This is a genomic window from Streptomyces sp. NPDC090798, from assembly GCF_044768965.1.
Classification (GTDB): domain Bacteria; phylum Actinomycetota; class Actinomycetes; order Streptomycetales; family Streptomycetaceae; genus Streptomyces.
In genome coordinates this window covers 458,462-499,184 of the sequence record NZ_JBIVXA010000005.1, presented here as the reverse complement: position 1 = coordinate 499,184, position 40,723 = coordinate 458,462, and the positions used below count along the sequence as shown (strand labels likewise).

The 40,723-nt window shown below is 69.8% G+C and carries 31 protein-coding genes and 4 pseudogenes (1 of these 35 only partly in view); 22 read left to right on the top strand and 13 right to left on the bottom strand.

The genetic code is table 11. From position 1 onward, the window contains the following. From ACIQTP_RS14680 to ACIQTP_RS14670, 3 genes and pseudogenes are all read left to right on the top strand, one after another. Positions 1-135, top strand: a pseudogene (locus tag ACIQTP_RS14680) (Hsp20/alpha crystallin family protein); the annotation flags it as partial. Positions 136-247: 112 nt separating this feature from the next. Further along, positions 248-637 (top strand): DUF2267 domain-containing protein, encoded by a 390-nt coding sequence (locus ACIQTP_RS14675; RefSeq protein ID WP_403399815.1) that lies wholly within the window; start codon positions 248-250, stop codon positions 635-637. Between the two features lie 169 nt (positions 638-806). After that, a pseudogene (locus ACIQTP_RS14670) lies at positions 807-1,186 on the top strand (DUF2267 domain-containing protein). A gap of 332 nt (positions 1,187-1,518) precedes the next feature. Here the strand turns inward: ACIQTP_RS14670 and ACIQTP_RS14665 are convergent. Continuing rightward, entirely contained in the window at positions 1,519-1,857 is a 339-nt protein-coding gene (locus ACIQTP_RS14665) for a MerR family transcriptional regulator (RefSeq protein ID WP_403399813.1), read from the bottom strand. Between the two features lie 1,007 nt (positions 1,858-2,864). Between ACIQTP_RS14665 and ACIQTP_RS14660 the strand changes: the two genes are divergently transcribed. Next, positions 2,865-3,605 (top strand): DUF6292 family protein, encoded by a 741-nt coding sequence (locus tag ACIQTP_RS14660; RefSeq protein WP_403399853.1) that lies wholly within the window; start codon positions 2,865-2,867, stop codon positions 3,603-3,605. Between the two features lie 969 nt (positions 3,606-4,574). Here the strand turns inward: ACIQTP_RS14660 and ACIQTP_RS14655 are convergent. Next, positions 4,575-4,811, bottom strand: a pseudogene (locus ACIQTP_RS14655) (cold-shock protein). On the opposite strand from ACIQTP_RS14655, the pseudogene ACIQTP_RS14650 reads away from it, so the two are divergent. After that, positions 4,773-4,991 (top strand): annotated as a pseudogene (locus tag ACIQTP_RS14650) (RNase J family beta-CASP ribonuclease); the annotation flags it as partial. The pseudogenes ACIQTP_RS14655 and ACIQTP_RS14650 sit on opposite strands and share 39 nt — an antisense overlap. A 473-nt stretch (positions 4,992-5,464) precedes the next feature. Here the strand turns inward: ACIQTP_RS14650 and ACIQTP_RS14645 are convergent. Continuing rightward, entirely contained in the window at positions 5,465-5,980 is a 516-nt protein-coding gene (locus tag ACIQTP_RS14645; protein ID WP_403399811.1) for a hypothetical protein, read from the bottom strand. Between the two features lie 951 nt (positions 5,981-6,931). Here ACIQTP_RS14645 and ACIQTP_RS14640 point away from each other — a divergent pair. From ACIQTP_RS14640 to ACIQTP_RS14625, 4 genes are all read left to right on the top strand, one after another. Continuing rightward, positions 6,932-7,789: a TIM barrel protein gene (locus ACIQTP_RS14640; protein WP_403399810.1), complete on the top strand. Its 858-nt coding sequence runs from the start codon at positions 6,932-6,934 to the stop codon at positions 7,787-7,789. Between the two features lie 44 nt (positions 7,790-7,833). Further along, positions 7,834-8,751: a 2-hydroxy-3-oxopropionate reductase gene (locus ACIQTP_RS14635; protein WP_403399808.1), complete on the top strand. Its 918-nt coding sequence runs from the start codon at positions 7,834-7,836 to the stop codon at positions 8,749-8,751. Between the two features lie 513 nt (positions 8,752-9,264). Beyond that, positions 9,265-10,722, top strand: coding sequence for a catalase (locus tag ACIQTP_RS14630; RefSeq protein ID WP_403399805.1), 1,458 nt, complete (start codon positions 9,265-9,267; stop codon positions 10,720-10,722). Between the two features lie 327 nt (positions 10,723-11,049). Then, on the top strand, positions 11,050-11,286 hold the full coding sequence (locus ACIQTP_RS14625) for a hypothetical protein (RefSeq protein WP_403399803.1): 237 nt from the start codon (positions 11,050-11,052) through the stop codon (positions 11,284-11,286). A gap of 417 nt (positions 11,287-11,703) precedes the next feature. Here the strand turns inward: ACIQTP_RS14625 and gcl are convergent, their stop codons facing one another. Then, positions 11,704-13,488 carry a glyoxylate carboligase gene (gene gcl, locus ACIQTP_RS14620; RefSeq protein WP_403399801.1) on the bottom strand — a complete coding sequence of 595 codons (1,785 nt, stop codon included), beginning with the start codon at positions 13,486-13,488 and terminating at the stop codon, positions 11,704-11,706. Between the two features lie 281 nt (positions 13,489-13,769). Here gcl and ACIQTP_RS14615 point away from each other — a divergent pair, with 281 nt between their 5' ends. Then, positions 13,770-14,657: a hypothetical protein gene (locus ACIQTP_RS14615; protein ID WP_403399851.1), complete on the top strand. Its 888-nt coding sequence runs from the start codon at positions 13,770-13,772 to the stop codon at positions 14,655-14,657. Between the two features lie 41 nt (positions 14,658-14,698). Here the strand turns inward: ACIQTP_RS14615 and ACIQTP_RS14610 are convergent, their stop codons facing one another. Then, positions 14,699-16,306, bottom strand: coding sequence for an AMP-binding protein (locus ACIQTP_RS14610; RefSeq protein WP_403399799.1), 1,608 nt, complete (start codon positions 16,304-16,306; stop codon positions 14,699-14,701). Next, a complete protein-coding gene (locus ACIQTP_RS14605) occupies positions 16,303-17,982 on the bottom strand; it encodes an AMP-binding protein (protein WP_403399796.1) in 1,680 nt (559 codons plus the stop codon). Before ACIQTP_RS14605 ends, ACIQTP_RS14610 begins: the two co-directional genes overlap by 4 nt. Before the next feature lie 101 nt (positions 17,983-18,083). Between ACIQTP_RS14605 and ACIQTP_RS14600 the strand changes: the two genes are divergently transcribed. The 3 genes from ACIQTP_RS14600 (at position 18,084) to ACIQTP_RS14590 (ending at position 23,078) form a co-directional block, all read left to right on the top strand. Beyond that, positions 18,084-18,923, top strand: coding sequence for a response regulator transcription factor (locus tag ACIQTP_RS14600; protein ID WP_403399794.1), 840 nt, complete (start codon positions 18,084-18,086; stop codon positions 18,921-18,923). 265 nt (positions 18,924-19,188) lie between these two features. Then, positions 19,189-22,011: an AAA family ATPase gene (locus ACIQTP_RS14595; protein WP_403399791.1), complete on the top strand. Its 2,823-nt coding sequence runs from the start codon at positions 19,189-19,191 to the stop codon at positions 22,009-22,011. Positions 22,012-22,286: 275 nt separating this feature from the next. After that, positions 22,287-23,078 carry a S1 family peptidase gene (locus tag ACIQTP_RS14590; protein ID WP_403399789.1) on the top strand — a complete coding sequence of 264 codons (792 nt, stop codon included), beginning with the start codon at positions 22,287-22,289 and terminating at the stop codon, positions 23,076-23,078. A 106-nt stretch (positions 23,079-23,184) separates the two neighbouring features. Here ACIQTP_RS14590 and dmpI read toward each other — a convergent pair whose 3' ends face one another. Together dmpI and ACIQTP_RS14580 are read right to left on the bottom strand one after the other, a co-directional pair. Beyond that, complete coding sequence (gene dmpI / locus ACIQTP_RS14585) at positions 23,185-23,367, bottom strand: 4-oxalocrotonate tautomerase DmpI (protein ID WP_402037933.1); 183 nt, start codon at positions 23,365-23,367, stop codon at positions 23,185-23,187. A gap of 104 nt (positions 23,368-23,471) precedes the next feature. After that, positions 23,472-24,338: a LysR substrate-binding domain-containing protein gene (locus ACIQTP_RS14580; RefSeq protein ID WP_403399787.1), complete on the bottom strand. Its 867-nt coding sequence runs from the start codon at positions 24,336-24,338 to the stop codon at positions 23,472-23,474. Positions 24,339-24,390: 52 nt separating this feature from the next. Here ACIQTP_RS14580 and ACIQTP_RS14575 point away from each other — a divergent pair, with 52 nt between their 5' ends. Continuing rightward, positions 24,391-25,038, top strand: coding sequence for a LysE family translocator (locus ACIQTP_RS14575; protein WP_403399785.1), 648 nt, complete (start codon positions 24,391-24,393; stop codon positions 25,036-25,038). Positions 25,039-25,169: 131 nt separating this feature from the next. Here the strand turns inward: ACIQTP_RS14575 and ACIQTP_RS14570 are convergent, their stop codons facing one another. Further along, positions 25,170-26,402, bottom strand: coding sequence for a winged helix DNA-binding domain-containing protein (locus tag ACIQTP_RS14570; RefSeq protein WP_403399782.1), 1,233 nt, complete (start codon positions 26,400-26,402; stop codon positions 25,170-25,172). Between the two features lie 167 nt (positions 26,403-26,569). Here ACIQTP_RS14570 and ACIQTP_RS14565 point away from each other — a divergent pair, with 167 nt between their 5' ends. Next, positions 26,570-27,730, top strand: coding sequence for a CorA family divalent cation transporter (locus tag ACIQTP_RS14565; protein ID WP_403399779.1), 1,161 nt, complete (start codon positions 26,570-26,572; stop codon positions 27,728-27,730). A 304-nt stretch (positions 27,731-28,034) separates the two neighbouring features. Here ACIQTP_RS14565 and ACIQTP_RS14560 read toward each other — a convergent pair whose 3' ends face one another. From ACIQTP_RS14560 to ACIQTP_RS14545, 4 genes are all read right to left on the bottom strand, one after another. After that, entirely contained in the window at positions 28,035-29,021 is a 987-nt protein-coding gene (locus ACIQTP_RS14560; RefSeq protein WP_403399777.1) for an aldo/keto reductase, read from the bottom strand. Then, a complete protein-coding gene (locus tag ACIQTP_RS14555) occupies positions 29,018-29,851 on the bottom strand; it encodes an amidohydrolase family protein (RefSeq protein ID WP_403399775.1) in 834 nt (277 codons plus the stop codon). Before ACIQTP_RS14555 ends, ACIQTP_RS14560 begins: the two co-directional genes overlap by 4 nt. Positions 29,852-29,992: 141 nt before the next feature. After that, on the bottom strand, positions 29,993-30,322 hold the full coding sequence (locus ACIQTP_RS14550) for an L-rhamnose mutarotase (RefSeq protein WP_403399772.1): 330 nt from the start codon (positions 30,320-30,322) through the stop codon (positions 29,993-29,995). Then, a complete protein-coding gene (locus ACIQTP_RS14545; RefSeq protein WP_403399770.1) occupies positions 30,322-31,062 on the bottom strand; it encodes an SDR family NAD(P)-dependent oxidoreductase in 741 nt (246 codons plus the stop codon). Before ACIQTP_RS14545 ends, ACIQTP_RS14550 begins: the two co-directional genes overlap by 1 nt. A 313-nt stretch (positions 31,063-31,375) precedes the next feature. On the opposite strand from ACIQTP_RS14545, the gene ACIQTP_RS14540 reads away from it, so the two are divergent. The 7 genes from ACIQTP_RS14540 to ACIQTP_RS14510 all read left to right on the top strand — a co-directional run. After that, entirely contained in the window at positions 31,376-32,215 is an 840-nt protein-coding gene (locus tag ACIQTP_RS14540; protein WP_403399768.1) for a FadR/GntR family transcriptional regulator, read from the top strand. A gap of 384 nt (positions 32,216-32,599) precedes the next feature. Then, positions 32,600-35,620, top strand: coding sequence for a discoidin domain-containing protein (locus tag ACIQTP_RS14535; protein WP_403399849.1), 3,021 nt, complete (start codon positions 32,600-32,602; stop codon positions 35,618-35,620). Between the two features lie 79 nt (positions 35,621-35,699). Beyond that, on the top strand, positions 35,700-36,797 hold the full coding sequence (locus ACIQTP_RS14530; protein WP_403399766.1) for an enolase C-terminal domain-like protein: 1,098 nt from the start codon (positions 35,700-35,702) through the stop codon (positions 36,795-36,797). A gap of 32 nt (positions 36,798-36,829) precedes the next feature. Next, positions 36,830-38,215 (top strand): ABC transporter substrate-binding protein, encoded by a 1,386-nt coding sequence (locus ACIQTP_RS14525; RefSeq protein ID WP_403399763.1) that lies wholly within the window; start codon positions 36,830-36,832, stop codon positions 38,213-38,215. Next, complete coding sequence (locus ACIQTP_RS14520) at positions 38,212-39,144, top strand: carbohydrate ABC transporter permease (RefSeq protein ID WP_403399761.1); 933 nt, start codon at positions 38,212-38,214, stop codon at positions 39,142-39,144. Before ACIQTP_RS14525 ends, ACIQTP_RS14520 begins: the two co-directional genes overlap by 4 nt. Next, positions 39,141-40,055, top strand: coding sequence for a carbohydrate ABC transporter permease (locus ACIQTP_RS14515; RefSeq protein WP_403399759.1), 915 nt, complete (start codon positions 39,141-39,143; stop codon positions 40,053-40,055). The genes ACIQTP_RS14520 and ACIQTP_RS14515 overlap by 4 nt, the downstream gene beginning before the upstream one ends. A gap of 38 nt (positions 40,056-40,093) precedes the next feature. After that, positions 40,094-40,723, top strand: the start of a protein-coding gene (locus ACIQTP_RS14510) for a class I mannose-6-phosphate isomerase (RefSeq protein ID WP_403399757.1). The gene runs 1,065 nt beyond the window's last position; only the first 630 of its 1,695 coding nucleotides appear in the window; the start codon lies at positions 40,094-40,096; its stop codon lies off the right edge, out of view.

The window sequence follows — 40,723 nt, the reverse complement described above, 5'->3', positions numbered from 1 at the left end:
ACCCTGGACACCGAGCGCATCACGGCCGACTACGAAGCGGGGGTGCTGACCCTGCGGATCCCCATCGCCGAGCGCGCCAAGCCCCGCAAGATCGCGATCGGCGGGGAGTCCGAGCACAAGCAGATCGGCGGCTGAGGAACCAGTTTCCCGACCGCTCCGACGGCGGAGGACGGCCACCGATCCCCCTCTGGTCCCGTCCTCCGCCCTACGTCCATCGCACAACGACGTGAAGGGGGTAGTGGTGGCCATGCGATGGGAATCATTCCTCGACCACGTGCAGGAACGCGGCGAGTACGCCACACCCCAGGAAGCCGAGCGGGCCGCCCGTACCGTTCTGGCGCTGCTGGGCGCGCACCTGGTGGGCGAGGTCCGGGCCGAGCTGGCCGCCCGGCTCCCGGAGACCTTCGCCCTGGTCCTGCTCAACCCGCTGCAATCCACCGAGCCGCTCCCACCGGAGCGGTTCCTGCGGGCCACCGCGGCGTGGATCGAGGGAGCCACCGAACAGACCGCGGCCTGGGACGTCAGTGCCGTACTGAGCGTGACCGCCGATGCGGCGGGCGAGGAACTCACCCGCCGCATCCTGCTCCAGCTCCCCCCGGGCTACGACCTCCTCTTCGGCCGTCCCGAGCACGCCTGAACCCAGGCACGCGTGACCCGCTCACCACATCAGCAGGGCCGGCCCTGCGCTCCCCCGTCGCCCTTCCCACCGGCAAAAGCGCCCTTGCACGACAAAGGCAATCACTGTCCAATGCTTCAGCTGCATGGACCGGCAGCTGCCGGGACCAGCATGACGTTTTTTTCACCAGATGCTGGAAAGGGTTCGATACCACGGCGCATATCCCACCTGGGAGCGCGCCGAGGACGTCACACGCGCCGTGCTGGGGCCCTCGGCCGCCAGCTCACCGGAGACGAACGCGTCGACCTCGCCGCCTGCCTCCCGACCGAGGCCGCCCTCGCCTTCACCAGCCAGATCCCCGACCCTCAACCGCTCACCGGCTGGGGCTTCGTCAAGGACCACGCCACCCGCACAGGTACCACTCCCGCTGTGGCCCGCTGGGACACCGGCGCCGTCCTCGCCGTCCTCTGCCACCTCGCCGGAACCGCCCTCCTGGACCGCATCCTCAACCAGCTCCCCTCCGGATACGCCCTGCTGTTCGGCCGCGCCGAACTCATCCAGGCCGCCTGACAGCTTCGGACAGGACCAGGCGCCGCGCCCACGGTCATCCCCGCGAACCATTCGCACAGGGGCATCTGTGATGACTGAGGGCGCGGCAGGAACGGGAAGAGGCTCCGCTGACGTCATCACCGGAACCCTGCCATCGGGCTGCTGTTGCCTGCCCGGCCCATGCCGTCATGCACTGACGGCCGTGTGAGCGCCGGGCATCCTGCCCCCTCACCTTCCCTCCCCCGATCACGCCAGCCAGCACAAGAGCGCAGCCGATCAAGGGTTGTAACGGCCTGCCGTCGAGGCCGAGCTGAGCACCAGACCGGAAGACGGAGTTGCTGGTCCAAAGCGCCTCAGGCGGCGGTTGTCGGGTTCGCTGATTCGGCGGCGCGGCGGTATTCGGCGTTGATGCGCTGTGCTTCTTCGAGCTGGTCTTCGAGGATGACGATGCGGCAGGCGGCCTCGATCGGAGTGCCCTGGTCGACGAGCTCCCGGGCGCGAGCGGCGATCCGCAGCTGGTAGCGCGAGTAACGGCGGTGTCCGCCCGCGGAACGCAGCGGGGTGATCAGGCGCGCTTCACCGATGGCACGGAGGAAGCCCTGGGTGGTGCCGAGCATCTCGGCGGCCCGGCCCATCGTGTAGGCGGGGTAATCGTCGTCATCGAGACGGCCGAACGAGTCGTCTGCTGTCATCTGACCTCTCCGTGGAACGCGTCGAGGGGCCCTGGTGCCGTACTGGCACCAGGGCCCCGAAGGAACTTCTACACCATCTGCCGACCCTGATACTGCGCCGGCTTTCTGTTTCCGCAGACCCGACCGAAATGCTGCCGGGGGTACGGGGATCGCGGTTGCTTGACCGGAGACCACCTCACTGTCGATGTCCTGCGGTACCCGGGCTCGACACTCACGCCCGGGCGATCCTGATGGCGCTCGGCCCCTCCGTTCTTTCCCTCTTGTCGTCACTTACTGATCGAGGACTGCGTACTGCTGGTGATGCGAACTGCTCAGTGGCCTGTGACAGCACCACTCTTCGGCAGCCAGCCCCGTCGCCCGTCCTGCGACTGCTCTGGCTTGGAACCCCACTGCCGAACTTCCCGGTGCGCGCGCCCGCAGCCGACGCCTTCACCGAGGTACCGCTCACTGACTCCACTGCTGGGTACTGCGTACCGCACTTGCCGATACCGCCACCGCATTACCTGCGGTCCTACTGATGGTGGCCCCTGATCACTGCGGGCCCCCCGGTCCGGTCGTCAGCCCCGTCGCCGTCCTGCAACAAACATGGCTTCGAAACTCCACCACCGCACCGTCCTACGCACTGCAACAACGTATTGCTACCTGGCAGTTCGTGTCTGCCGGGTCCTGCTGTCTTCCTGGCTACGAGAGAAATCGTAACTGGGCCACCGCCCAATGTCTACTCTGGCCAACATAGATTTCCGCATGGCCAGTGAGGAGGTAATCGAGCTCGAACGACACGGCCACTCCCCCGGCGCCGCCGAGGCGCAACACAGGGAGCGGTGCCAGCCACGCCGAGTTCAGGTCGGTACCATCACCAGCCGTCGTACCCCGCGGACGCGAGCCGGTACGGGTTGCCGCACGCGCTGCGACGGACGTCAATCCGGCCCGGCACGACCTACGGCGACGTCACCGTCCGATCCCGACAGCGGAGAGAGAGTTCCGTGGCCAGCGAACCGAGCCCCCAGATGTCAGCTGAGCTCGCGAGGCGGGCGGGTCACTATGCCGCTGCTGTCGCCGAGTGCCTCCTGGAAGCGGATCTGCCGGTGACCGGGATTCAGAGTTGCGGTCCCTGGCGCGACACGGACGGCGCGTACCTCGACGTCGAGGCCGGCATCTCGTTCACACAGGCATTCGCGGATCAGCATGGCGGGGGCGACTGCGGGCTCCACTGGGCGAGCACGTCCGGCTGGTGTCTCTACACCGCCGACAAGGAGGACCGGTACCTGTCCGGTGTCCGGTGGCCCGGGGCCGGCCTGCTTCCCGAACCCCGGCTCGTCACGGCCTTCGTCGAAGCTTTCCGTCTCGACCCGGCCGGGGCCGGCAGCAGGGAACAGCCGTCCTACCGACAGGAGGGCCAGGACATCCCCACGCTGCTGGACAGCCTGGCCCCCTACCTTCCCGCCCAGCCCTACCTGTTCGAGGAACCCCAGATCCGCTTCGCCGACCTGCACAGACGCGCCTACGAAAACCGCGTGCGGCGGGCACTGGTCTCCCACGCCTCCGCCCCCCTGACCCACCTGTACCTCCGTCAGGGCGAGCTCACAGCCCTGTTGCACATGCTCGAGTACGCCGAAAGCAGCAACCCCAGCGCCTTCAACAGGCTGCTGGCGGCCGACCTCGGCGCCCGCGCAGGCCGGCCCCCCGAAGCCGCGGAGACACACAAAGATGCCCTGCAGGAAGCGAACCACCGCCGGCAAGCGCCTTGAGAGGCGGAGCGCAGAGGCGGAACGTGCCGGTCGGCCGCCCGCTCGCTGCGCCGCCCCGGCAGCTTCCCGCTCCACGCAATCCCGCTCGGCGCGACAGCGCGGGTGGAGCGGGGTCAGGTGCCAGGTCCGCGGGGCCCCGCCCCGCGGGCGCTCGGGGAAACACGCCGGGGCGGGAGTTCATCCCAGTCCGCCCAACGACCAGACGGACCAACCGGTTTGCGGCCGGGCAGCCCAACGGTGTCGCACCTCGCTGAGGGAGGACGGTGGCCGAGGTCGTCGCAGCGGACCAGAAACGGTGTCCAAGAGGGCGGACGGATCGTTTTGACGAACGTGACGGATGATCATTGGATGACCTCCAGCCAGGGCACACCGGCAGGCAACGGCAAACGCAGAGCCGACGCCCGTCTCCCTGAACAAACGCGCCGAAGGTACCCCGCGCACGCCCGTGGCCAGACCCCAGCAGAAGCCCCGGACCAGGGCACACCCGTGTACACACAGCTCGCCGAGGCATGGGCCGCCCGCGGCGCCACCGTTCCCTGCCGCCCCGACCCGCTGTGGCAGCGTCTGGCTTCTCCCGAACACCTCAGGCAGGAGACAGAAAGCATCTTGCGCCAGCTACACCTGGAAGGGACCACCCACCCCGCTGACCGCACACCCCAACCAGCTCAACCGGAGGCAGCCCGCCGTGCGGGTCGATGAGCTCTGCCGGAACGTCCCATGCAGAAGTCCTCGCACGCGGCAACCGCTGTCGACGCGTGGCACGCTGCCCCGCGCCGGCCCCATCGGCGCGCGACGCCGGACTCGACACGGTTCAGGGCCGCGCAGCTGCTGCGCGGCCCTGAACCGTGCATCTCAGTTCCCGCCGACGCGCCGGACAAGCCCAGGCGCCCGTTGTCCGGGGCGGGCGGTACGGCTGCATGGGGCAGCCGTGCGCGCCGAGCGCGGTGCCCACGGGCGGGGTGGGCAAGGTCAGGCGGGGTTGATGTTCTCGGCCTGCGGGCCCTTCTGTCCCTGGGTGACGTCGAACGTCACGATCTGGCGCTCCTGCAGCTCACGGAAGCCCAAGGAGTTGATCGCGGACTAGTGCGCGAGGACATCCGAGCCGCCGGCGTCCTGGGCGATGAAACCGAAGCCCTTCTCCGCGTTGGACCACTTCACAGTTCCCGTGCCGAGACACCCGACTTCCTGGCCCGCGGGTTCGTCCACGACGACACCATCTTCGAACCGGTCATCCCCGTCATCGAGAAGACTCTGGCGACCGCAGCCCGGGAAGGGGTCGGCGACGCACACCAGCTGGAACAGCTCATCGCCCGTGCCGTGCCGAACTGGGCCTTCCGGACCCACCGCCGCAGGCCCCTCATCATCCCCGTCGTCATCGACGCCTGACCGGCGGCACCCTTCCCCACGCCTGCCCTATCGGCAGCAGGGACGGTTTCCCGCCGGCGTCCACACCTGCCCAGAGCGACGTTCCAGACACCGACTTCGGGCACCGACTGTGCGACAGAAAGGAAAACGGATAAGCCCACTCGGCCCGCACCCGCTCCTCGCGGCGTTCGTCGTGCCAGATCACGTCCACCAAGTGCGAGACGAGCTTGACCAGGTCGGCGGCCCTCGTACACTCGTGCCACCCGGTCAGATCCCGCGGCTCGCTGCGACACCGTTTCGCGGCGCGTGAGGCGAAGTCATAAAACCTCAGCTCGGACGCGTCCACGCCCACCTGGTGCTCCACCAGCCCACGGTCGTCCCCTAGATCTCCCGGCGCTCGGGCAAGGCCGGGGGGTCCGCATCATGGCGGGCCGTCGACCGGCGCGGAACGGGACCCTGCGGTGCTGAACGCGGAGTCGGCATGCCCGGAAGGTTCAGCAGGGGGTCGATCTCCCGCGCATATGCCCCGCGTCGGCCTTGAGGTCAGCCACCACCGGATGAAGGGACACCAGCCGCGTGGGGACTCGGACCGCCGGTGCACCCGTCTTCGGTCGCTGGCTCCGGGCATTGGGATGCGGGCCTTCCGCGAGGAAGAACTCCAGCCCGGGCCCGCCATACGGCACCTTCTCGATGCGTTTTCCCTCCGGCTCCATGCCATGGCGCTTCGCGTAGTTGACGACCCGCCGCCATTCCGCGATCTCCTTGTCATCGGCATGGGCGAACCGGACGTGTCCTTCGGCGAGGAGCCGTTCGACCAACTCGCGAGCCTTCTCTCTCCGCGCACGGGCAACGGGCCGCTCGCGGTACGGCGTCGGAGAGTCGGCGGGCGCCGACGGCTCACTGCGGTCGGCAGGCTCCGCATCGTCGGGATGGCCGCCGTGACGCAGGTAGAACCGTCCGGCCTCAGTGACCTCCGCACGGGCAGCACCGCCGCCCTTGTCCAACGTCAAAAGCCCACGGTCGCGCAGGGCATACGCCGAGCGCCACTCCCCCGGCGCCCAGGCGCCGGGTTCCTCCCCTGCCGCGATCCGCTCAAGAAGTGCGCGCTGCCGTTCGTTCGGAGCAGGCCGTCGTTCCACAGCCTCCAGCCCACACCGCACAGGCACGGCCTGTACAGACCCGAAAGAGCGGCTCCTTGCCGCCGTAGTCCCTATGGACTTGCGGCTGCATCACCGAGAGCGTCACCAGTTCGCGACGGGGCACCGATCCTGGCCAGCTTGAAGGTGTTTGAGCTGCCGAAAATCCGTCTGACATTCCATCAGAACGAGCGTCAAATGAGCGTCAAGATACCTCGGAGAGCGTCATTTCACCGTCGAGACATCGCCCGTAACGCATGGCGACACACTCCACATGATGCGTCATCGGAAAACAGGTGCACGGAGTCGAGCCTGACCACCCCAGTCCAGCATGCGCGAGGGGGGAACAGGACAGGATGACGCCAGAACGCGCCCGGAGCCATGCCGACATGCGGCGCGCCTCCCGGCCGCTGGCCCGTCAAACACTTGCGGCGCAGCAAGTGGCGGGCACCCCCGTCCTGCACAGGCGCCGCTTGCGCGGATCGAGCCGGGGACCACTGCGACCGCCTCCCACAGGGCACACGCAGGGCACACACGCCCGGAAAACACTGCGAAGCAACGCGAACGACCGAGGGGTGTTTCCGCAGGTCAGAACAGATGGGTGCACATTCACGCAGGTCAGTGCCACGCCGCAGCACTCCACTCTCGATCGCACGCGCTCAACCTACTGCGCGGTGTCGATTTTCCGGCAGCCCCCTCTTGACAAGCCTCGACACCCGACGGCAGTCTTCCATTAAGCAGAAATCAACTTCCGCAATACGGAATTCAATGACGTCTCGACTCTCGCCGCCGAACGTCTCGACACGGAAGGGAGCGCCGAGCCACATGCCGGGTTCCGAATGGGGCACAGCCACCGAGCAGCGCTTCAACGTCAACCTGTCGATCCTCTTCACGGAACTCCCGCTCCTGGAGCGCCCCGCGGCCGCCGCCGCGGCGGGCTTCACCGCGGTCGAGCTGTGGTGGCCCTGGGTCGACTCCCCCACCCCCGAGCGGTCCGAACTCGACGCCCTGAAGAAGGCGATCGAGGACGCGGGCGTCCAGCTCACGGGGCTGAACTTCTACGCCGGACAGCTGCCCGGTCCCGACCGGGGCGCACTGTCGATCCCCGGCGCGGAGTCGGAGAGGTTCCGCGCCAACATCGACGTGGCGGCCGACTTCGCACGGTCGCTGGGCTGCAAGGCCCTCAACGCGCTGTACGGCAACCGTGTCGAGGGCGTGGAGGCGGCCGAGCAGGACGCGCTCGCGCTGGAGAACCTGGCGCTCGCGGCACGGGCCGCCGACCGGATCGGCGCGATCCTTCTGATCGAGACCCTCAACCAGCCCGAGTCACCGCTCTATCCCCTGGTGAGCGCCCCGGCGGGAGTCGCCGTCGTCGACAGGGTCAACGAGGCGACCGGCCTCGGCAACGCCAGGTTCCTCATGGACCTGTACCACTTGTCCATGAACGGCGAGGACCTGCCGTCGGCGATCGAGCGGTACGCCGCGAAGACCGGCCACGTGCAGATCGCCGACAACCCCGGCCGCGGTGCCCCGGGCACCGGGACCCTGCCCCTGGAGGACCTGCTCGGCCGCCTGCGCAAGGCCGGTTACGAGGGCTGGGTCGGCCTGGAGTACAAGCCGGGCGACCGTCCGAGCGCGGCGGCCTTCGACTGGCTGCCGGCCGAGGCCCGAGCCGCCCGCTGAGCGGCAACTCATCGACGTATCACAGCAGTCAGAGAGGCACCCTGATGAGCAGCACCCTTGCAGATTCCTCCCACCCGACCCGCCCGTCGATCGCGTGGATCGGCCTCGGCATCATGGGCTCCCCCATGTCGGAGAACCTGGTCAAGGCCGGGTACGACGTCACCGGGTTCACGCTGGAGCAGGACAAGCTGGAGCGCCTCGCCGCCGCGGGCGGTACGGCCGCCGGTTCGATCGCCGAGGCCGTGCGGGACGCCGACGTGGTGATCACGATGGTGCCCGCCTCCCCGCACGTCGAGGCCATCGCGTACGGCCCCGAGGGCATCCTGGAGAACGTGAGGTCCGGCGCGCTGCTGATCGACATGTCGTCGATCACCCCGCAGACCTCCGTGGACCTCGCGAAGGCGGCCGCCGCGAAGGGGGTCCGGGTTCTGGACGCTCCCGTGTCCGGCGGTGAGGCCGGGGCGATCGAGGCCGTACTGTCGATCATGGTCGGCGGCGAGCAGGCCGACTTCGACGAGGCCGAGCCGATCTTCGAGGCGCTCGGCAAGACCATCGTGCTCTGCGGGCCGCACGGCTCCGGCCAGACCGTGAAGGCCGCGAACCAGCTGATCGTCGCCGTGAACATCCAGGCGTGCGCCGAGGCCGTGGTCTTCCTGGAGAAGTCCGGCGTGGACCTGAAGGCCGCGCTCGACGTCCTGGGCGGCGGTCTCGCCGGCTCCACCGTACTGGCGCGGAAGAAGGACAACTTCCTGAACCGCGACTTCAAGCCGGGCTTCCGCATCGACCTGCACCACAAGGACATGGGCATCGTCACGGACGCCGCCCGCACGGTCGGCGCCGCGCTGCCGGTGGGCTCCGTGGTCGCCCAGCTCGTCGCCTCCCTGCGCGCCCAGGGCGATGGCGGCCTCGACCACTCGGCCCTCCTGCGATCCGTGGAGCGCCTCTCGGGCGCCCAGCTCTGAGACGTCGACCGCGGCACCGGCAGCTCGGGCGCAGCCCGACACGCCGGACGCAGCCCCAATACGCCAGTCGCAGCCCTGGAGCCTCGGAGGCGGCCCGACACGACGGGCGCCGCTCCGGCACGCCGGCGCGGCCCTCACACCGAGCGCAGCCTGACGGCGTCAGGCACAGCCTCGACGCACCGGGCGCGGCCCTGGCACCGCGGACGGAGCCCGATACGTAGGACTCCTTCCCGATACACGAGGCGCGACCCTGGTACCTCGGGCGCGGCCTCGTACAGCGAGCGCGGCCTGCCGTGCCGTGCGCGGCCCCGATACGTCGGGCGCGGCCCCGGGAACTCCGGGGCGGTTTTGAGACTTCCGGGTGGTGTCGTCGCTGACACCTGTCCTGTCGCGCCCAAGCGGTGACGCCACCCGGAACCCACTTCAACAAACTGTTGACGTTCGGAACGCCCCAAACCTAGGCTCCACAAAGCGGAAGTCGCTTTCCGCTGCCCCTCGCATGGAAGGTCCACGATGTCGAAGCGCGTGCTTACGACCGAGTCCGGCGCTCCCGTCGCCGACAACCAGAACTCAGCCACCGCCGGCGCAGGCGGCCCTCTCCTCCTTCAGGACCAGCACCTCCTGGAGAAGCTCGCCCGGTTCAACCGCGAGCGCATCCCGGAGCGCGTCGTGCACGCCCGCGGCTCCGGCGCGTACGGCCACTTCGAGGTCACGGACGACGTCACCGGCTTCACCCACGCCGACTTCCTGAACACGGTCGGCAAGCGCACCGAGGTCTTCCTGCGCTTCTCCACCGTGGCCGACAACCTGGGCGGCGCGGACGCGGTCCGCGACCCGCGTGGCTTCGCGGTCAAGTTCTACACGGAGGAGGGGAATTACGACCTCGTCGGGAACAACACCCCGGTCTTCTTCATCAAGGACCCGCTCAAGTTCCCCGACTTCATCCACTCCCAGAAGCGCGACCCGTTCACGGGCAAGCAGGAGCCGGACAACGTCTGGGACTTCTGGGCGCACGCACCCGAGGCCACGCACCAGGTGACCTGGCTGATGGGCGACCGCGGCATCCCCGCCTCGTACCGGCACATGAACGGCTACGGCTCGCACACCTACCAGTGGACGAACGCCGAGGGCGAGGCCTTCTTCGTCAAGTACCACTTCAAGACGAACCAGGGCGTCCGCAGCCTCTCCACCGAGCAGGCGCAGGAGATCGCGGGCAGGGACCCCAACTCCCACCAGACGGACCTGCTCCAGGCGATCGAGCGGGGCGTGCGCCCCTCCTGGACCCTCTACGTCCAGATCATGCCCGCGGCCGAGGCGGCGGACTACCGCTTCAACCCCTTCGACCTCACCAAGGTGTGGCCGCACAAGGACTTCCCGCTCCAGCGCGTGGGCCGGCTGGTCCTGGACCGCAATCCCGACAACGTCTTCGCCGAGGTCGAGCAGGCCGCGTTCTCCCCGAACAACTTCGTTCCGGGCGTCGGCCCCTCCCCCGACAAGATGCTGCAGGGCCGGCTGTTCGCCTACGCGGACGCCCACCGCTACCGCCTCGGCGTCAACCACACCCAGCTCGCGGTGAACGCGCCGAAGGCCACGGCCGCGGACAACTACGGCCGCGACGGCTTCATGGCATCCAACGCGCAGGGCCGCACCGCCAAGAACTACGAGCCGAACTCCTACGGCGGCCCGGCCGAGACCGGCCGCCCGCTGTCGGCCCCGCTGGCCGTCGCCGGCTGGACCGGCGCCCACGAGGCTCCCCTCCACCCCAAGGACGACGACTTCTTCCAGGCGGGCGAGCTCTACCGCCTGATGTCGGCCGAGGAGCGGTCCCGGCTGATCGCGAACATCGCCGGCGGCCTCGCACAGGTCTCCCGCGACGACGTCGTCGAGAAGAACCTCGCCCACTTCCACGCCGCCGACCCGGAGTACGGCCGGCGCGTGGCGGAAGCGGTCCACGCCCTGCGCGAGGACTGACCCCCTGACCGCGTCACCGGGCCAGACGGGAGGTCGGCCCGGTGACGCGCGGCCCGCGAGGACCCGAGCGACCCGGATGAGGGGTGGTCGCCGGTGGCACGCGGGCACGACGAGGACCGCGGCGGATGCGAGCCAGTGCGGTGGTGAAGGTCCCGGGACCCCCTTCTCGACCTGAGGGAAGGCCGGTCCCGGTTCCGTCGCGGCCGCCGCGGTCCCCGTCACACACCGAGCGAGGCGCCGGGTACGGACTCCGTATCCGGCGTCTCCGCGTACTCCCGAGCGTGCTCCCGGGGTGCGGAGTCGGCCGGAGCACAGCAGCCTGAATGCATGGACTATCCCAGCATCGTCGTGCACGCCCCGGCACTGGACGGCTCGCGACGGGTCACCATGGGGGACGAGACGCTCGGTGTCGCCTATCACCTCGACGACGTCATCGAGATCCTGCGGCGGGCCGAGGTCGACCTGGACGAGATCGAGGTCGACAAGACCGACATCATCGACTGGCAGGGCGGCGGCCCCGACCACTGGCCGGGATTCGAGGAGCTCGAGCTCCCGGAGGACTGAGCACACGCCTCGAACACGTACTCCAGTGGACGTACGCCGGCTACGCAACCCTCAAATCAAGCTCTGAACACGGCCCCAGGGGCTTCAACTCACCCCGGTGATGGGCACATTCTCGGCACACGGGGCCCGCCGGCACGGGGGCGGCGGGCCTCGCGACGGGGGAACGGGGAAAACGGGGGTACGGGGGTACAGCACAGGGAGCAACACCAGGGGCGGGGGGGCCCATAGGGGTGGGCGGCCCGGGGCGGGGGGGGGCGGGGGGGGAGAGCAAGAGGGGGCGCTTGGTGTGGGGGGGGGGGGGCCCCCCGGCGGGGGCTCCGGTCTATCGGGGGTCGCGGGGCCAACCCCCCCGGCCCCACCCCGGGGGCCGCACCCCCCACCGGCCCCCCCGCCCCTGGTACGTGCGGGACGCGTACGTCAGACCTTCAGCGTCCTGATGGACGTGGGCGCGTGGCCCGGCTCGGTCGCGATCTCCTCGAACTCCACGACGTTTCCGATGTCGTTCGTCGTGGACATCGAGATGTTGGTGACGCGCTCCAGGATCGCCTCGACGACGACCGGCACCCGGTACTCGGCGGCGAGCTTCTTGGCCTGCTCGAAGGCGGCGCCCAGCTCAGCCGGGTCGGTGACGCGGATCGCCTTGCAGCCGAGTCCCTCGACGACCTTGACGTGGTCGACACCGTAGACGCCGAGCTCGGGCGAGTTGATGTTCTCGAACTCCAGCTTCACCTGGAAGTCGATGTCGAAGGCCCGCTGCGCCTGGCGGATCAGGCCCAGGTAGGAGTTGTTGACCAGGACATGGACGTACGGGATCCGGTGCTGGGCGCCGACGGCCAGTTCCTCGATCATGAACTGGAAGTCGTAGTCGCCGGAGAGGGCGACGACGGAGGCCTCCGGGTCGGCCTTGGCGACGCCCAGCGCGGCCGGGATCGTCCAGCCGAGCGGTCCCGCCTGGCCGCAGTTGATCCAGTGCCGGGGCCGGTAGACGTGCAGCATCTGGGCGCCGGCGATCTGCGAGAGGCCGATGGTGGAGACGTACCGGGTCTCCGGGCCGAAGGCCTTGTTCATCTCCTCGTAGACGCGCTGCGGCTTGATCGGGATGTCGTCGAAGTGCGTACGGCGCTGGAGGGTCGCCCTGCGCTCCTGGGCGGAGGCGGCCCACGCGGAGCGGTCCGGCAGCCGGCCCTCGGCCCTGAGTTCCTTCGCCACCTGGACGAACAGCGCGAGCGCGGCCTTCGCGTCGGAGGCGATGCCGTAGTCCGGGGCGAAGATCTTGCCGATCTGGGTGGGCTCGATGTCGACGTGCACGAAGGTGCGGCCCGCCGTGTAGACGTCCAGCTTGCCGGTGTGGCGGTTGGCCCAGCGGTTGCCGATACCGAGGACGAAGTCGGACTCCAGGAAGGTCGCGTTGCCGTAGCGGTGCGAGGTCTGCAGGCCCACCATGCCGGCGTTCAGCTCGTGGTCGTCGGGCAGGACGCCCCAGCCCATCAGGGTGGGGACGACCGGGACGCCCGTCAAATCGGCGAATTCCACGAGGAGTTCGCTGGCGTCGGCGTTGATGACACCGCCGCCGGCGACGATCAGCGGCCGCTCGGACTCGTTCAGCAGCCCGATCGCCTTCTCGATCTGGGCGCGGGTGGCGGCGGGCTTGTACGCCTGGAGCGGCTCGTACGTCTCCGGGTCGAACTCGATCTCGGTGAGCTGGACGTCGACGGGCAGGTCGATGAGGACCGGGCCCGGACGGCCGGAGCGCATGAGGTGGAAGGCCTGCTGGAAGACGCCGGGGACCTGGGCCGCCTCCAGCACGGTGACCGCCATCTTGGTCACCGGCTTCGCGATCGAGGCGATGTCGACGGCCTGGAAGTCCTCTTTGTGGAGCACGGCGGTCGGCGCCTGGCCCGTGATGCACAGGATCGGGATCGAGTCCCCGATGGCGGAGTAGAGGCCGGTGATCATGTCGGTGCCGGCGGGCCCCGACGTACCGATGCAGACACCGATGTTGCCCGGGTGGGTGCGGGTGTAGCCCTCCGCCATGTGCGAGGCGCCCTCGACATGGCGGGCGAGGGTGTGGCTGATCCCCCCGGAGGCCTTGAGGGCCGCGTAGAAGGGGTTGATCGCCGCGCCCGGGACCCCGAACGCGTCGCTGACGCCCTCGCGCTTGAGGATCTCTACTGCCGCGCGGGCAGCGGTCATACGAGCCATGGAGTACTCCTGCTTCGGCTGTCGGATTCGCGCTCCCGTCGCGCCCCGCGGAGAGCTGGTGATTCCTGGTGATTCCACAGTGCAGCAATTCCACATTGCGGAAGTTAACTTCTACTATCTGGAAGTAATGTAGGTGGCGTACCGAAGAGCGTCAAGGGCGCGCACCGGGCTGGATCCACCGGAGGGAAGGGGGCCGGGTTGTCGGAGCGTTTCGCTGCCGTGGACCCCTTGCCTGGAGGACGATGGACACGCTGTCCCGACGTGACGTCCTGGAGTGGGCCATGGCCGAGAGCGTGCCGGTGCGGTGTCCGGCCTGCCGTCGCGAGCATCTCTTTGCCGCGCCGTCGTACCCGTGCGTGTGCGGCGCCCCCGTCACGCCCCCGCTCGACCGCCTCGCCGATCCCGCGCCGGTCACCCACCGCACTTGGGACGAGGACTGGGTCACGGTCCCCTGCGACACCTGCGGGCGCGCGGACCAGTGGCCCCATCCGGAACTGGGCTGCCCCTGCGGAGCCATGCTGCGGATTCCGGTACGAGGGGTACGGCGCCCCCTGCGCGCGGAGGTCATGCCGGGCATCGGTGCCCCCGCGGACCTGGAGACGGAACCGGAACCGGAGGCGGCACCACACACCCCCGAGCCACCGCCGTCCAGTACCGCCGGGTCGCCACCCCTCACTACCGCCGGGTCGCCACCCCTCAGTACCGCAGGGTCGTCACCCTCCCCCGCCACGCCGGGAAGCCCCCTCATCCCCGACCACGTCCCGCTGCCCCGCACCACCCCGACACCGCGCCCGGTGTTCCAGCCGGTGACCATCCGCACCGCCCGGGACGCCGTGACGGCGGCCGCGTTGTATCTGCGGTGGCTCGGCTACCGAGACATCCGCAGGGCGGACCAGCGCCCGCCCTCGGGCATCGGACTCGCCGCCCGCGGCATCCTGGCGCAGGTGGACCCCACCGTCCGCCCGGCCACACTGCGCGACGTGGAGTGCCTGTGGCTGACGGCCATGTCGGAGTCCACGGGATCCGTCTACTTCTCCCTGGCCGGGTACGCGGACGACGCCCGCCGCCGCGCCGACACCCTCGGGATCCCCCTCTTCGTCCTCGACCTCACGGGCACCCCCCAGCCGGTGAACACCCACGCCGACGAACTCCTCGCCACCGGGGCCTGAATCCCGATAGGCGGGCCTGAACCCCGGCAGGGGGAAGCGTCCTACTCGGCGTACGTCTGCCGCAGTTCGATCTTGCGGACCTTCCCCGACACCGTCATCGGGAAGGACTCCAGGACCTGCAGGCGGCTGGGGATCTTGTAGTGGGCCAACCGGTCCTCGCAGAAGGCGCGCAGTTCCTCCAGCGTCAAGGGGTCGGCCGGGTCGAGCGGGATGACGCAGGCGAGCACCTCCTCGCCGTAGCGCTCGTGGGGCACTCCGACCACCTGGACATCGGCGATCTTCGGATGGGCGTAGAGGAACTCCTCGATCTCGCGCGGGTAGATGTTCTCGCCGCCGCGGATGATCATGTCCTTGATGCGGCCGACGATCTCGACGTACCCGTCCTCACGCATCACGGCGAGGTCGCCCGTGTGCATCCAGCGCCCCGCGTCGACGGCCTCGGCGGTCTTCTCGGGCTCGTTCCAGTAGCCGAGCATCACGCTGTAGCCGCGGGTGCACAGCTCTCCGGCGGTGCCGCGGGGCTGCGTCACCCCCTCCGCCGGGTCGACGACCTTCACCTCCAGGTGCGGGAGCACCCGGCCGACGGTGCCGGTGCGGTGCTCCAGGTCGTCGTCCCTGCGGGTCTGGAGGGACACGGGCGAGGTCTCGGTCATGCCGTAGCAGATGGAGACCTCCGCCATGTGCATCTCGGCGACCACCCGCTTCATCACCTCGACCGGGCAGGGCGAGCCCGCCATGATGCCGGTGCGCAGCGAGGACAGGTCGTAGGTCGCGAAGCCGGGGAGGTTCAACTCCGCGATGAACATGGTCGGTACGCCGTACAGCGACGTGCAGCGCTCGTCCTGGACCGCGCGGAGCGTCGCCGCCGGATCGAAGGAGGGCGCGGGGATGACCATGCAGGCGCCGTGCGAGGTCGCCGCGAGGTTGCCCATGACCATGCCGAAGCAGTGGTAGAAGGGGACGGGGATGCAGATCCGGTCCTGCTCGCTGTAGGCGATCGAATCGCCCACGAAATAGCCGTTGTTGAGGATGTTGTGGTGGGAGAGGGTCGCCCCCTTGGGGAAGCCCGTGGTGCCCGAGGTGTACTGGATGTTGATGGGGTCGTCGCAGGACAACTCGCTCTTGCGGATCCGGAACTCCTCGTGGAGATCGGGGGTCCCGCGTCCGATCAGGGCGTCCCAGCTCGGGTCGCCGATGTAGACGGCCTCCCGCAACTGCGGGCATCTGCCGCGCACTTGCTCGACCATCGCCCGGTAGTCGCTGGTCTTGTGGCTGAGGGAGGCGAAGAGCAGCGAGATGCCTGCCTGCCGGAGGACGTACTCGACCTCGTGGGTGCGGTAGGCCGGGTTGATGTTCACCATGACCGCGCCGACGCGGGCGGTGGCGTACTGGACGAGCACCCACTCCGGGCAGTTGACCGCCCAGATGCCCACCCGGTCGCCCTTGGCGACGCCGGTGGCCAGCAGCGCGTACGCCAACTCGTCGACGTCCGCGGAGAACTGGGCGTACGTCCAGCGCCGCCCGGACGGCACGTCGACGAGCGCCTCCCGGTCCGGCCAGGCCGCGACCGCCCGGTCCAGGTTGGCCCCGATGGTGTCGCCGAGCAGGGTCGTCGCGCTCGTCCCGTGCGCGTAGGAGAGTGCGTTCACCGGAAGTCCTCCTCGCGGTACTCGGCGTCCGAGCCCGCGGCCGTGGCCTCGCGCAGCTCGATCCGGCGGATCTTGCCGGAGATGGTCTTGGGGAGTGTGCCGAACTCCAGACGGCGGATGCGCTTGTACGGCGCGAGCACCGTCCGCGAGTGTTCGAAGAGCACCTTCGCCAGGTCGGGGCCGGGTTCGTGGCCCGCCGCGAGCACGACGTACGCCTTCGGGACGGCGAGCCGCAGCTCGTCGGGGGCCGGGACGACGGCCGCCTCCGCCACCGCCGCGTGCTCCAGCAGGGCGCTCTCCAGCTCGAAGGGCGAGATCTTGTAGTCGGAGGCCTTGAACACGTCGTCGGCGCGGCCGACGTAGGTGATGTATCCGTCCTCGTCCCGGGCGCCGATGTCACCGGTGCGGTAGTAGCCGCCCGCCATCGCCTCCGCCGTGCGGTCGGCGGCGCCGTGGTAGCCGGTCATCACGCCCACCGGCCGCGCCGACAGATCGAGCGCGATCTCCCCCTCCACCGCCCCGGGCGCACCCGAGACCGGGTCGAGGAGTTCGACGCGGAAGCCGGGACTTGGCCGTCCCATGGAGCCCGTCTTGAGCTGCTGTCCGGGGCTGTTGGAGACCTGGACGGCCGTCTCGGTCTGCCCGAAGCCGTCCCGGATGGTGACGCCCCAGGCGCGCCGTACCTGCTCGATGACCTCCGGGTTCAGCGGCTCGCCGGCGGCGACGGCCTCACGCGGCGGGGTGCGCAGCTGCGTCAGGTCGGCCTGGATGAGCATCCGCCACACCGTGGGCGGGGCGCAGAAGGTGGTGACGCCCGCCCGGTCCATCTCCGCCATCAGCCGGCCCGCGTCGAAGCGCGTGTAGTTGTGGATGAAGACGGTCGCCTCCGCGTTCCAGGGCGCGAACAGGTTGGACCAGGCGTGCTTGGCCCAGCCGGGCGAGGAGATGTTCAGATGCACGTCGCCGGGCTTGAGCCCGATCCAGTACATCGTCGCCAGATGACCGATCGGGTAGGAGGCGTGGGTGTGCTCGACGAGCTTGGGGTGGGCGGTGGTGCCGGAGGTGAAGTAGAGCATCAGGGGGTCGTCCGAGTGGGTGACCCCCTCGGGCTCGAAGCCCGGGTCGGCGGTGTACGCCTCCTCGTACGACTGCCAGCCGGGCCGTGCTCCACCGACCGTGATCCGGGTCTGGCGGCCGGGCACTTCGTCGAACTTCTCCGCCTCCTCGGCGCGCGCGATCACATGCCGGACGCGGCCGCGCTCGACCCGGTCGCGCAGGTCGGCGGGGCCCAGCAGGGTGGTCGCGGGGATGACGACGGCGCGCAGCTTCATCGCGGCGAGTGCCGTCTCCCACAGCTCGACCTGGTTGCCGAGCATGACCAGGACGCGGTCCTCGGCGCGTACACCCCGCGCGCGCAGCCAGTTGGCCACCCGGTTCGAACGCTCGGAGAGGGCGGCGAAGGAGAACTCGGCGCGCTCGCCGTCCTCCTCGACGATGTGCAGGGCGGTGCGGTCGTTGCCCCGTGCGATGACGTCGAACCAGTCGAGCGCCCAGTTGAAGGACTCCGGGCGGGGCCAGTCGAAGCCCTCGTACGCGGTGGCGTAGTCCGCACGGTGCTTCAGCAGGAAGTCCCGCGCGGCGCGGAACTCGTCCGTCGCACCGTTCGTCACCGTCATGTGTCCTCCTCGTTGCCGCACAGCCGCTTACCATCGTGTATTCCGTGATGGAGGTCTCACCACCCCCGAACGGGGGTACGCCGCGACGAAGGGGCGAACACGTGGCAGCAGACACGGCCGAGGCGGTGGAGATGCGTGGTGCGCTGGTACGACTGCGGCGCGCCACGGGACTGCCGGTCGCCTTCGGCGGCCTCGTCGAACCCGGTCGCGCCCAGGTACGTATCAGCGAACTCAGCGGTACGGCGACGCCCGCGCTCAGCGCCCTCGCCGTGTCCTCGGGCAACGGCCTGGGCGGCAAGGCGGTCGCGCTGGCCCGGCCCTGTGCGGTGACGGACTACTCCGCCTCCCGGCGGATCAGCCACGAGTACGACGTGGCGGTCGCCACGGAGGGCCTGTGTTCCGTGATCGCCGTACCCGTCGTCGTACGCCGCCGGGTGCGCGGGGTGTTGTACGGCGCCCTGCGCACGGCCCAGCCCCTGGGTGACCGCACGTTCGGCGCGGCGGTGGCGGCGGCCCGGGACGTGGAGCAGGCGCTGGTCGTACGGGACGAGGCGCAGGGGCTGCTGACCGTCGCCAGGGAGCCCGAACCGGCGGTCGGAAGCCCCTCGTGGGAAGAGGTCCGCGAGGCGCACGGGGCGCTGCGGGCACTGGCGCCGCGCATCGTCGACCCGGCGCTGCGGGCCGAACTGCTCGACGTGTGCGGGCGGCTGGCCGGTGCGGCGGCGTCCGACGCCCGGACGCCTCACACCGCCCTCGCTCCGCGCGAGGTGGACGTCCTCGCCTGCGTCGCGGCGGGAGCCACCAACGGGGGTGCCGCCGAGCGGTTGGGGCTGCGACCGGAGACGGTCAAGGGGTATCTGCGCTCGGCCATGCGCAAGCTTGGTGCGCACACTCGGCTGGAGGCGGTGGTCGCCGCGCGGCGAGCCGGATTTCTGCCCTAGCTCTCCGACCGCCTCGGCCTTGGCCGCTCCGCGGCCTTTGCTCCGTCGCTCCGCGAAGGTTTCCCACCCAACCACCCCTTATGCCCGCTCCGCGGCCCCCGTCACCAGCCGCTCCGCGGCGTCCTCCTGGCGTTCTTCATTCAGACGGCGGCGCTCTGAAATGCGTTATGCCAACACTCCTGTTATTTCCCTCACCACCCTGAGACTCCGAAATTCAAAGAGTCGTTGCCTAATATTGGCTCGGACACGACATGCGAGGGGAGCGGTGACCGTGCGAGGGGACTTCAAGGAGCCTGCGAGACCCCGCCCCGACCTGGTCATCGGCCGGGAGGAGCTCTTCGCGGGCGCGCGCGAGCAGCTCTCCGACGGAGGCAGCGTGCTGGTGCACGGCCCCGCGGGAATAGGAAAGTCCACCGTCCTGCGTGCGCTGGCCGCGGAATGCGCCGAATCGGCACACACCGTGTTGCGCTGCTCGGCGACCGAGTCCGAATCCCATCTGCCCTTCCTCGCCCTGGCCGACCTCCTCGGTCTGGTGGTGGACCAGGTCTCCGACCGGCTGCCCGCCCCGCAGCGCACCGCCCTCGAATCGGCCCTCACCGGCCGCGGAGAATCGACCCTGCAACGGGACGGCCTCGCCCTGCGCCTCGCGGTCCTCTCCGTGTTCCGCGCCCTGGCCGCCCAGGGCCCGGTCCTGATCGTCGCCGACGACCTCCAGTGGCTGGATCCGGCCAGCGCCGAACTGCTCGGCTTCGCCGCCCGCAGGCTCGGCGAGATGCCCGTACGGATGCTGTCCGCGGTGCGCACCGACACCGAGCCACGGGACCAACAGCACGACCGCCATCTACGCGCGTCCCCGCCGGACACCCTCGCCGTGCGGCTCAACCCGCTCTCCCGCGCGCAGGTCGCCGAACTCCTCGGCCACCGCGGCTACACCGGGCTGCCCCGCACGACCGTCCGCGACATCCACCGCACCAGCGGCGGCAACCCGCTCTTCGCGCTGGAACTCGGCCGCGCGCTCGCCGAGAATCCTGCCCGGCCGAGTCCCGGCGAACCGCTGCCCGTGCCGACCTCGTTGCGCGCGCTCGTCCTCAGCCGTCTGGAGATGCTCTCGGCCGAGGCCCGCCACACCCTGCTCGTCGCGAGTGCGGGCGCCCGCCCCACGCTGGCGCTGCTGCACGCCGCCGGGCGCCAGAACGCCGAGGCCGAGACCGCGCACGCCGCCTCGCTCGGGCTGCTGGCGACCGAGCGCGAGACACCGGCCATCCGGTTCGCGCATCCGATGATCTCGGCCGCCCTGTACGCGGAGGCGAGCGCCCAGGAACGCCGTGCCGCCCATGCCGCGCTCTCCACGGCCGCCTCCGACCCCATCGAACGGGCCCGGCACCTCGCCCTGGCCACCACCGGTACCGATCCGCAGGTCGCCGCCCGGCTCGGGGAGGCGGCGGCCGCGGCCAGGGACCGGGGCGCGCCCTCGGTCGCGGCCGGGCTCGGGCTGCTCGCGGCCCGGCACACTCCCCCGGAGACCGTTCCCGGCCCGGACGAGAGGCGGTTGCAGGCCGCCGAGGACGCGCTGACCGCCGGGGAGTCGGACCTCGCGCGGGACATCGCCCGCGACGCGCTCCGCCGGGTCACCGCGCCGGCGGAGCGCGTCCGCGCCTGGATGGTCGTCATCGACGCGGCGGGGCAGGCCATGGCCGAGGTCGACGCGGTCTTCCCGCAGGCCCTCGCCGATGCGGGCGATGACCCCCGGCTGCTCGCGCTCGTGCGCTACCAACTCGCCTGGCGGGCCCTGCTGGTGGAGGGCGAGATGGCCAAGGGCCGCGAGGAGGCCGCGATCGCCGCCCAGCTCGCCGCCCGCGCCGGGGACCGGCCCACCGAACTTCTCGCGCTCGGCTTCCAGGCCCAGATGGAGACCCTGATGGGCCATCCGGGCGCACCCGCCACCATCCAGCGGGCGATGCGCGAACCGCAGGACCCCCGGGTGGCGTGCGACCACAACGGCGCCGGCGCCGCCCGCTTCCGCTGGCTGATCATGGGCGACCAGCTCGCCGAGGCCCGTACCACGATCACCGCCCTGCTGCGCGAGGTGCGGCGGCGCGGGATGGTCGAGAGCGAGGTGCACTTCCTGCGCGGGCTCGCCGAGACCGAGCTGCGCTCCGGGCACTGCGGGCGGGCGCTCGACCTGGCCCGGGAGAGCCTGCGACTGGCCCGCGACACGGGGATCGGTGAGGCGGCCACCGCCATGTTCACCTCGCTCGCCGAGGCCGCGGGCGGCGACGTCGACCGGGCGCTGGCGCTGGCCCGGGAGGCCGTGGACCGCGCCGAGGAGGACGGCGACCTGGTCTACCTCTCGCGCGCCCTGGGAGCCCTCGGGCACGCCCAGCTGGTGGCCGGGGACTCACTCGCGGTGGTGCAGTCCCTGCGGCGGGTACGGGAGCTGGAGGAGCGGCTCGGGGTCACGGACCCGGCCCGGGGACGCTGGCACGGCGACCTCGCCGAGGCGCTGGTGCGGATCGGTGAGCCGGTCGAGGCGCAGGACGTCATCGACGCCACGCGGGCGCGGGCGCTGCGGCTCGGGCGGGAGAGCGTGCTCGCCGTGCTCGACCGGGCGGAGGCGCTGGTGCGGGCCGCGCGCGGTGAACAGGGGCCCGCGGTACGTCAGCTGACGGCCGCTCAGGACCGGCTGGGCAAACTGGGCTACGGCCTGGAGGAAGCCCGGGCGGCGTACGCCCTCGCCGGGCTGCGCACCCACCGGCCGGGGCCGACCTCGTACGACGAGGCGACGCGGCTGTTCCGCCGCTGCCGGGCGCTGCCGTGGCTGCGACAGGTGGAGTCCGCGACTGCGGCCGGTCCGGCGGCGGTCCCGGCCACGACGCCGCTCGCTCCCGCCGCGCTCGACAGCCTCGCCGCGACGGAGCGTCAGGTCGCGGCGCTGGTCATGGAGGGCGCCACCAACCGGGAGATAGCCGCGCGGCTGTTCATCAGCGTGAAGACCGTCGAGGCGACGCTGACGCGGGTGTACCGAAAGCTGGGGATCCGGTCGCGGGTGGACATCGTTCGGCTGGCTGCGGGGCGCCGGAGCGGGTGAATTCTCCTCGCCCCCGCCGCCCCCTGGCCGGTGGGGGTCGCGGGCAACCCCCACCGGCGCGCAGGCGAAGGTCCGGCGGCTAAACCCCGTCCCTCTCGAGCAAGGGTTTTCCCTCCCGCAACTCGCCTAGGGGGTTCCCCTCTTGGATGCGGAACGTTCCGCCTTCTAGCGTGAGCGTCGTGCCGCTCGCTCGGGCACACGGCGTCAGCCCACAGTCGCCGTGCGACACCCCCCACACCCGCGCGTCCCCCCACCGGCAACTTCTGAGGAGATCCATGTTCGGGCTCAACCGCGCCAAGAAGACCGCCGTCCTCTGTACGGCGACCGCTGCCGCCGCCGCGACCGCTCTCCTCGGCGCACCCGGCGCCGTCGCCGCCCCCCAGCCGATCGTCGGCGGCACGACGACGACCACCACCGCGTACCCGTTCATGATGCAGATCACGGACGCCTCGCAGAACCAGTTCTGCGGTGGCACCCTGGTCGCGGCCAACAAGGTCGTCACCGCCGCCCACTGCATGGTCGGCGAGACCACGAGCAGCGTCCGCGTCATCGGCGGCAGAACGTACCTCAACGGCACGAACGGCACCGTCAGCAAGGTCAGCAAGATCTGGATCAACCCCGACTACACCGACGCCACCAACGGCGACGACGTGGCCGTACTGACCCTGTCGACGTCGATGTCGTACACCACGGCGTCGTACGTGGCCTCCACGGACACCGGCGTCTACGCCACCGGCGCCACCGCCCGCATCATCGGCTGGGGCACCACCTCGGAGAGCGGCAGCTCCTCCAACCAGCTGCGCACCGCGACCGTCCCGATCGTGTCCAACTCCAGCTGCGCCGGCTCCTACGGCTCCGACTTCGTGGCCTCCGACATGGTCTGCGCCGGATACACCTCCGGCGGCGTCGACACCTGCCAGGGCGACAGCGGCGGCCCGCTGCTCATCGGCGGCGTCCTGGCCGGCATCACCTCCTGGGGCAACGGCTGCGCCGAGGCCGGCTACCCGGGCGTCTACACCCGCCTGACGACCTTCTCGAACCTGGTGAAGACGCAGATCAACTCGTAGTCACCCCCGAACTCCTGAGCACCCCTCAGGTGAAAGCCAGGGGGCGTTGCGAGCCTCCACGAGCGGCCCGCAACGCCCCCTATCCATTTCTCCCCCGTCTTTCCCCCTACTTGTCGGCGGTCAGCTTCCCCGCGGTACCCCAACTGTCCGCCGGCACCTCGTGGATCCAGACGTGCACGCTCTCGGCGGGGATCCTGTACGCGTCGACGAAGGCGTCGGTGACGCGCTTGACGAGGTCCCGCTTGAGCTCGACGTCGCGAGGACCCTGCTGGATGGTGACGATGGGCATGGCTGAACTCCCTCTCCTGGGGCGGCTCCGGCCGCCTTCCGGCTACGGGTTCAGTTCATCGCGCGGGCGCTCGTCGACCAAGAGGCGGACCGCGACCGCAGCGATCAGTTCTCGTGATCGCCGCAGGCCGCACGCAGGGCGCCCAGGTGGGGCGTCGGCGTCGCGCCCTGCACGGCGAGTCCCGTGGTGAGCGCGAGTCCTGGTGCCCGGAAGGGTACGAAGGCGACCCGGGGGCTGTGCAGGACGCGGGCGTGCGAGGCGTAGACGACCGTCCACAGCGGCCGGGTACCGATGCTGGCGAGGGTGTCCTGCAGGGAGCCGCTCACCGGTCCCGGCAGTGGTTCGAAGCCGGCGTCGTGACAGGCCCCGACGACCAGGTCGACCAGGGTGGGGTTGGTCCGGCGCGCGGTGATGCTCAACGGGAGTGCGGCCAGTTCGGCGAGGTCGATCTCGTCGCGGGCGGCCAAGGGGTGCCCGGCGGGCAGCGCGGCCACCAGCGGATCGGGCCACAGCGGCAACACGCGTACGCCCGGCAGGGGCTCCGCGCCCCGTACGAACGCGGCGTCGAGGCGACCGTCCACGACCCGCGCGAGCCGCTCCTGCGCGGGAAGCGAGACCAGCTCGACCTGGACCGCGGGCTGCCGCTCGGCGAAGCCCGCGAGCACCCGGTCCAGGTGAGCGCCGAGTCCGGTACTGGTGCCGAGGCGCAGCACCTCGGCCCCGGCGACCGCAGCGCGGGCGCGGTCCACGGCGGCGAGCACCGCCCGCGCCTCGGGCAGCAGCCGCTCCCCCGCCCCCGTCAGCCGTACGTGCCGGGGTGAACGGTCGAACAGCTCGGCGCCCAGTTCCCGTTCCAGCCGCCGTATCTGCTGGCTGACGGCCGACTGCACGATGTGCAGACGCTCCGCCGCCCGCCCGAAGTGCAGTTCCTCGGCGACCGTGACGAAGTAGGCGAGTTGCCGCAGTTCCATGTCCGGGACTGTAGGGCCCCTGTTTGAATGGCGGCCGTTGGGGGTGATGGACATGGTGTCCACGGACCGGTTCCTGGCCTTCTCGGCGATGTCGCTGCTGGTGATCGTGATTCCCGGGCCGAGTGTGCTGTTCGTGATCGGGCGGGCGCTCGCGCACGGCCGGCGCACGGCGGTGATGACGGCGCTGGGCAATGTCGTCGGCTCGTATCTGCTGGTGGCCGCGGTCGCCTTCGGGATCGGCTCACTGGTCGAGCGCTCGCTGACCGTCTTCCTGGTGGTGAAGCTGGCGGGTGCCGCGTATCTGGTTCTACTGGGGGTGCGGGCGTTCCGGCACCGCAAGGAGATGAAGGCCTCGGCGTTTCGGCAGGAGCCCGCGGCCGCGGCGCGCGGCGATCTGCGGACCGTCCTGGACGGCGCCCTCGTCGGCCTCACCAACCCCAAGGGGCTGGTCTTCTTCGCGGCCGTGCTGCCGCAGTTCGTGGACCACTCGGCGGGGCGGGTGCCCGGACAGATGCTGGTGCTCGGTCTTATCCCGATCTCCATCGGTCTGGTCACCGACACCCTGTGGGGGCTGACGGCGTCCGCGGCCCGCTCCTGGTTCGCCGGCTCGGACCGTCGGCTGTCGCTGATCGGGGGCGCCGGTGGCTGCACCCTGATCGGGCTCGGGGTGACGGTGGCGGTGACGGGTCGCGCGGACTGAGCACCCGTTCGGGCGTACGGACGTACGGGCGCTACGTGACTCCAGTGACGTGCGCGGCTCGGGTGACGTACATGACATCAAGTGATGTACGTGGCTCGGGTGATGTACGTGGCTCGGGTGATGTACGTGGCTTACGCGGCCACGGTCCCGAAGCGGATGTCGTACGACGCCGATGTGCCGGACAGCGTCCGGAGCAACCCCTCGGCCTCCGCCACCACCTCCTCCCGCTGGACCTTCGTGAGCCGGCCGAAGGGTTCGATGGTGAGCACGTCCCCCTCCTGTCGCCACAGGCCCCCCAGGAATCCGTCGACGAGCAGCGTGCGGTACGCCTGATTGGCCGCCCAGGTGCGCCCTTTGAGACGGGCGGGCACCACCCGGGAGCGGTCGGAGTGCGAGAGGAGCAGGTTGTCGAACTCGGGCAGGAAACGGGGCGGGGCCGGGGTGTCGGCGTCGGGGCGGGGCGCGTCGGGGAGGTCGAAGAGTTCGACGCCGTTCTCGTCACGGAAGGTCAGCAACCGCGGGCGGAGGCGTTCGAAGGCCTCGCGCAGCCGGGTCAGCCCCGCCCAGGTCTGCATGTCCTTGACGGAAGCGGGCCCGAACGCGGCGAGGTAGCGCAGGACGGCCGCGTCGGGGCCCGGGGACGGCTCGGCGGGACGGCCCAGCCAGTGTTCGGCGGTGGTCAGCGCGACCTGGCCGCTGCGGCCCCACAGACCGCGCGGGGTGATTTGGACGAGCGGCAGCCGGCAGCGGGCGGCGACCGAGAGCGCGAAGGGGTCGGCGTCCGGCCAGTGCACGAGCAGTTCCTCGCGCAACTGTTTCATCGTGCGCGGCTCGGCCTCCACCAGCTCCCGGGCGATCACGGAGAGCCGGTCCAGGTCGACACCCGTGAGCCCCTTGCGGAAGTTGTTCAGCTCCCGGTCGCGGGCCCCCTGCACGAGCGGTCGCAGGGTGAGGGCGTCGTCGGCGGTGTGGGTGTGGATGGTGGAGCGCAGGGTCACGATGCGGACGACGGCACGGCCTTCCATGGCCGTCGACAGCTCCTCGGGCCGGAACCCTTCCAGTCGGGCGGCGAGGGCGTAGTACGGCGGCTTCACGTTCTGCGCCTGAAGACCCACGAGGTGCCGGACGGCGTCCGTGGCACCACGACCGGCGGACCGGCGCAGGAGGAGCTGGCGGGCGAGGGTCGCGCGGTTGAGGGCGCGGGGGTCGAGCACGGGTGCGGGGTGGGCGCCGACGCCGCGCGCCCTGTTCCCGCCACCGGCCGACTTCCCGCTCCCGCTTCCGTCTTTCCCGTTCCCGTTCCCGTTCCCGTTCCCGTCTTTCCCGTTCCCGTTCCCGTCCACGCCGCTGGTCTTCGTCGTCATGCCGTGCACGCTAACGGGGCTTGCGGACACCTTCTGTCCGCAAGCCGTGGGGCTCTCCACGGGAACGTCCGCCCGGACAGTACGCCCCCTACCCGCCCGTGACATTTGACCCGTATATCCTTCTCCGTGATCACAGCGACGTACCTGCGACATGGGAGGCAGCCGCAATGTCCGAGCGACGCCCCCGTCCGACCGCCAAGAACGGCAAAAAGCCCGTCTGGCGACGCGCCCTGAACCCACCGGCCGCGACCGGCGCGACACCCCCCGCGCCGCGCGCCGACCCGCCGGAGCCGGAACCCGCCGCCGCCGACAGCGTCGTACAGGCGGCCCTGTACCGCGACGGCGTACGGGTCTCGACCCCCGCCTCCCTCGCCGACACCTTCCGAGAGCTGCGCGACCAGCCGTCCGGTATGGCGTGGATCGGCCTGGCCCGCCCCACGGAGGCCGAACTCCTCTCCCTGGCGGCCGAGTTCGACCTGCATCCGCTCGCCGTCGAGGACGCGATGGAGGCACACCAGCGTCCGAAACTCGAGCGCTACGGAGACACACTCTTCGTCGTCCTGAGCGCGGCCCGCTATCTGGACGCGGCCGAGGAGGTCTACTTCGGCGAGCTGCACGTCTTCGTGGGCCCCGACTTCGTGATCACCGTCCGGCACGGCGCGGCCCCGGACCTGTCCGCGGTGCGCCGCCGTATGGAGGACTCCCCGGAGTTGCTGAAACTCGGCCCCGAGGCCGTCCTCTACGCGATCCTCGACTCCGTGGTCGACGGCTACGTCCCCGTCGTCTCCGGCGTCCAGAACGACATCGACGAGATCGAGACCGAGGTCTTCCGCGGCGACCCCGAGGTGTCCCGCCGCATCTACGAACTCTCCCGCGAAATGGTCGAGTTCCAGCGTGCCACCCGCCCGCTGGTCGGCATGCTGCACGGCCTGATGGCGGGTTTCGCCAAGTACGGCACCGAAGAGGAACTCCAGCGCTACCTCCGCGACGTCGCCGACCACGTCACCCACACCAGCGAACGCGTCGACGGCTTCCGCCAGGCCCTCACCGACATCCTCACCGTCAACGCCACCCTCGTCACCCAGCAGCAGAACGCCGAGATGCGCGCGTTGGCGGAGGCGGGCTTCGAACAGAACGAGGAGATCAAGAAGATCTCGTCCTGGGCGGCCATCCTGTTCGCCCCGACCCTCGTCGGCACGATCTACGGCATGAACTTCGACCGCATGCCGGAGTTGCACTGGGTGCTCGGATACCCCTTCGCGATCATCCTGATGGCGGTTGTCTGCACCAGTTTGTACGTCATCTTCAAGCGGAAGGACTGGCTCTGAGTAGTCGGTGCGAGAGGCGCCGCCATGGCGACCGCGGCGGGTTGGCCGAGCAAGGCGTCGATGGCCCCGCGCTTCGCGGATGACCGAGGTGTACGTGGCGCCAAGCGCTTGTCGTCGATGGCGGTCTCGAAGATGTTGGAGGCGGACGCGTTCGCCATCGGTGCTGGCCTGGGCAGCCACTCCTTGGCGTCTTCGAGCGTGTCGAACGACTTGTCCCGGACCCCGGGGATACTGGCGTTCCAGTTCGCGTGGGAGCCAGCCTGTCTCGGCCCCGACGGAGAGAGGGGGTGTGCGTCAGCCGCTCTCACGAGGGCGGGTCTTCTGCCGCCCGTGTGGCTGCCGTGTCGAGGTCCAGCCATGCTTCCTCGGTCAGATCGGTGGCGGTCCAGCGGGCAGCGGACATGACCTCCTCAGGGGTACGGAAACCTGCGACCACGCAGGCCACGCAGGGGTCGCGCAGCGGAAACCGCAGGGCGGCGTGGGGAAGTGCGATGCCGTGTCGACCGGACACCCCGGCAAGGAGCCGAGCACGACGCAGTGCCGATTCCGAGGCGGGGCCGTAGTCGAAGGTGGCGTCACTCGCGGGGTGAGGACGGCTGAGCAGACCGGAGTTGAACGGGGCGGCGGCCACCACCGCGACCCCACGTTCGGCGCACGCGTCCAGCAAGGGGCGAGCGGTGCGGTCGAGAAGGGTCCACCGCCCGGCCACCATCACGGCGTCGACATCCGCCCCTGCGACGACGCGCAGCAGCGGGGCGACCGTGTTCATGCCGACACCGACGGCACCGATGACACCTTGGTCGCGCAGAGCCGTCAACGTGGGCAGGGCATGGTCGAGGGCGGCGTCCAGGTGATCGTCGGGATCATGGACGTAGACGATGTCCACATGGTCCAGTCGCAGGCGATTCAGGCTGCCTTCCAGACTTCGCAGTACGCCGTCCCGTGAGTAGTCGGGGCGGCGGACCAGCGTGTCGGGTACGGCGAAGCCGCCTGCCGTCAGGTCGGATCCGGTGGGTGCCGGATGGGGTTCCAGCAGTCTGCCGACCTTGGTGGAGATGGTGAACTCCGTCCGTGGACGGTGAGCGAGGGCATCGCCGAGCCGCCGTTCGGACAGTCCGAGGCCGTAGTGCGGGGCGGTGTCGTAGTAGCGCACCCCCATGTCCCAGGCGGCCTCGAGGGTGGCCTGTGCCTGGCGGTCGTCGATCGGGCTGTAGAGATTGCCGAGGGGGGCGGCACCGAATCCCAGCGTGCTGACACGGACGCTCGTACGACCGAGTGGGCGGCCCTTCACGAGGGGATTCCGTACCAGCGCGCGGCCGTTGTCCCGAAGACCGCTTCCCGTTCGTCGGCGCTGAGCTCCTCGGTGAGTGATTCCGCGACGGCCACGACCTCGTCGTACTCGGCGGCGAGCAGGCAGACCGGCCAGTCCGAACCGTACATGAGGCGGTCCGGTCCCATCGTCGCGAACAGTACGTCCGCGTAGGGGCGCAGAGCCGCAGCCGGGGCCCCGCCGGTCCGGGTGACCAGGCCGGACAGCTTCACCGTCACATTCGGGCACTCGGCCAGATCGGTCAGCAACGCGGTCCAGGAGACGAGGCCGTCCGGACTCACGACAGGATTGCCGGCGTGATCCAGCACGAACCGGACGTCGGGCAACTCGCGCACGGCCCGCACCGCTGAGGGCAGTTGGTCGGGGCGGACGAGAAGGTCGTAGACGAGGCCCGCTGCCGCGACCGAGGTGATGCCGCGGCGGACCTCGGGGCGCGCCGGCCACTGCGGGTCGGTCTCGTCCTGGATGCCGTGCCGGATACCGACGAGCGCGGATCCTCCGGGTTGCTCCCGCAGCTCCGCGAGGCGGTCGGCGATGCCGGGTTCGGTCAGGTCGGTCCAGCCCACGACCGCCCGCACCTGCGGGTCCGTACACGTCAGGGCCAGCAGTTCCGGTGTCTCCCCCGGCACGGCGAGGGTCTGTACGACGACGGTGGCGTCGATCGCGTTCCGCTCGAGCGCCGGCCTCAGTTCGGCGGCGGTGAAGGTCCGGCGCAGCGCGGGCACGTCGCTGGTCCACGGCTGATCGCGAACTGACAGATCCCACAGGTGGTGATGAGCATCGATACGCACGGTTCGGTCCTTGAGCGTCGAGAAGGACTGGCGAGGGAAAGGCGCACGCGCCCGCCGCGAGGAGCGCGGCGCGGGAGCGCCCTCCTCGCAGCGGCCGGCGCGCGAGGTGCGGCCCGCGGACGGCTCCGGCGTACGTGAGCTTCAGTCAAGGTGGAAGATCTCCTCCGCGGGGGCCCACCACTGTCCCTCGGCCGCGGTGTCCAGGGGCCGCTGGCACGGGTCCGTCAGCGCCCACCACTCGCGCGAGACCGGGTCGGCGGCGATCGCCGCGGTGTCAGCGGCGTAGTCGGTGCCCGTGTACTCGAGGTAGCTGAACAGCAGGCCGTCCCGCAGGAAAATGGAGTAGTTACCGATGTTGGCACGCTTGAGGGCTGCCAGGACCTCCGGCCAGACGGCGGAGTGGAGTGCGCGGTACTCCGCCTCCTTCTCCGGACGCAGCCGAATCACGGTGGCGAAGCGCTGTGCTTTCATCAGCCCTCCTTCCGCAGCCGCAGCCCGTCCATACCGCCGTCCACGGCCAGGGCGGTGCCCGTGGTGGACGCGGCTCCGGGCGAAGCCAGATAGGCGACCTCGTCGGCACTGACCAGACGGCCGTGCGGCTGCCGTGCGGCCAGCGCCGCGCGCTCCGCCGCCGGGTCGTCCGCCCGGTCGAGGAGCCGGTTGACCCACGGTGTGTCGGCGGTGCCGGGACTGACGGCGTTGACCCGGATTCTCTCGGGCAGCAGGTCGGCGGCCATCGCCCGGGTCAGGGAGAGCACCGCGCCCTTGCTCGCCGAGTACAGCGCCCGCTGCGGCAGGCCGGCTGCCGCAGCGATCGAGCTGATGTTGACGATCGCCGCGTGGGCCGATGCGCGCAGTGACGGCAGTGCGGCCCGGGTGACACGCACAAGCCCGAGGACGTTGATGTCCAGAACCCGGTACCACTCGTCGTCGGTGTTGTCCTCGATACCGCCCTGCGCACCGATCCCGGCACTGTTGACCAGGACGTCAAGACCGCCGAGGGCTGAGACGGCTCGCTCCACGGCTGTCACGACCGAGGGATCGTCGCCGATGTCGGCCCGGACGTGGACGGCGAAGCCCTCAGGCGCCGCTTCGGCCCGGTCGAGCACGGCGACGCGCGCTCCCTGCGCGGCGAGCAGCCGGGCGCTGGCCAGGCCGATGCCCGAGGCACCGCCGGTGACCAGGGCACTGAGTCCGTCGAACGTACCCATGTCAGGCCTGCCCGGATATCTGGCGCTGGAGGCCGCCGCCGATTCCCACTTCCACGATGTCTCCTTCGTACAGGTAGCGTTCATCGGTCAGCGCATGAGGAAGAGTCTGTTTCATCTGGCAGGCAGGACCCTAAGGATGGGATCCATTCTGCGCAACACCCCTACAGGCGTGCGTAGTTTCTTCCGCTTTGATGGGAGTTCCGCAGGACTTCCGCTTGAGGTCTGACTGATCTCTTCCCAACGCGCGGCCGCAGTGCCATATTGGCCACCATCAATGAATCAGATTAATCCGCAGCGTAAGAGGGGGTTCGCCTTGGGCGACTCAACACAGGTTCCTGGCAGCGCAGATGATGCGACGTCACGTCCCTACCGTCCGGGGTACGAACTGGTCGCGGAAGAACTGCTGAACTACATCGCCCAGGAGAACCTGCGGCCCGGCGACCGCCTCCCCACCGAACAGGGGCTGGCCCAGATCCTGGGAGCATCCCGCAACGTCACCCGGGAGGCCGTGAAGGTCCTGGCCGCCATCGGCCGGCTCACTGTGCGGCGAGGCGCAGGCATCTTCGTTGCCTCCTCGGTCGGCGGGCTACTGGACGAGGAACTCTCGCACTTCCGGCCGACCAGCATGGAAGACGTCCGCATGCTCCTGGACTACCGCAAGGTGATCGAGTCGGAGACAGCACGCCGTGCCGCCTCCCACGCCACCCCGATCGAGGTCCGGGCCATACGGGAAAGCGCGGAGAGCTCCCTGGCAGCGGCCACGATGAACGACGTGGACACCTTCGCCAAGGCTGATGCGGCCTTCCACGACGCGGTGGGCGCCGCCTCGCACAACGTGTTCCTGAGGTCGAGTGTCGCCGGTGTGAGGCGTTTGGCATCCCAGTCCGACGTACTGCTCTTCCACGGTGACGTGCCCGGATCGCTGGAAGTCGCCGCAGGTCAGCATGTGGCCATAGCGGAGGCGGTCGCCGCGGGGGCGGCCGATCTCGCCGAGCGGCTGATGGTGGAACACATCGCCACCACGCAGAGCCAGTTCGAGAAGAAGATCCGCGACCGGCTGTTCAGTCCCGGGGCGACGGCGACCGCCGAGGGGCCTTCGGGGAGCGGCGGCACCGGGACTCCGCCGCCGTCCGCGGAGGCACCAGCCTCGTAAAGCGGCCGACCCCGCATGTGCCACAGCACAGCGGTCGAGCCGCCCAACGCCCTGAAGTCCCGGTGGACGACCGGGACTCCCAGGTATCAACCTCCCTCAGGCGATTGGATACGTGTGTCTCATCCGTCTGCGCGCAGGGGCGCCTTCGTGCCGCTGCGAAGAAGTTTCACGGCCGCCTTCTCGGTGGCCGCGGTGGCAGCCCTGCTGACTGCCCTGCCGGCCCAGGCTGCTCCCCGGTCGCCGGATCTCGATGTCTATGTCTCTCCGGCCGGCCGCGACGTGGGCTCGGGCAGCGCCGCACACCCTTTCCGGACGCTCGACCACGCGCGGGACCACGTGCGCGACGTCAAGCAGAAGGCCCCAGGCGACATCCATGTCCGGCTCATGTCCGGCACCTACCGACTCAGCCGTACGTTCGCCCTGACCGCCCGGGACTCCGGCCGCGACGGACACCGGATCGTCTACGAGGCCGCCCCCGGCGCACACCCGGTGATCAGCGGAGGCGAGCAGGTCACCGGCTGGGTTCCGGCCGACGGAGCGGGACGGGTCTACAAGGCCAAGGTCGGCGACATCGACACCCGCCAGCTCTATGTGGACGGCGAGTTGGAGACCCGGGCGCGCAGCGGCAAGAACCCCTCCGGCTTCAGCAAGACGTCCACCGGCTACGCCTTCACCGACCCCACCCTCAACACCTACAAGCGTCCCTCGGACCTGGAGGTCGTCAGCTCCTGGGGCTGGAAGCTGATGCGCTGCCCCGTGCAGTCGATCGCCGACAACAAGATGACCATGCAGCAGCCCTGCTGGCACAACGCCCATCTCCAGCAGGGCCAGGAGATCCAGAACCCGACCTGGCTGGAGAACGCCCGCGAACTGCTGGACACGCCCGGTGAGTGGTACCTGGACAAGGGCGAGGGCGAGATCTACTACATGCCCAAGGCCGACCAGAACCTGTCCACCGCGACCGTCACCGTGCCGCTGGTGCAGGACCTGGTGGACCTCAACGGCACCAGGACCGGCCCGGTCAGCAACGTGTCCTTCCGGGGCATCACCTTCTCCCACTCCACCTGGCTCGCACCCAGTTCGTCCGAGGGCCTCATCGAGGGCCAGGCCGGCTTCCGGATGGTCGGCGACGACCCCGACTTCGACGCGACCCGCCTGAAGTGGCAGAAGACGCCAGGTGCCGTCAATGTCAGTTACGGCCACGGCATCAGCTTCGAGGGCAACACCTTCACCCATCTCGGCGCGGTCGGGCTCAACCTGAACACCGGTACCCAGGGCTCCGACATCACGGGCAACGTCTTCCGCGAGATCGCCGCCACCGGCATCCAGATCGGCGGGGTCACGGCGATCGACGCCCACCCCGACGACCCCCGGGACATCACCAAGGACACCAGGGTCGACAACAACGTGGTCACCCAGGTCGCCGACCAGTACAACGGCTCCATCGGCATCCTGGCCGGCTACACCGACGACACCACGATCACCCACAACAAGGTGTACGACCTGCCCTACACCGGCATATCCGTCGGCTGGGGCTGGGGCCTCACCGACCAGGGCGGCAACAGCAACTACTCCCCGGGGAATCTGGGCGTACCGATCTGGGACACCCCCACGACCAGCCGCGACACCGAGGTCACGGACAACGAGATCTACGACATCATGAAGTCGCAGGCCGACGGCGGTGCCATCTACACACTCAGCACCGACCCCGGCGGCGTGGTGTCCGGCAACTACATCCACGGCATACCGGCGCCCGCCTACGGCGCGATCTACCACGACGAAGGCAGCCGGTACTGGACGAACACCGGCAACGCCCTGTGCGACGTCGCCTACCAGTGGCTGTTCCTCAACCACGGCATGGACATCCAGGCCACAGGCAACTTCACCACCCAGCCCGCCTACTCCGCCCAGGCCAACAGCACGGGCAGCACCATCGGCGGCAACACCACCGTGGGATCCTGCGACCAACTGCCGGCTTCCGTCGTCGACAACGCGGGCCTGCAGCCGAGTTACCGCCACCTCGACCCGGGACCCGACGTCCCCGACCACCAAGCGCCCAGCAAACCCGGCACTCCGGTCGCCGTCACCGACTTCCCGACGGTGGCAGACCTCACCTGGGCCGCGTCCACCGACGACACCGCGGTCACGGGCTACTCCGTCTACCGCGACGACAAGCTGATCAGCGCCACCGGCAAGACCTCGGTGCGCCTTCCGGGCCTGACCGCCGGGAAGACGTACACCTTCCGGATCACCGCCCGTGACGCCGCCGGAAACGAGTCCGGCCCCAGCCCGACCCTGCACGTCACCATGCCCCCGGGCACGGACCTCGCCCTCAAGAAGCCCATCACCGCCTCGTCGTACTCGGAGGACAACACCCCGCAAAAGGCGGTGGACGGAGACCTGTCCACGCGCTGGGCCCAGGGCCTGGGTCTGCCCGACCCGTCCTGGATCCAGGTCGATCTCGGTGCGTCGTACGACGTGACCGGCGCGATCACGACCTTCGAGAAGGCCAGCGGGTACAAGTACCGCGTCGAGGTGTCACCCGACGAGGTCCACTGGAGGACACTCGCGGACCGCACCGCCGCGAACACCACGGCGGCGACCGACTACGCCCACACGGACGATCCGGTCGCGGGCCGTTTCGTACGACTGACCGTCACCGGATCCAGCTGGAACGGCGGCAGCATCTACGACTTCCAGGTCTACGGCACTCCCAGGACCGTTACGGACCACACGGCCCCGACCACCCCCGGACACCCCACGGTCAAGCCGCTGCTGCCCGGCCTGGTGGACGTCAGCTGGCCCGCGGCCACCGATGACACCGACGTGACCAGCTACGTCGTCTACCAGGACGGCAAGCGGATCGGTGTCACCGACGCCACGACCCTGCGGGTCTGCGGCCTGACCGCCGAAACGCGGTACTCCTTCACCGTCGTGGCACGCGACGAGGCGCTGAACGCCTCCGACCCCAGCGAGGCGGCTGTCGTCACCACACCGGCCGACCACGACCTGGCCCTGGACAAGCCGGTCACCGCCTCGTCGTCGTACTCCGCGGACTACGCACCCGAGAAGGCGGTGGACGGGAGTCTCTCCACCCGCTGGGCGCAGGGCGCGGGCCAGGTCGACCCGTCCTGGATCCGGGTCGACCTGGGCAAGGACACCGGTGTCTCCAGCGTGGTGACCACCTTCGAGAAGGCCGGCGGTTACGAGTACCGCCTGGAGTACTCCACCGACGGCACGAGCTGGTCCCTGTTCGAGGACCACACCTCCGGCACCACCTCGTCGTCGGCCGTCTACTCCTTCGCCGACAAACCCGTCACCGCGCGCTATCTGCGCCTGACCGTCACCGATTCCAGCGGGAACGGCGGCAGCATCTACGGGCTCCAGGCGTACGGCGGCTTCTGAGCACCGCGCTTCCGAGCACCGCGCTTCCGAGAACTCCGCTTCCGAGCCGACACCTTTCCCACAGAAGACGAAAGCCAGGATGAAGATCACCCATGTCGAAGTACACCGGATCGATGTTCCGGCAGCCAGTCCGCCCTTCCGCTGGCGCGACGGGCTGAGCGGCAGCGCTCCGGTGGGCGACGGCGCGGTCCTGCACATCGGGACGGACGACGGAGCCGAGGGAGTGGCGGTGTTCGCTCGTCCGGGCGCCTACTCCACCCTGCGGGACCTGGTGGACCGGGTCTTCCGCGCGGAACTGGTCGGAGCCGACCCGTTCCAGCGGGAATGGCTGTGGCACCGGGTGTGGGAGCTGGACCGTATCCACGAACTCCCGCTCCCCACCCTGGGCCTCATCGACATCGCCCTGTGGGACCTGGCCGGCCGCTACCACGGCGAGCCGGTCTGGCGCCTGCTCGGCGGCTTCAGAGAAGCCATCCCCGCCTACGCCTCCACCTCGACGTTCTCCAGCATCGCGGAGTTCCTCGACGTGGCGGACCAGTGCCTGGCCCTGGGGTATCGCGGTATCAAACTGCACGCCTGGGGCGACGCCCGCCGTGACGCGGAACTGTGCCTGGCCCTGCGCGACCACGTCGGTCCGGACGTCCCTCTCATGTACGACGGATCGGCGGGCTTCGACCTGCCCGACGCGATCCGGCTGGGGCGGGCGCTCTCCGAGGCCGACTACCTCTGGTACGAGGAGCCGATCCGCGAATTCAGCATCTCGGCCTATCAGAGGCTCGCCGAGACCGTGGACGTACCGCTCCTGGTGGCGGAGACCTCCGACGGAGCGCACATGAACGCGGCGGACTTCATCCGGGCCGGTGCCGCCACCTTCGGCGTCCGGGCCGGCACCACCCTCCGGGGCGGAATCACCGGCGCCATGCGCACCGCGCATCTCGCCGACGCCTACCGTCTGCGGGCCGAGGTGCACGGTTCGGACATCCCCAACCACCACCTGTGCATGGCCATCTCCAACACCACCTACTACGAGTCCCTGGTGACCTCGGTGAACGTTGTCCGAGAGCGCCACGTGGACGACCAGGGCCTGGTGCACGCCCCCGCGGGGCCCGGCATAGCCCTTCCCCTCGATTTCGGCTACGGCAGCGAACTCCAGCCGTTCGTCGAGCAACCGCGCTGAGCGGCGCGAGAACAGAAAGGCAAGGCAAGACAATGGAGTCTTCCCGATCTCCGAGAACCGGCCGGCGTCACTCCCTGCTCCGCACGGCGGCAGTCACGCTCTCCCTGGCCACCGCGGCGGCCCTGGCAGGCTGCGCCAGCGCCGACACCACCACCCCTTCCTCCTCCAAGCAGTCGGCGTTCCAGCCGGTCGCACAGAAGGCGGGTTCGCGGATAACGGTGTGGGCCGACTCGACCCGGCTGCCGTCGGTGCAGGCGTACCAGAAGTCGCATCCCGACGTGAAGATGAAGATCGTCACGTACGACGGCGGCGCCGACGGGTCGACATATCTGCAGTCGAAGGTGCAGCTGTTCGACAGGACCGGCAGCGGGTGGCCCGACGTGGTGTTCGGCACGTCCACCGACGTGACCTGGGCGTCGGAGGCCACCAAGCCCGGCGCGCGGCCGTTCGCCGCGCCCCTGGACGAGAAGCTCGTACCGCAGAGCACCCTGGACGGGTTCGCCAAGGGTTCGCTGACGCCCTGCCAGTTCAACGGCCACACCTACTGCATGCGCAATGACATCGCGCAGGTCCTCCTCTGGTACAACAAGTCCCTTATGGACAAGTGGGGTTACAAGGTCCCCACGACGTGGCAGGAGTACGAGGCCCTCGGCAAGCAGGTCGCCAAGGAGCATCCGGGCTATCTGGTCGGCTCGGTCGGCGACACCAACTCCCACGAGTCGTACTTCTGGTCGGGCCAGTGCCCCGCGTTCAGCCTGGTGAAGCCCGACACCCTGCGCACCGACCTGCGGGACCCGAAGTGCACCCGGATGGCGACACTGCTGGACAACCTGATCAGCGCCAAGGCCATCGCCACACAGGGCTTCTTCAGCCAGGGATTCGCCAAGAACAGCGGCGGCAAGGTCCTGATGGCCTACGGCCCTTCCTGGTACGGCCAGTACCTCTTCAAGGCCGGCTTCAAGACTCCGGCCAAGCAGATCGCCGCGGCGCCCCCTCTGACATGGACGGGAGAGAGCACGACTGCCACGGGCAACGTCGGCGGCGGCGTGTGGATGGTGTCCTCGCACAGCGCCAACCTCAAGGCGTCCTCGGACCTGGTCACCTGGCTGACCACCTCCGACGAGAACCAGGCCACCGCGCCCACCTATCCGGCCTACACCCAGGCCGCGAAGGCCTGGCTGGCCAACCCGGCCAACAGCAACTACTTCGCCAATGATGTGAGCGAGCCGTTCGAGCAGGCCGCGAGCGAGGTGTGGACCGGCTGGTCGAACACCAGGTTCTCGGACTCCACCGCCTGGTCCAGCGTCGTCCTCCCGGCTCTGACCGCCGGAAAGAGCCTGACCGATACGCTGCCGGCCTGGCAGCAGGAGATCGCGGGCGAGGCCAAGACCCAGGGCTACAAGGTGGTCGATCAGTGACCTTGCTGGAGACCGAGCGCGTCGCCGTCTCCCCCTCGCGCCGCGGCACCACGCCGCGGCGCAAGGGCCGCGGTCGCGCGGGCTACTTCTTCGTCGCCGGCTACGCGCTGCTGCTGCTCGCGTTCGGCGTCTTCCCCACCGGGTACGCGTTCTACCTCGCGCTCACCAATGACCGGGGCCAGTTCACCGGGCTCAACCAGTTCGTGAAGGTCATCCAGGACTACCGCTTCGCCCCGGCCTTCACCCACATGCTGATCTATCTGGTCATGTGGCTGGTGACCCTCGTCGTCCTGGTCGTGCTGACCGCAGTGGTCCTGCGCAGCCGCGTGCGTCCGGGCACATCGGCTCTCTTCCGCTTCCTGTACTACATCCCCGGCGCCCTCGCCGGAGTGGCGAGCGTTCTGGTCTGGCTGTTCATGCTGGACCCCGACGTCAGCCCGGTGTCCTGGCTGCTCACCGCCATGGGGCTGAAGACCTTCGCCGCCGCCCTGGCGCCCGGCAACCTGCCGCTGATCCTCATGCTGATCGCCTTCTGGACGGGCGCCGGGGGCTGGATGGTCGTGATGTACGGGGCTTTGAACAATATCCCCGACGAGGTGCTGGAAGCAGCCCGCATGGACGGCGCGGGCCCGTGGCGCACCGCCTGGCACATCCAGATCCCGATGATCCGGCAGTGGATCGTCTATATGACGATCATGGCTTTCGCGACGGGCACCCAGTTGTTCGTCGAGCCCCAGCTTCTCCAGACCGCCAGCCTCGGCAGGGTGAGTCCCACCTGGTCGCCGAACCAGCTCGCCTACGTCTACGCCTTTCAGCAGGGCGACTTCAACGGCGCCGCCGCCATCTCCGTCGTCCTCCTTGCCGTGGGCCTCCTCGCCGCCGGGCTGCTGGTCGCTCGCTCGAACCTGTTCAAGTTGGATGAGAAATGACACAGACCGCTCTCTCCCTGACGGCCGTGAGGCGGCGTATCCGTCCTTCCAGGGCCCTCCCCTTCCTGGTCGTAGGACTCCTCCTGGCCTTGCTGCTGTTGTTCTTCGTACTGCCGGTGATCTGGCTGCTGCTGGCACCGTCGAAGACCGCCGGCGAAGTGGTGCGGGACAACCCCCTCTCCTTCGGCTCGTTCCATCAGATCGGCACGGCCTGGCGGCACCTGTTCGCCTTCCAGGACGGCGCCATGATGACGTGGCTGCGCAACTCGGCCGTCTACTCGGGCGGTTCGCTCATCCTGACGCTGGCCGTCAGCGTTCCGGCCGGCTACGCACTCGCGCTGACGAATTTCCGGGGACGCAAGACGCTCCTCGTGGTCACCCTGGTCACCATGATCATGCCGCAGGCCACCCTGGTGCTGCCGATCTTCCTCGAGCTCAACCGCTTCCACCTGATCGGCACCGTCTGGTCGGTGATACTCCCCTTCTCCTTCTATCCGTTCGGCGTGTACCTGGTCTACATCTACTTCGGGAGCAGTCTCCCCAGGGACCTGCTGTCCGCCGCGCGGATCGACGGCTGCACGGAATGGCAGCTCTTCTCACGCATCGCGCTCCCGCTCGCCAAGCCGGTGGTCGGACTGGTCGCGTTCTTCAGCTTCGTGGGCAACTGGAACAACTTCTTCCTGCCGTATCTCGTCCTGCCGAACAGCGAGCAGTTCCCCGTCCAGGTGGGCCTGAACCAACTGCTGACCTCTACGCCGTCCTTCAACCCCGTCGCCGGCGCCGGACTGAACGTCACCATCCCCGAACTCGCCCTCGCCATCCTCATCGCCATCCTGCCCGTGCTGGTGCTCTTCGTCTTCTCGCAGCGCACGCTGGTGTCCGGGATGCTCGCCGGAGCGAGCAAGGAATGAGCGCCTCCCTCACTCCTCGCTCCCGCAAAGGAGACCGTGTGTACCGGCTCGATCCGCGCTACGCCCCCGCCCCGCAGGCCGTCCTCCACACGGGATGGCAGGCAGTGGCCTCCCAACTCCCCGACGGTCCCGCGGTGGTGGCCGTCGAGGGGCCCCCGTCCGTCGACTGGTCCCTCCTCGCTGATCGCCTCGAACACGAGCTGACCAGGCGCGGTGTCTCCGTCACCCTGCTCGACATCCGGAGCCACTACGCACGGCCGGCGCAGGTCAGAAGCCGTACCGAACACCCGGCGGACGCCGACGACCCCTACTTCCGCAAGCTCGCCGACAACCCCTTCGACGACCTCTTCGAGAACCTCCCGGTATCCGCACCGCCGGACGAAGGACTGCTCCTCGTCTACGGACCCGGCGCCGCCCTCGTGGATCACGACCTGCTCTGGTACGCCGATGTGCCCAAGCGCTACGCGGAGGCCGCCGTCGGCGCGGGCGAGGTGGGCGCCAACCTCGGTCTGCCGGGTGAGAAGCCCGACTTCAGACGGCTGTTCTACATCGACTGGCCGATGATCGACCGGCACCGCGACTCGCTCGCACACCGCCTCGACGCCTGGCTCGACATGCAGCACCCCGACCACCCGGCATGGATCGACGGAGCAGGCCTGCGCGCCACG

Excerpts from the sequence above, each read along its gene's own strand:
- ACIQTP_RS14630 (WP_403399805.1), top strand. The coding sequence starts at position 9,265 with ATGTCGAAGCGCGTGCTTACGACCGAGTCCGGCGCTCCCGTCGCCGAC.
- ACIQTP_RS14590 (WP_403399789.1), top strand. The coding sequence starts at position 22,287 with ATGTTCGGGCTCAACCGCGCCAAGAAGACCGCCGTCCTCTGTACGGCG.
- ACIQTP_RS14535 (WP_403399849.1), top strand. The coding sequence starts at position 32,600 with ATGTCCGGCACCTACCGACTCAGCCGTACGTTCGCCCTGACCGCCCGG.
- ACIQTP_RS14565 (WP_403399779.1), top strand. The coding sequence starts at position 26,570 with ATGTCCGAGCGACGCCCCCGTCCGACCGCCAAGAACGGCAAAAAGCCC.
- ACIQTP_RS14580 (WP_403399787.1), bottom strand. The coding sequence starts at position 24,338 with ATGGAACTGCGGCAACTCGCCTACTTCGTCACGGTCGCCGAGGAACTG.
- ACIQTP_RS14575 (WP_403399785.1), top strand. The coding sequence starts at position 24,391 with ATGGTGTCCACGGACCGGTTCCTGGCCTTCTCGGCGATGTCGCTGCTG.
- ACIQTP_RS14665 (WP_403399813.1), bottom strand. The coding sequence starts at position 1,857 with ATGACAGCAGACGACTCGTTCGGCCGTCTCGATGACGACGATTACCCC.
- ACIQTP_RS14615 (WP_403399851.1), top strand. The coding sequence starts at position 13,770 with ATGGCCGAGAGCGTGCCGGTGCGGTGTCCGGCCTGCCGTCGCGAGCAT.
- ACIQTP_RS14640 (WP_403399810.1), top strand. The coding sequence starts at position 6,932 with ATGCCGGGTTCCGAATGGGGCACAGCCACCGAGCAGCGCTTCAACGTC.
- ACIQTP_RS14570 (WP_403399782.1), bottom strand. The coding sequence starts at position 26,402 with ATGACGACGAAGACCAGCGGCGTGGACGGGAACGGGAACGGGAAAGAC.
- ACIQTP_RS14675 (WP_403399815.1), top strand. The coding sequence starts at position 248 with ATGCGATGGGAATCATTCCTCGACCACGTGCAGGAACGCGGCGAGTAC.
- ACIQTP_RS14635 (WP_403399808.1), top strand. The coding sequence starts at position 7,834 with ATGAGCAGCACCCTTGCAGATTCCTCCCACCCGACCCGCCCGTCGATC.
- ACIQTP_RS14605 (WP_403399796.1), bottom strand. The coding sequence starts at position 17,982 with ATGACGGTGACGAACGGTGCGACGGACGAGTTCCGCGCCGCGCGGGAC.
- ACIQTP_RS14660 (WP_403399853.1), top strand. The coding sequence starts at position 2,865 with ATGTCAGCTGAGCTCGCGAGGCGGGCGGGTCACTATGCCGCTGCTGTC.
- ACIQTP_RS14550 (WP_403399772.1), bottom strand. The coding sequence starts at position 30,322 with ATGAAAGCACAGCGCTTCGCCACCGTGATTCGGCTGCGTCCGGAGAAG.
- ACIQTP_RS14625 (WP_403399803.1), top strand. The coding sequence starts at position 11,050 with ATGGACTATCCCAGCATCGTCGTGCACGCCCCGGCACTGGACGGCTCG.
- ACIQTP_RS14515 (WP_403399759.1), top strand. The coding sequence starts at position 39,141 with ATGACACAGACCGCTCTCTCCCTGACGGCCGTGAGGCGGCGTATCCGT.
- gcl (WP_403399801.1), bottom strand. The coding sequence starts at position 13,488 with ATGGCTCGTATGACCGCTGCCCGCGCGGCAGTAGAGATCCTCAAGCGC.
- dmpI (WP_402037933.1), bottom strand. The coding sequence starts at position 23,367 with ATGCCCATCGTCACCATCCAGCAGGGTCCTCGCGACGTCGAGCTCAAG.
- ACIQTP_RS14545 (WP_403399770.1), bottom strand. The coding sequence starts at position 31,062 with ATGGGTACGTTCGACGGACTCAGTGCCCTGGTCACCGGCGGTGCCTCG.
- ACIQTP_RS14525 (WP_403399763.1), top strand. The coding sequence starts at position 36,830 with ATGGAGTCTTCCCGATCTCCGAGAACCGGCCGGCGTCACTCCCTGCTC.
- ACIQTP_RS14530 (WP_403399766.1), top strand. The coding sequence starts at position 35,700 with ATGAAGATCACCCATGTCGAAGTACACCGGATCGATGTTCCGGCAGCC.